Raw genomic sequence first — 55446 nt, 5'->3', positions numbered from 1 at the left:
CGGATCTTCAAGGCGGAAGGGGAAGTCGAATCCCTTCGCAGCTACTTTGAACAGCGGCGCAGCTCGACGGCGAGAGCTGTCGCCGCGCGCAGCGAATCCGATGGCGGTGACGCGAAATCCCTGCGTCCGCCATCCGTGTCGTCACAGGCGAAACTCGAGGCTGCTCTACCCCTCGAGCCCGAAGATATCCGGATTGCCATTCCCCGCCTGGTGCTGCTTCCTCCCAGGAATCAATCCGTTCGGCCGCAAGCCGGTTTTCTGGCAGCGTCTTTGGTGGAGGATATCACGATCGGATTTTGCGTCTTCAACAGCCTGGAGGTCATCGCCCCGTATTCGGCGGTGCAAATCGGCCATCAGGTGGAGACGCAGAAGGCCTTCTTTGAACGGCATCGCGTCAACTATATCCTCGACACCCGGATCAGCAATATGGGCGAGGAAGTGACGCTGTTCGCTCAGCTAATCTTTTTCGATCAGAATCAGATTGTCTGGGCCGAAAGGTTCAGCCTCGATCGGATGGATCTTGCCAGAGACAGGAGAGTGGTTGCCCGCCAGATCGCCCTCTCCGTGTCCAGTGAAATCGAGCGTCATGAGGCATTGCGCGAAGATCTGAACCCGGTCGCCTACCACAGATATCTTGTCGGCAGGCGGCACCTGGCGCGGCTGACGCTTCCGAACCTGCGGCGCGTGCGCAAGGAAATGAAAGCCGCGCTCAGCGTAAGCCCGGATTTCACCCCGGCGCTGAGTTCGATGGCGCGGACCTATTCCAAGGAATGGCTGCTGACGGCGCGGGGGGATATCGATCTTTTACAATTGGCGGAGACCTTCGCAAAACAGGCCACCGGGATGCGTTCGGACTTCGCCGATGGCCATCGCGAGCTCGGTGTCGCCAAACTCTTGCAGGGCGCCTTCGATGAAAGCGCCGAAGCAATGGAAGTGGCGGAAAGCCTTGCGCCGCACTACGCCGACGTGATTGCCGACTACGCTGACACCCTGGTTCATTGTTCGCTCCCCGCCATGGCCTTGCGAAAGATCGAGCGGGCAATCGAGCTGAACCCGCTCGGTCCCGATACCTATTTCTGGACTGCTGCAGGAGCAAACTATGCGCTGGGCGAATTCGAAGCTTCGCTGGACTATATCGGGCAGATGGCCGATCCTAATTTAGCGGATAGGTTGTCCGCTGCAAGTTGGGCCATGTTGGGTCATCAGGACAAGGCGCGGATCTTCGTACGAAGGTTTCGTGAAGGCAATCCGGACTTCGATGTGGACAAATGGTTGTCTGCAGTTCCAAGTAAAGAGCAGTGGCATAAAGATCTTTATCGTGAAGGCCTGAAGAAAGCTGGATTTTAAACATCAATCGTTAGAAAGGGCAAAACATGGCTACAGTTGTTGTTATTAGTGTTGAAGGTCAAGACGGGCTCTGGGTCGCCGATCTGGACGCCGGCACCGTACTGCCGCTCCCGGTCCCCAAGGCGGGCGGCTTGAAAGTGGTAACCGATCTTCGCGCCACCGGCGCGACGGTGACAAAAGGCGTGAATGTGGCTGTCACCGTCAAGTCTGCGGAAGCGGCGTTCTCCGGCCATTATGACGGCTAGACGTGATGATGTTGTCGCGCCGTTGCGTCTTTCAGGCTCGTGACGGAAGCTATAACACTTTGAATTATTTGTGATTTATCTGGATTTCGATCTCGGGAATCTGTGCAGAAGTGCGAGACGGCGAGCGGGAAGTCGACCTGCTCGCCGTCGAGCATAAGCTTGCGCTATATTGATGTAATCATAGTCATTCCCGATGCCGATCAAGTGCAGCGGTCTCAGCAAGCACTATTGGCTCCGGTTATGCGGGTTCGTGTCCTCCTGCCCACACAGCTTCATAATACCGTTTGAATATGCACGTATATCGTGGATATAAGCATGTCATCGCTTGACAATAGCATTTTCGGTGCAAGGATTGCGCCGCGGCGGTTGAGTAAGTGTTGTCTTGTGGGAGTAAGGCGATGGTTTACGATTGGACTGGGGCTAAGGTTCGGCGCATCCGGATCTTCAAGACCAGTGTCGCGCTTGTTCTGGGAACCGCGACGGCTGCGATACCGCTGTTCTTCTGGGCCATGGAGTTTCGCGGTTTCTAACCTGAGATAATCACCGTCTCGCGCCACCTGTTGATCACCCAGCCGGCCAGCAGCCCGAGGGCGGCGCCCATTGCCTTGATGCCGGCATCATGCAAGCGCGGATGGCGCGTCGGCGAGAGGTACTGCAGATATTCGATGGCGACTGAACCAGCGATCAGCAGCACGGCCACCAATTTCCACTGTTTCGGATAGGCGAGCGCAAAGGCGAGGCCGACAAGAATATAAGCGCCCGCGCGGTCGGTATCGACAGTCGTGACGGTCTCCGGCCTCAGCCCGATCGGCGAAACCGTGACGAAGAGAATGAAGGCGAGCAGCAGCCAGGCCACAGGTTTTGCGAATTTGAAGATCATCATCGTTCCATATAATTGGCAGGCCTTTGCATTGACAGTTAAAATCAGTTCATCTGCCGCCGATTTCGCGATTGGCTTAAGAAAGGCTTCCTGACGCTGGACCCGGCATCAGGATGTGAGCGGTTCGGTCAGCGAACCGGAAATGACCGGAGCGGGCTTTCTTTTGCCGGTCGGCCTGTGCCATAGCGGCGGCGGCTAATCTTTAGGAATGGACCACGTTGGTGACAAGACTTGATGTCGAAAACGCCGAAGCGGCAATGCGCAGCCTTTTTCCGGCGACGCCGCTGCAGCTCAATGACCATCTTTCTGCCCGCTACGGTGCCGATATCTGGCTGAAGCGCGAAGATCTGTCGCCGGTGCGTTCCTACAAGATCCGCGGCGCCTTCAATTTCTTCCGCAAGGCGATCGGGCAGGGCGCTTCCGGCAAGACCTTCGTCTGCGCCTCGGCCGGCAATCATGCCCAGGGCTTTGCCTATGTCTGCCGCCATTTCGGCGTGCCGGGCGTCGTCTTCATGCCGGTGACGACACCGCAGCAGAAGATCGACAAGACCCGCATGTTCGGCGCCGAATTCATCACCATCCGGCTGTTCGGCGATTTCTTCGACCAGTGCTATCAGGCCGCACGCGACCATGTCGAAGCGGTCGGTGGCGTCATGGTGCCGCCCTTCGACCATGCCGACATCATCGAAGGGCAGGCGACCGTCGCCGCCGAGATCATGCAGCAGCTGCCTGAGGGAACGGTGCCCGATATGGTCGTCCTGCCGGTCGGCGGCGGCGGCCTTGCCGCCGGCATCACCGGTTATCTCGACGGCACCGTGCCGAAATCGGCCTTTGTCTTCACCGAGCCCGCCGGCGCGCCGAGCCTGAGGCGCAGCATCGAGGCGGGTCAGGTGACGACCCTTGCCAAGGTCGACAACTTCGTCGATGGCGCCGCCGTTGCCCGCATCGGTGACCTGAATTTCGCCGCCCTTCGCGATTTCCCGGCAAGCCAAGTGCAACTGATGCCGGAGAACGCCATCTGCGTCACCATCCAGGAGATGCTGAATGTCGAGGGCGTCGTGCTGGAGCCGGCCGGCGCCCTGTCGCTGACGGCGATCGCCGCGATGGACGCTGAGGCGATCCGCGGCAAGACCATCGTTGCCGTCGTTTCCGGCGGCAATTTCGATTTCGAGCGCTTGCCTGACGTAAAGGAAAGAGCCATGCGTTACGCAGGGCTGAAGAAATACTTCATCCTGCGGCTCGCCCAGCGCCCCGGCGCGCTCAGGGATTTCCTCAATCTGCTCGGGCCCGACGACGATATCGCCCGCTTCGAATATCTGAAGAAATCGGCCCGCAATTTCGGCTCGATCCTGATCGGCATCGAAACCAAGGCGCCGGAGAATTTCGCCCGGCTGATCGGAAATTTCGAAGCCGCCGGCATGGGTTACGAGGATATCACCGAAAACGAGATCCTCGCCAACCTGATCATTTGACTTGGCGAAAACAATGTCATCGTGCTAAAGGCGGATCATGGCTTCGTTCCTTTCAAATCTCTTTTCGATGTTCTCCGGCGGCGGCAAACCGACCTCGGAGGCGGCAGGCCGTTCCGGCGAGCCGCAGCTTTACAACGATTGCACGATCTACGCGGAGCCGCGTAGGGAAGGCAGCCAATATCGCCTAGCCGGCCGCATTGAAAAGAAGGTTGGCGACGAGGTGCTGGTGCGCAATTTCATCCGCGCCGATCTGTTTTCCTCTTCCGATGACGCGCTCGAATGCACGGTGCGCAAGGCGCAGCAGATCATCGACCAGCATGGTTCGTCACTCTTTGGCGACGGCGAGAAGCTTCGCCAGGTCTGACACCGGGATGCGCCGCATCGGCATCTGATACCGGCCGCAATTATTCTTTTTTTTCAATCCTGTGACGCGGCGACGCGGCCGGTGATCGGCATCTCGCTCACGCAATCTTAAAGGATTGCAGTCAAAGCTATGGCCTGCAGCATGTGCAGGGCCGCCCTCGTGTTTGACTTTTTCGGACGATCGACCAAAGGATCCGCCGTCGCGGCCACTGCGCCCGCGTTCGGTCCAGCGCGCCGACCTGAAGCCGGGGTGCGGTGATGGAGACGCTCAACCTCGCTCTCTTTGCCGTCGAAGCCATCGCTTATTTCGCGCTGATGGTGACGCTTCTGCATTTCCGTCATCGGCTTGGTCTCGGGGTTTTCCTGACGGCGCTCGGCGTCATGCATTTCATGGAGACCTATCTGGCGGCGGTCTTCTATATCGCGCTGCCGTTCGGCGACGTGTCGCCGGGCTCATCGGTCTTCTTCTCCGGCAAGCTGATGATGATCCTGATGCTTTACCTGCAGGAGGATGCCGCGACGGTCCGCCAGCCGATCTACGGCTTGTTCCTCGGCAATCTGCTGACCGTCGGCATTGCCTGGGTGCTGCAGCTGCACCTGCCGCTGCAGATGTCGCCCGACCACACGCCCGACGTCGATTTCCTCCAGGAGATGGGCTGGCTGATGGTCTGGGGCACGGCACTGCTCTATGTCGATTCGCTCGGCATCATTCTGCTTTACGAAAAACTCGGGGATTTCTTCCGCCGCCGCGTCGTCCTGCGTTTCCTGATTTCGGGCTTCGTGCTGCTGACCTTCGACCAGATCGGTTTCTTCGCCGCGCTGCATTATTTCCTGGATGTGCCGATCACCGCATTCTGGGCAGGCTGGAAGGCGAAAATGCTTGCCGTCTGCCTCTATGCGGCAATGTTTGCGATCTACGAATATCGTATTCGCCGGGGCGGGGTTGCCGTGTCCGCACGCTCGATCAGCGACGTCTTCGGCGACCTGACCTTCCGCGAGCGCTACAACGATCTTCTGGAGCGCACCGGCCGCGACATGCTCACCGGCGTCTACGATCGCACGCGCATGGAACTGGAAGCACCGCTGATGCTGCGCGAGGCATTGAGGCAGGGGCTGTCCGCCACCATCCTGATTATCGACGCCGATCACTTCAAGGATGTCAATGACGGCTACGGCCATCTCCAGGGCGACGAGGTGCTGAAGGCGATCGCCACCCGGTTAGGCACGACCTTGCGTTCGAGCGACCGCGTCTTCCGCTTCGGCGGCGAGGAATTCGTTGCCGTTTGTCCGGGCACCGACCACGAGGAAGGTTTGCTGCTTGCCGAACGCTTGCGTTGGACGATCGCCACCAGCGTCAAGACGCCGGACGACAGACCGGTCACGGTCAGCATCGGTGTCGCGACCGCCGACGAGGACGGCGTCGATTTCACCGCGGTGCTGGCGGCCGCCGACGGCAGGCTCTATGCGGCCAAGAAGAGCGGCCGCAACTGTGTCGTCGGCCGCTCCGGTGTCGTGAAACTCGGTTGAGCCGATCAGCGCAGCAGGTCGGTTGCCGGTGTTTGCGATGTTGGGGAAGCGCAAACAGCGGATGCAGATGTCATTGATTTTCAATGGCTTATCAGTACCATAAAAACGGCTTGTTAGCATAACGCAAACGTGATCTCCATTGCCGCAGCGGATGAGCTTTCCTGCGAGGGGCGTGGAGACATGAGTGATGCAGTTGCACGGACGAAGGTCGATGGCGGCGAGTTTGCCGTCTTGTGTATCGGAGGATTTCTTCTTTCGATCGCCTATGGCGTGACCTTTCTGATCCCGGTGCTGGTCGGTCAGCGCGGCGGCAACGAGGCGCTCGCCGGCCTGATCATCTCGGCGGCAACCATCAGCACGGTCATTCTGGTGATCCTCTCCGGCCACATCGCCGATGCCATCGGCTCTGCGCGTGCGGTGGCGATTTCCGGGCTGTTTCTGGCGGCATCGGGGCTGGGATTTGCCATGGTGCCCGCAGCCGGGCTCAGCCTGATGACCGTCGGTTTCGTTCTCGGCATCGGCTGGGGTACCTTCTATGCGCTCGGCCCCATCCTGGTCGCCGCGATCACCGAGCCCGAGCACCGGATCCGGTTCTTTGCCCTGCTTTCGGGATCGATGATGTCGGGCATCGGCGCCGGCCCGATAATTGGCCGCATTGTCACCGGCTGGTCCCTGCCGATCGAAACCGCCTTCGCCTTTGCGTTCCTCTCCAGTCTCGCCGGCGGCGCGCTTTATTTCCTGCTCCATGTCAGGCTGACCTCTGCCGGCAAGATCCTGCCGCATGTCAACAAGATCTCCTTTGCCGCAGCGCGTCAGGTGATCGGTTCGCGGGCGATCTATTCCATCGCCATGGTCGGCATCGGCGGCGCGATCTTCGGCGGGCTGTCCAGCTTTCAGACCAGCTATGCCAAGGCGCACGGTTTCGATTATTCGCTGTTCTTCATCGGTTTCATGTCCGCCGCCATCCTCAGCCGGCTGTTCGTGGCGGGCTATGTGGTCAAGAAGGATCCGTTCTATGCGCTTCTGGTGCTGACGAGCCTGACGCTCGCCTCCATCCTGCTGTTCCTGGTGGTGACTTCAAGTCAGTTGGCCTATCTCGGAGCGGCTGCGATGCTGGGGCTGGGCTACGGCCTGACCTATTCCGTCATCAATGGCCTTGCCGCAAATGAGGCGCCCACAGGCCTTATGCCGCAATCGCTTCTCCTGTTCTCGCTGTCCTATTTCATCGGTGTCTTCGGCTTTCCGCTGATCGCCGGCAACCTGATCGTTTCCTCTGGTATCCAGGCCATGCTGCATGTCCTGCTGCTGCTTGCCGTCGCCAATCTGGCAATCGTCCTGTTTCGTGTTGTCCACCGCGTCCGGAACCGCTGAGCGAGGCCGGGCAAGGTCGACTTGCCCAGCCTCGCTGGTTACGCGGCGCGGAAGATCTTGGCGCCGGACGGGGCGCTCGTCATGCCGCCGTCGACGGTGATCTCGATGCCGGTGACATTGGACGAGTCATCCGAGGCCAGATAGAGCGCCGCCTTGGCGATTTCGTCGGCTTCGCTCATGCGACCGAGCGGGCTCATGCCGCCGATGCGGGCTTCGAGCGCCGACATCGCATCTTCCGTCTGGGCCATCGGCGACCAGATCGGCGTCTTCGTGCCGCCGGGTGTCACCTGATTGACGCGGATACCGCGCGGCGCGAGTTCGGAGGCCATATTGCGCGTCATCGCCCGAACCGCAGCCTTGGTCGCCGCATAGGCCGACCAACCGGGAGCGCCGAGCACGGCATGCACCGAACCGTTGAGGATGACCGAAGCGCCGTCAGCCAGATGCGGCAGGGCCGATTGCACCGTGAAGAAGACGGCGGTGAGATTGGTGCTGATAATCTGATTGAACTGCTCCGGCGAGGTGTCACCAAGTGGTGTCGCGCCGCCGATGCCGGCATTGGCGAAGACGATGTCGAACTTGCCGACCTTTGCGGCGGCTTCCGCAAAGGCCTTCTCGGTAGCGGCGGCATCGGTGACATCGACCTTCAGCGCAATAACGCCGGCCCCCAGCGCCTTTTCGGCGGCAGCGAGCGTTTCCGGGTTACGGCCGGTGATCACGACTTTAGCGCCCTCGTCGATAAAGACCTTGGCGGTCGCCAGACCGATGCCGCTGTTGCCGCCGGTGATCAGAGCAACCTTGTTTTGTAGACGCATGATTCATGCTCCTCTTGGAATTGGCAACGATCTGGATTATGATCGTTATCTATAAGGATTATGTTTATAATCCACATAAGTCAAGAGGCACCGATGGGGCGTTCGCAGCTGGAAAAACAGAAGACGCATGAGAAGATCGTGGAGACCGCATCCAGGCGGCTGCGCGAAGCGGGACTCGACGGTATCGGCGTTGCCGACCTGATGAAGGAGGCCGGGCTGACCGTCGGCGGCTTCTACAAGCACTTCGCCTCCCGTGACGATCTGGTCGCCGAGGCGATCCAGTCTGCCTTCGATTCATGGGGACACAAGCTGCAGGCCGAGGGCGTGGACCCAGCGGAGATGACGGCTGCCGATATCGCCGATCGTTATGTCAGCACCTATCACCGCGACAATCCCGGCGAGGGCTGCCCTTTTGCGGCGCTGACCTCCGATATCTCACGCAGCGGCGAGAAGGCGCGAGCGATCGCGACGGACGGACTGAGGCGTAATTTCGCGGGATTGGCGAGCAAAGCCGCAGGAGTGGATGAAGGGGAAAGACGACGCAAGGCGATCATGGCCTTCGCGATGATGGCCGGCGGCGTCGGCCTTGCCAGGATTTCCTCCGATGAGGCGCTGTCCGCCGAAATCCTCGAGACGATCCGGGATTTTGTCGCCGCTATCGACAAATGACAAACGGCCGGCGAAGGGCCGGCCGTTGCATTACACCTAAGCGTTTGACAGCCGATCAGGCGGCCAGCGCGATTTCCTGGACGCGCGACTTGGCGGCGTCGATGGCCTTTTCGGCAGCTTCAGGACCGAAGGCGAGGCCTTCGACGTAAATGGTCTCGATATCGCTGATGCCGAGGAAGCCGAGAACCGACTTCAGATACGGTACGGCATGGTTCAACGGGGCAGCCGGGCCCTGCGAGTAGACGCCGCCCGAGGTGAGCACCACGTAAACCTTCTTGCCGGTGAGCAGGCCGACCGGGCCGCTTTCGGTGTACTTGAACGTCACGCCCGCGCGGGCGACGTTGTCGATCCAGGTCTTCAGCGACGAATAGATATTGAAATTGATGAGGCCGGTGCTGATGACGATCGTATCGGCGGCAAAGAGTTCGTTGACCAGTTCGTCGGAGGTCTTGACGGCGGCGACTTCCTCGGCGGTGCGGGCTTCGGCCGGCTTGCGGATGGCGCCGGTGAAGAGGTCATCGATATGCGGCAGCGGGTTGGCGGCGAGGTCGCGGCGAACGAGGACGCTGCCCGGATTCTGGTTCTTCAGCTTTTCGGCGAGTTCGACGGCGATCGGCGTCGAGAGCGATTCGGCACGCGGGCTGGACGTCAGAAGAAGGATGGACGACATGGTGCATTTCCTTTCGAATTGGATTTTACGGCCCGTTGCTGGGAGGTGAGCCGCAGTCTCGAAATGGAAAATAGGTCTGGCCCGCTATCGAAAAAACGGTGATAATGTCGATCGAAACTATCGATGGAATGGATGGATATGCTTCCGAACCCGACTTTGGACCAATTGCAGGTGTTTCTGACCGTCGCCGAGACCGGCAGCTTTTCGGCCGCGTCGCGGGCGCTGAACCGGGCGCAATCGGTCGTCAGCTATACGATCGCCAATCTGGAAGCGCAGCTTGAAATGCCGCTTTTCGAGCGCTCCGGCGCCCGACAGCCGAAGCTGACGGAGGCGGGCAAGGCGATGCTGGAGGATGCGCGCCGTATCCTCGGCGACCTGCAGGTCATGCGGGCGCGCGTCAAGAGCCTGAAGGAAGGGCTGGAAGCGGAGGTCTCTGTCGCCATCAGCGTCATGGTGCCGTCAAAGGCGGTGGTCGACGTGCTCCACGAATTCCGCGAGATATTCCCGTCCGTTGCGTTGAACCTCAATGTCGGCGAGCTCGGAATGGTCATGGATCTGGTCATGAGCGGCAAGGCGACGATCGGGATCGGCGGCGCCGTGCTGAAGCAGGACGATTCGGTCGTCACCGAGCGGATCGGCCATTCCTTCATGATGCCCGTTGCCGCGCGCAACCACCCGCTAGCCCAAATTGACCGGCCGCTGACGCTCGGCGACGTGCGCGAGGACGTGCAGCTCGTCGTCACCGATGCGTCCGGCCTGACGAAGGGGCGCGATTTCAACGTTCTGTCCTACAAGACATGGCGCGTCAGCGATATCGCGACGAAGCATCAGCTGATCAAGGCCGGCCTCGGTTGGGGCGGCCTTCCGGCGTCGCTCATCCATGACGATCTCTTAAGCGGCGCGCTCGTTCACCTCGATCTGGATGCCTACGAACAGGGGGAGTATCCGATCTATTCGATGCGCCGGCTCGCCAATCCGCCCGGACCTGCCGCCACCTGGATGATCGACGCCTTCCGCACCCGGCTTACCCATTGCCCGAGCCAGGCGGATTTCCACGCCCGGATCGCGGAACTGCGCGAACCCGCAATCCCGCTCGCCGCAGAATAAGGCATGTCGCGCAAAAGTGTGCAGCGGTTTTCCTAGGCAAAGCGCGAAGCGCTTTTGCCGCACCGACATGCGCAAGATAAAAGAGCTAAAGCGCAAACCGCGAATCTGAAAGATCGCGACGCGCTGTAGGGAAGGCGCGGCTGCCGCGCCTTCCCCGATCTGCTCTTAAAGAACCAGCCTGAACTTCGAGAAGCCGTCGGCACCATCGCCGGCATCCTCGATCTTGACGCTCTTGACCGCAGCCAGAAACTGCTTCGCCTTCGGGCCGCTTTCGAATGTGACCGTCGTGCCCGGCAGCGGCTTGAAGGTCCAGTTCGCATCGGCCGAAGGATTGATCGTGCCCTGCTCGTGGACATAGCGGACGATGACGTCGCGATTGGTGTCCGGCGCCTGGAAGATCACCTTGTCGGCTGCGATCTCCGGGAAACTGCCGCCGCCGCCGGCGCGGTAATTGTTGGTGACGACGACGAACTTCTGGGCCGGGTCGATCGGCTTGCCGCCGAAGGCGAGGTTCTGAATGCGGTTGGCATCCGGATTGATCGCTTTGCCTGAGGAATCATATTTCGGCGGCTGCGACAGGTCGATCTGGTAGGTCACGCCGTCGATCACGTCGAAATTATAGGACGGGAAGTCGCTGTTGAGCAGCGCCGCGTCCTTCGCGCCGGCGTCGATGTGATTGAACATGCCGGCCGACATTTCCAGCCAGTTTTTCACCTGGGCGCCAGTGATGGCAACGGCCTGCACCGTATTCGGGTAGAGATAGAGGTCCGCGACGTTCTTAATGGCGATATCGCCGGCCGGGACGTCGGTATAATAGTCGGCGCCGCCACGGCCGCCGGCCTTGAACGGGGCCGCCGCCGAAAGCACCGGCAGATCCTTGAACGCGGTGTCGGCCAGCATCTGCTTGATGTACCAGGTCTGGGCCTGGCTGACGACCTGCACGGAAGGATCGTCGGCGACGAGCGCGAAGTAGGAATAGAGCGGCGCCGAGGTCTTGCCGACGGGGGTGCGGACATAGGCGAGCGTCGCCTCGTGCTCCGACTTGGCGGCTTCGACCACGTCCTTCTTGTCGGCGTAATCGGCAACCACCTTCTTCTTGTCGTCGCGATGGTAGATCGGCCGTGCTTCCGCGGTGAAATCGACGATCTTCCAGCTGTTGCCGTCCTTTTCGAGCAGCAGGTCGATCAGGCCGAGATGCGAACCCCAGAAGCCGGCCATCACGGCGGGCTTGCCATGCAGCGTACCTTTGACCGGATCGGCATTGGCAATGCCGTCCCAGCTCTTCGGGCCGGGGAAGACGAGATGCTGGTGGCCGGTGAAGATCGCGTCGATCCCGTCGACGGCGGCAAGATGCAGCGAGGCGTTTTCCATCTTTTCGGACGGCGCGGCGCCGTCGATGCCGGAATGGGAGAGCGCGATGACGATATCGGCGCCAGCTTCCTTCATCGCCGGAACCCAGGCCTTGGCGGCCTCGACGATATCGCGCGTCTGCGCCTTGCCTTCGAGGTTCTTGATATCCCAGAGCATGATCTGCGGCGGCACGAAGCCGATGAAGCCGATCTTGACCGGGCTCTCCTTGCCGGCGCCGTCCTTGATCTGTTTTTCCACGATGATGTAGGGCTTGAAGAAGAGATCGTCCTGCTTCGGATCCGAAGCGAGCTGGCCCTTGGTCAGGTTGGCGCAGACGAAGGGGAAGTTTGCGCCTGACAGGACCTTGAACATGAAGTCGAGGCCGTAGTTGAACTCGTGATTGCCGAGCGTCCCGACAGTGTAGCCGAGCGTGTTCATCGCCTTGATCACGGGATGGACGTCGCCGTCCTTCATGCCGTGCTGATAGGCCATGTAGTCGCCCATCGGATTGCCCTGCAGCACGTCGCCATTGTCGATCAGCAGCGAGTTGACGGCCTCTGCGCGGATATTGTCGATGATCGTTCCGGTGCGCGACAGTCCCATCGTGTCGTTCGGCTTGTCGGCATAATAGTCATAGGGGAAGACGTTGACGTGAATATCCGTCGTTTCCATCAGCCGGAGATGCGCCTGGTTGGCGCTGGCGCGCGCGCTGAAAGGGTGCAGCAGCACCAGGGCGGAAGTGGCGGCAAGCCCGCCGAGCAGAGAACGGCGGCTCATGACGCCAACGTCGAAAATGGAAGACATCAAAACTCTCCTATAGGGATCATGCATCGTCCGGCCCGTCAGAATTAGGACGATTTGGCGAGGAGTACACATCAAAAATGACAGGACGGCAAAACAATCCGCCGTGGACGCGGCATGGCTGCGAAATGCAATTCATGCTGCAGTCGGGCCGCCGGGGACAGGATCAATTATAGGGTCAGCGCCAGACTGCCGCAGCCGGGGCGAGGTCGATCTGGACGTCAACGTCGGCCGCTGCGACCGGAACGATCTCAGTCGCATCTTCGCCGCGAAGGCGGTCAGCGTGACGGTTTCGGCGTCGACGTTGCCAAATGAGGTGGGCGGTCGCCGCTGGTCGCGGCCCTAAGCTGACGCACCGCCAGCACCGGCCGTATCTCTTTATGAAAAAAGCGAAAATAGGAGGAGACCTGTGCCCGCGCATTCGAATTCACATCGAACTGGATGCCGATGCGGCCGTTGTGCTTCCAGCGGATGATGCCTTCCAGCAGCCCGATATTTTCAGCCTCGATGCGCACCTTGCTGCCGGAAGCGGCATGGAGCGGCGTCTTCGTCTCCAGCGCGGCGCCGGTTGCCGACAGGTTAAGGATGCGGACATCCACCTCGCTATTCAGATATTTGACGCTGCCGAAGACGCGACAGTTTTTCCGGTCGGCCTTGCGGGCTGTAATTTTCAAATTGTGGCTCATATGTTCTCCCTCGAATATAATGGGGAGCATAGCGCACGAAAATTGAAATGGTTTTAGGGGCTTGGCTAAAATTGCAGTGAAATCATCACCTACCCGCGGCCGTCCTGCGGCCCACCACATGTTCGCGCCAAATGGTGAAGATGCCGGCGCAAACGACGATGATCGAGCCGATGATCGTGTTGATACTGAGCGTTTCGTCATAGATCGTCACACCGATGATCGAGGCGTAGACCAGTGACAAATAGGTCAGCGGCTGGACCGCGGCGGCATCGAGGAGATCGTAGGCGCGGATCAGGAAGTAGTGGCTGGAAATGCTGGTCACGCAGACCAGCGCCATCCAGCCCCAGTCTCCCGGCGACATGGAGCTCCAGTAGAAGGGGCCAATGATGCTCATCGTGATGCCGCCGATGACGCCGGTATAGAAGAAGCTGGTCATCGACGAGTCGTCACGGCTGACGAGACGCGTGGCGATGACATAGAAGGCGAAGTTGAAGCAGGAAATAATGGCCAGAAGCAGCTTCACATCGAAAAACTCGCCTTCCGGCTTCAGAATCAGCAGCACTCCGAAAAGCCCGGCGCCAATTGCCATCCATCGTCTCCAGCCGACCCGCTCGCCGAGGATCGGCATCGACAGCAGCGCGATCAGGATCGGCGTCGCGGAAAAGATCGCTTGTGAGCGGGCAAGGCCGATCACGGCAAAACAAGTGATGGCCAAAACCACCTGAACGGCAAGCAGCACGCCGCGCACGACCTGAAGAAGCGGGCGTTTGGTGCGGGCCGTCGTCTTAAGGCCGCCGCGCATCTTCGAAGCGAGGATGATCGTGAACAGCGCGAAGGCCCAGTAGCGGATCATCGTCACGAAGATCGGCGGGTAGGTGGACGCCAGATGTTTCGAGATGGCGTCCTGCAGAGAGAAGATGGTGATCGCCAGCAGAGCGAAAATATAACCGTGGGTCTTCGATGTCATGATAAGCCGTTGAGCGGGAAACACCGAAAGTCTGGGCAGGCTTTCTGCCAATATGCAAGGGCTCAAAGCCCGACATTCGGCTTGTCGATGATCTCTCTGAGGGCAAAGCTCGAATTAATCTTGACGACGTGGGGCAGGGCCGACAGCCAGTCGCGGTGGATGCGTTCATAATCCTCGAGATCGCGGGCGGCGACCCTGAGAATATAATCGTATTCGCCCGACATCAGGTAACAGACGAGCACGTTCGGGCAGAGCTTCACCGCCGCCTCGAATTCCGCCAGCGTCTTGGCGAACTGGCCGGAGAGCGAGATATGCACGATGGCGATCATCTTGTAGTCGAGCGCCTTGTGCGAAAGCCGCGCATGATAGCCGCCGATGACGCCGCTTCTCTCCAGAATGTCGAGCCGGCGCGAACAGGCCGAAGGCGACAGGCCGATCCGCTCGGCAAGGTCGGCATTGGTGATGCGGGCATTGGCCTGCAAAGTCCGGAGAATCGCAAGATCGATGGTATCGAGATCAGCCATTCGAATAACCTTCGAATTGAGAGGCATTGAGCGCAATAATCACCGAAAAATCACCTATTGGCAAATCGTCTTTGCAAGGACATTTCACTGCCTTGATGGTTGGATTCCTCATCCGAAAAATCCGCGGCCGCGGAGATAAAATGAGAGGAACGCCAATGCGTGTCGGTTGCCCGAAGGAAATCAAGAATCATGAATATCGCGTCGGCCTGACGCCAGCTTCGGTGCGCGAATACGTCGCCCATGGCCATGAGGTCTGGGTGGAGACGAAGGCGGGTGCCGGCATCGGCGCCGATGACGCCGCTTATGCCGCGGCTGGCGCGAAAATCGCCGCCTCCGCCAAGGATATCTTTGAAAAATGCGACATGATCGTCAAGGTGAAGGAGCCGCAGCCCTCCGAATGGGCGCAACTGCGCGACGGTCAGCTTCTCTATACCTATCTGCATCTGGCGCCCGATCCGGAACAGACCAAGGGTCTGATCGCCTCCGGCGTCACCGCGATCGCCTATGAGACGGTGACCGACGAGCGCGGCGGCCTGCCGCTGCTGGCGCCGATGTCGGAAGTCGCCGGCCGCCTGTCGATCCAAGCTGGCGCGACGGCGCTGCAGAAGGCTAATGGCGGCCTCGGCGTCCTGCTCGGCGGCGTGCCCGGCGTGCTGCCGGCCAAGGTTGCGGTCATCGGCGGCGGCGTCGTCGGCCTGCATGCCGCTCGGATGGCCGCCGGCCTTGGCGCCGATGTCAGCATTCTCGACCGGTCGCTGCCGCGCCTGCGCCAGCTCGATGATATCTTTGCCGGCCGCATCCACACCCGTTATTCCAGCATCCAGGCGCTGGAGGAGGAGGTCTTCTCGGCCGATCTCATCATCGGCGCCGTGCTGATCCCCGGTGCTGCCGCGCCGAAACTCGTCACCCGCGAAATGCTGTCGGGCATGAAAAAGGGCGCTGTCGTCGTCGACGTCGCCATCGACCAGGGCGGCTGCTTCGAGACCTCGCATGCGACGACCCATTCCGACCCGACCTACGAGGTCGAGGGCGTCGTGCATTATTGCGTCGCCAACATGCCGGGCGCTGTCCCCGTCACCTCGGCGCATGCGCTGAACAATGCGACGCTCGTCCACGGCCTGGCGCTTGCCGATCGCGGCCTGCGCGCCATTGCCGAAGACAAGCACCTGAGGAACGGCCTCAATGTGCATAAGGGCCGCATCACCAACAGGCCGGTGGCCGAGGCGCTCGGCTACGAGGCCTTCGCGCCGGAAAGCGTGCTGAACGTAGCGTAAGCTGCCTGACTCATGGTTAGGCGAGGGTGCCGGTCTCCGCAAGGGCCGGCGCCCTTACCTTGTCGATCCGGCACTGGAAGCAGTTGTTGCGCGCCGAGCGCACATGCACGTAGGCAATCTCAGGCCGCGCCAGCAATGTCTGGGCATAGGCCGGAATATCGGCGATCTCGGTCACCGCGCCGGTGCCGTAGACGATGCGGTCGTTCTCGCCATAGCCGCGGACGATGAAGTCCGGGCTCATCGTCAGCATCGGCGGCTGGACCTCCTCGGCGGCGTAACGCCGGCAGGGCTGCTTGTGCAGGAAAATCGGCCCGGTCTCGGCATAGGGCTGCAGAGCCGGGAAGGGCCGGTAGGCGAAAACCAGAAACTCGTCGCCCTCTTCGATATTCTGCAGGCAATGGCGGCACGGGTTGCCGTCACCGTCCGATATCATCGTCTCGGGAAGATTATCATAGGCGTCGCGACCGCCGTTCCAGAGGGCTCTAGCATCGGCGGTCGGCATGGCGGAAAAACGAATGGCGGTCATGGCAAATCTCCTGTGATCGCCATGAAATTGCGCCCGGACCCTTGCCCAAGCCACCCGTTTCTTGCGCGTTGCCAATTGTCGCCGGCTCATCAACGATTGGTGGAGAATTTCCACCTCTCCTCCCCCATTCCTGTGCTCGGGCTTGACCCGAGGGATGTCACAGGAATCCAGTGCGCCCAAGTCCTTGGGTGCGATAGACTTTTTCGGTTATGGTATTGCTTCATTCTCGGCGCGGACGAGCCGTGGCTGGATTCCTGTGACATCCCTCGGGTCAAGCCCGAGGACAGGAATGAGGGTGGCGGGGGCGTCGGAAAAGCAACCCAAACCCTCAGCCTTTCCGTGCCATCTCCAGCAACTCCTTGTCGCTCAGCGGCCGGACAATGCCGGTGCCTGTGGAAACCGGGGAGAAGCCGTACATCTGGTAGAGCTGCAGTGCGCGGGGGTGATCGAGATTGTTCGTTGTGGTGGTGACCCGCTTCGGATTGAGCGACCAGATGGCGTAGAGCGCCTGCAGCAGGAACCATTTGCCGATGCCGAGGCCGAGCGCATGTTCGATCAGGCCGAAATGGCTGAGCTCGATCGTATCCTCGTCCTCACAGAAATATTCGTAAAAGCCGGCCGGCGCGCCGTTCACATAGAGGACGCTGATATTGTTGCGCTTGTCGTTCAGCGTCTGGGCAAGTTGCTCGTCGCTCATCCGCAGCCGGTCCACCCATTGCCAGCGCGCGCCGACCTGCCGGTAGAGATAGCGGTAGAACGGCAGCGGGATCGCAGGCGCGCGCATGATGGCCGTCTGGATATTGACGGGCACCGGCATGCTTGCCTTCGGCGCCGCCGTCATTTCGAGCCGCGTGATGTGAGCTTTCAAAGAAGCAGGTGTCTTCCCCATGGCGATCAGGCTTTGACCGGTGTTGGCGGGCCGGTGACGATGGGCGTATCGTCACGGCTGCCCCATTCGCTCCACGAGCCGTCGTAAAGCTTGTTGTCGTGATGGCCGAGCGATTCCAGCGCCAGCGTGATGATCGCGGCAGTGATGCCCGAGCCGCAGGAGGTGACGACAGGCTTGGAAAGATCGATGCCGGCATCCTCGATCGTCTGGCGCAGTTCGGGCAGCGATTTGAACCGGCCCTGGTTGGCGAAGGAGCCGGAGGGCAGGCTGCGGGCGCCGGGCATATGGCCGGAGCGCATGCCGGCACGCGGCTCAGGCTCGGTAGCAGCGAAGCGGCCGGCGCTGCGGGCATCGGCGATCTGCATCGCGCCACTCGAGACGATGTCGCGCATGCTGTCGAGCGTCACCACGCGGCTCGCGTCGAAATCGGGCGTGAAGACCGCCGGCGCATGGCTGGGCGTCGCGGTTTCAAGCGGACGGCCTTCGGCCTTCCAGCCGTCGAGACCGCCGTCGAGCACGAAAACATTCTTTGCGCCCATCACCCGGAACAGCCACCAGACGCGAGGCGAGGCGAACAGGCCGATGCCGTCATAGACGACAATTCGATCCTTCTCGCTGATGCCTAGCCGGCCGGCCTCAGTGGCGAAATAATCGCGCGAGGGGATCGTGTGCGGCAGCGACGTCGAGTGGTCGGCGATCTTGTCCTGGTCGAAGCGGATGGCGCCGGGAATATGGCCGGCCGCATATTCGGCATCGGCATCGCGTTTCTGCGCCGGAAGGTAGAAGGAAGCGTCCAGCACGCGCAGATCCGGTTTGCCGAGTTCGGCCTGCAGCCAATCGGCCGACACGACGAAACGGCTCTTGCTCTCACTCATTATGCTCTCCCTTGATGCTCAGGCGTCGTCGCCGGGCGTGCCGAAGCGGATGCGAAAGCGCCGGTTCTCCTTGCCCTTCTTTTCGATTTTGGCGATATGGATCTGGCCGACTTCCTGTGTCTCGGAGACATGTGTGCCGCCGCAGGGCTGGCTGTCAATCAACGAGTTCTCGCCGATGCAGACGAGGCTGACGCGCCCGAGCCCGATCGGCGGGCGGACATTCTTCGATTTGACGATGTCGGGATTGGCGGCAAGTTCTTCGTCGGTGATCCACTGCAGGTAGACCGGATGGTTCTGACCGACCAGTTCCATCAGGCTGGCCGTCACCTCGTCCTTGTCGATCGTCTCGCTCATGTCGAAATCGACGCGGCTTTCCTCCTCGCCGACGGCAGCGCCGGTGATCGGATAGGAGCAGACGACGGATAGCAGATGGCAGGCCGTGTGCATGCGCATCAGCCTGTAGCGGCGCAGCCAGTCGACATGCAGCACCAGCGTCTCGCCGACCACAGGCCGCGGCTCGTTTTCAAGCGGCACGTGGATGACGATATCCTTACTCGGACCGTGTTTCGTCTGGCCAAGTGCGATCTTGCTGCCGTCGGCGCGTTCCAGCTCGCCGGTGTCACCCGGCTGGCCGCCCGACGTCGCATAGAAGCAGGTCTGGTCGAGTTCAATGCCCCCATCCTCGTGCACGGCGGTGACGACCGCCTCGCATGTCGAGAGATAGAAGTCGTCACGATAAAGGGCATTGACGGGCATGGGGTCTCACGCGGGTTCGTAGGGAACGTCTATCTCGGGCGACTTGGCCATCCAGCCCGGAACGGGCAGTCCCTTCGAGGTCAGGAAATCAGGGTTGAAGAGCTTCGACTGATAGCGGTTGCCGTAATCGCAGAGGATCGTCACCACCGTGTGGCCGGGGCCGAGATCCCGGGCGAGTTTGACCGCGCCGGCAATGTTGATCGCCGTCGAGCCGCCAAGGCACAGGCCCTCGTTTTCGACGAGGTCGAAAAGATAGGGAAGCGCTTCGGCATCGGAGACCCGATAGGAAAAATCGGGGGTGAAGCCTTCGAGATTGGCGGTGATGCGGCCCTGGCCGATACCCTCGGTGATCGAGGAACCTTCGGATTTCAGTGTGCCGTTCTGATAGAACTCATAAAGAGCGGCGCCGTCGGGATCGGCGATGCCGATCTTGATATCCGCCTTGAAAGCCTTGAGGCCGGCTGCGACGCCGGCCAGCGTACCGCCGGACCCGACCGAGCAGATGAAGCCGTCGACCTTGCCGTCGGTATCGTTCCAGATTTCCCGAGCGGTCGTTTCCACATGCGCCTGGCGGTTGGCGACATTGTCGAACTGGTTTGCCCAGATCGCCCCGTTCGGCTCGGTCTTCGCCAGTTGCTCGGCGAGCCGCCCGGATACCTTCACGTAGTTGTTCGGGTTCTTGTAGGGAACGGCGGGAACTTCGACGAGCTCGGCGCCGAGCAGTTTCAGCGCATCCTTCTTTTCCTGGCTCTGTGTTTCCGGAATGACAATGACGGTGCGGTAGCCGAGCGCCTTGGCGACCAGCGTCAGCCCGATGCCGGTATTGCCGGCCGTGCCTTCGACAATGACGCCGCCGGGCCGAAGCAGTCCCTTCCGCTCTGCGTCGCGGATGATAAAGAGCGCGGCGCGATCCTTCACCGATTGGCCGGGGTTCAGGAACTCCGCCTTGCCGAGGATGGTGCAGCCGGTTGCCGCCGACGCGCCCTTGAGTTTGATCAGGGGCGTATTGCCGATGGCTTCGAGGACGGAAGGGTGGAAGGTCATGGAATCTGCCTCTATTCGAACTCTTACTTTAGGAACGGTCTTTTCCCTTCACAAGGCTGAGTTGGCAAGAAATGCTATTCCACGCCTCTGTCGGGCACGATAAAATTTGGCCTTCGTCCCCCGAAATGACGCATGGCCCGCAATCTGCCGCGCGCGGGGTGATCCGAAGATTGACTTTCCCCGTACGGATGACGACAAAGCGAAAACGGAGCGCGGCAACTGGGCGTGACCGAAACCGGCATGATTGACGAGCAGATCGACACGATCGATGCATTGATGGCGCATTACGTTGCCGGCTCTTTGCCCGAGCCGGCGCGTGTGCTGGTGCGGTCCCATCTCGAAATGAAGCCGGACAATCGCAGCCTGGTGGACAGCCTCGAATTGCTGGCCGGGGAGGCGTTGGAAAGCGCAGGTGAAACCGCCATTGCCGACCGCGACCGGCAGCTTGCTGCAATCTTCTCCTCTGCCGCTCCGGTCGCAGCGCCGCAGGCGGCCAAACGGCCGGACAACGCGCTGTTTCCACAAGCGCTGCGCGATTTCGTCGGATTCGAGGTCGAGGACGTGCCGTGGCGCATGCGGTTGCCCGGCTTCAAGGAATATTGCCTCGAACTCGACGGCTGCGAGGTCAACCTGATGTGGATTCGTCCGGGCCGCGCTTTGCCGGCGCACACCCACAAAGGCATGGAACTGATCCTCATCCTCGACGGCGCCTTCAACGATGAACGCGGCCGTTTCGGCCCAGGTGATATCTCCATTGCCGACGAGACGGTCGACCATCGGCCGGTCGCCGAAAAGGACAGGCCCTGCATCGCCTTTGCCGTTTCGGACGGGCCGGTCAAGCTCACGGGATCCCTTCGTCAGATCATCGGCGACCTGATCGGCTGAAAGCAGCCACAATGGTGTGATAGAGCCATAAATCCGGGAGGAATAGAAACTTCCGGAGCTGTTTTCGTGTTGGTCAGGCAGAACCGGAGGAACATGTCATGCGTGATTTCACCGCCCGTCCCGAGCATGGACTCGTTTGGATCTCCGGTGCGAGTTCCGGCATCGGCCGCGCGCTTGCGCTGAAGCTCGCCGGCGAAGGATACAAGGTCGCCGTCACCGCCCGAAGCCATGAAAAGCTGGTCGAACTGCAGGCCGAGGCCAGCGGCCTTGCCGGCAGCATCGTCGTTCTCGATGGCGACGTTACCGATGCCGAGGACATGGAGCATATCATGGCCTCCATCGAATACGAACACGGCACACTCGCCATGGCGATCCTCAATGCCGGTGTCTATCTGCCGGTTCATGCCGAGGACCTGAACCGCGCCGATTTCGAAAAGAGCTTCGCCGTCAATCTCTCCGGCGTCGTCAATTGTCTGTTGCCGGCGGTCCGCCATATGAAGGCAAAAGGGCAGGGACAGATCGCCATCGTCTCCTCCGTCACCGGTTATGGCGGCCTGCCGACGGGCGCTGCCTACGGTGCCACCAAGGCGGCGCTGATCAATATGGCCGAAAGCCTGAAATTCGATCTCGACAAGATGGGCATCCGTATCCAGCTCATCTGCCCGGGCTTCGTCGACACACCGGCGACGCGGAAGAACGCCTTTCCCATGCCGTCCCTGGTGTCGACCGACGAAGCCGCCCGGCAGATTGCCGCCGGGCTGAAATCGCAGGCCTTCGAGATTTCCTTCCCCAGGCGCTTCACCATGATGCTGAAGCTTGCGCGCATGCTTCCCTACAGCGCCTACTTCATGCTGGTGAATCGCGTGACCGGCTGGCGTGAGCGGCCGTCATCGGCTGGTCGCCATCCGGTGACACCGCATCCGGCGGAATGATCAGCTGCGCGAGAATACGACCTGGCGCACATCGATATTGCGGGCGCGGAAGCCGGCTTCGCAATAGAACAGATAGAATTCCCAGAGCCGCTTGAAACGCTCGTCGAAGCCCATCGGGCGGATGCGCTCCCAGACCGACCAGAAGCGTTCGCGCCATTCGGCAAGCGTCCGGGCATAGTCGAGCCCGAAGCCGAAGTCCCTGACCAGTGACAGGTCGACCTTGCCGGCAAGTTCCGCCAGATGGTTGCGCGTCGGCAGCATGCCGCCGGGAAAGACATATTTCTGGATGAAGTCGGGGTTGCTGCGATACTGGTCGAAGGCCTCCGGCCGGATCGTGATGATCTGCAAGCCGGCCTTGCCGCCCGGCTTCAGACATTGCCGGAGCTTGGAGAAATAGGACGGCCAGTATTTCTCGCCGACCGCTTCGAACATCTCGATCGAGACGATCCGGTCGTAAAGCCCGGTCTCGTCGCGGTAATCCTGGAAGCGGAATTCGACGCGGTCGCCGAGACCGGCCTTGCGGATGCGCTCCTCGGCAAAGGCCAGCTGCTCGCGGCTGATCGTCAGCCCGGTTACCTTGCAGTTCAGTTCGCCTGCTGCAAATTCGGCAAAACCGCCCCAGCCGCAGCCGATCTCCAGCACGTGATCGCCGGGCCTGATGCCGGTCGCCTCGGCGAGCGCGCGGTATTTGGCATTCTGCGCCGATTGCAGGTCGTTGGCCCCGGTGGAATAGAGTGCCGAGGAATAGGTCATGCTCGGATCGAGCCACTGCCTGTAGAAATCATTGCCGAGATCGTAATGGGCGGAAATGTTGCGCTTCGAGCCCGTCTTGGTATTGGTGTTCATCCAATGGCGGACGCGCTCGAGCAGGCGGCCAATGCCGCCCTTGCCATTGGAATAGCTGTAGACGGCCTCGCCGTTGATGAGGAAAAGTTCGAGGAAGGCGGCGATGTCGGGACTGTCCCAGTCGCCGTCCATATAGGTTTCGGCAACCCCGATCGTGCCGCTCGTCAGGGCCCGATAGGCAAGGTTCCAGTTGTTGAGGCTGAGAGCCGCCTTCGGCCCGGCCTGCTTGCCCTCGATCAGCAGCCTGCGGCCGTCGGGCAGGGTGACGGCCAGCGAACCGTGCTGCATGCGCAGAAGTCCGCGCAGCGCCAGCTTCGCCTTGAAGGGCAGCCCCTTAACCAGACGGGATATATTTTCGGCCGTCAGCGTCACCGCGTCACGGGCCAGCACATTCCAATCCTGCGCCTTGCTCATCTTTCCTCCTCCAGCATTTTCTTGCCGGTTAGGGACGACGATACATCCGTGACGATGCTCGGGCGGCCTCCGGCCATTGTAGGCAAGGCTACTGCATAATTTCCTCAATCGGAATCGAATTAGGAAAAATTATGCAGCAGTTCAAAGCGCTGCAGCGTCTCTGCGCGTCGTGTCAGAACGCGCGGCGCTGCAAAGTCATTCCGCGGCGTCCGCAAGCGGCTGGCGCCGGTGAATGCTGACGGCAGGCGGAGGCGCCGGACGGCTGATATAACGCGCGCCCTTGAGCCACAGTTTCAGAGCTTCCCAATGGATCCCGGCCACGATCTTGAAGGGGAGGAAAGGGATGTCCGCGGTCAGCCGGAGCAGCGCGGCGCTGGTCAACGGCAGCTGCCGACCTGAGAATGTCGCCGCAAGCAGCGGCCCTTCGCCGTCGGTTTCGAGGATGCGCCAGCGGATTTCCGCGCCGGGCGGCAGCATGCGGAAGTGATAGCGCGCCGCTATGCCGATGAAGGGCGAGACGTGGAAGAGCTTGTCGCAGCTCTGACGGAGCCCGCCTTCCGACATATCGCCATCGCCGACAGGACAGACGTAACTATGCCGCTCGCCGAAAGTGTTGCGCACCTCGTAGATCATCGCGACGAGGGCGCCGCCGCCATCATAGGCGTGATAGACAGAGATCGGGTTGAAGACATAGCCGAGAACGCGGGGATAGCAGACGAGCAATATCCTTGCCGCGCGCTCGAGCCCGGCCTCAGCAAGCAGCCGGTCGGCGTAGGCGCGCAGCGGCGTGCTCGCCGTATCGGCATGGTCCTTTTCATGAAACGAGACGAGATTGCGGCCGTTGACGGAAAACAGCGCCGACAACCGATCGGCCGCTTCAAGCCGATCGAGATCGACGAGTAGGGAGAAGACGCGGTAGCGGAAACGATGGCCGAAGGGTTTCAGGCGTTGATGCATGATGTCACCGACATAGAGCGCGGCCGCCGCATCCGGCGCAGCGCCGTTGCCGCTCATGCTGACGCCGCGCTTTTTGCCTCGTCCGCTCATGCCGCTGCATCCGGTTGCGGTTTCAGGCTTCGCGCCGTTCGCCAGGGAATGATGCCCCCCAGCGCCTCGGCTGCCGCCAGGCCGGAAACCAGGCCATCCTCATGAAATCCATATCCCGTCCAGGCGCCGGCGAAATGGCAATGGTTCTCACCCTGGATGGCGGCGAGCGTCCGCTGCGCTGCCATGGCGTCGGCCGAAAATTGTGGATGCTCATAGGTGAATTCCGCAAATACCATGCGGGGATCCGGCTCGCGGTCGGAGTTGAGCGTTACGAATAACGGGAAATTATCGTCGATGCCCTGCAGCCGGTTCATCCAATAGGTGACGGCGACACCCGCCTTGCCATCCTCCCGGCTGGAGCGCAGATAGTTCCACGAGGCCCAGACCTTGCGCCGCTGCGGCATCAGCTTTTGGTCGCAATGCAGGACGACGCGGTTCGGCTGGTAGGGAATGGCGGCGAGCAGCCGCCTTTCCCGGTCGGTGGCATCGATGAGCAGGCGTGCCGTCTGATCGCTATGGCAGGCAAGGATCACCTTGTCGAACGGCCGCTGGCCGCCCGTCTCGTCGATAAGCGTGACGCCGCTCTCCGAACGGATCACCCCGCGTATGCCGCAGGACAGTTTCACCCGTCCGCCGAGCGGCTTCAGCAGCCGGTCTAGATAGGAGCGGCTGCCGCCGGTCACCGTCCGCCATTGGTGCTGGCGGCGATAGATCAGCCGGTGATTGTCGAAGAAATTGACGAAATATTCGGCCGGGAACTGCAGCATGCGGGCCGACGGCGTCGACCAGATCGCCGCCGCCATCGGCACGAGATAATTGTTGGTAAAGCCGGGCGAGAAGCCGCGCCAGTCGAGATAATCGCCGATCGAGCGCGAGGCGAGGTGACCGGCGGCCCGATCTTCGAGGCAGGTGCGGTTGAAGCGGAGGATCTCGCGGATCATCAACAGGAACGACGGCCGCAGCAGGTTGCGCTTTTGGGCGAAGATCGAGGACAGCCCGCCGCCGCTCCATTCCAGCCTGCCGCGGTCGAGCGAGAGCGAAAAACTCATGTCGCTGGCATGGGTGGCGATGCCGAGCTCGGCAAAGAGCGCCGTCAGGTTCGGATAATTCTGTTCGTTATAGACGATGAAGCCGGTATCGACCGCAATCCGAACCCCGTCATAATCGACGTCGACCGTCGCCGTATGGCCGCCCGCCCGCGCCTGGCTTTCGTAGAGCGTCACGTCGTGCACGGGGTCGAGCGCCCAGGCCGCCGAGGCGCCAGAGATGCCGGAGCCGATGACGGCGATCTTCAGCCGGCGCGAGGCGGGGCGGAAATGCGCGTTCATGCGGCGTCCTTCGTGGCTTTGTAGGCCGCGAGCGCTCGGTCGCGGGCGCTGGCATGGTCGACGATCGGTTTCGGATAGGTCTGCCCGAGGATGATGCCGGCCTCGTCGAGCGCGTTCTTCGGCGCCTCGAACGGTCGGTGGATGTATTTTGCCCCGAGCCGTTGCAGCTCCGGCACATGAGCTCTGACATAGTCGCCGTCGGGATCGAAAGTCTCGCCCTGCAGCATCGGATTGAAGATGCGGAAGAAGGGTGACGCGTCGGCTCCCGAGCCCGCCACCCACTGCCAGCTTGCCGCATTGTTGGCGGGATCGGCATCGACCAGCGTGTTGCGGAACCAGGCCTCGCCGCGGCGCCAGTCGATCATCAGATCCTTGATGAGGAAGGAGGCGACGATCATGCGCACGCGATTGTGCATCCAGCCGTGACGCCAGAGCTGGCGCATGCCGGCATCGACGATCGGGTAGCCGGTCATGCCGCGCCGCCACGCCTCGAAATCCCCGTCGTCGTTGCGCCATTTAAAGCCGTCGAAACGATCGTTCCAGTTCTCCGAGGCAAGACGCGGAAAATGGAAAAGCAGGTGGTAGGAGAATTCGCGCCAGGCGATCTCCTTGCGGAAATGCACGATGTCGGCCGCCGGCATCCGGTTCGACAGTCCGCGCGTCGCATCCCAGATGCGGGCAGGGGAGATCTCGCCAAGCGCCAGATGCGGCGACAGCATCGAGGTCGCCAGTTTCGCCGGATAGTCGCGGTTTTCCTTGTAGCCCTTGAGTTCGTCCTCGACGAAGACGCTGAGCCTCTCTCTTGCGCCTTGCTCGCCCGGCGTCCAGAGATCGGTAAAGTCCTTCGCCCAGTCCGGCTTCGTCGGCAACAGTTTCCAGCTCTTCAATGTTTCCGATGCCGGACGCTGCGCTGCCAGCCGCAGCTTCGCCGGCGCCTCCAACGGCGGCTCGGCTTCGCCCGCACCCTCCAGCGCGCGCCAGAATGGCGTATAGACCCGATAGGGCGTGCCGCTGCCGGTCATCAGCCTGGACGGTTCGTGCAGCAGCTGGCCGCCGAAACTTCTCGCCTCGATCTGCTGTTTTTCCAATTCTTGCTTGATGTGCTTGTCGACCGAGATGCCCGACGGATCGTATCGCCGGTTCCAGAAAACGGCTTCGGCACCGCTCTTTTTGATGACGGCGCGGAGCACATCGAGCGCATCGCCGCTGGCAAACACCAGCCCGCCCTGCCGCTCGTGCAATGATCTATCAAGCGCTTCCAACGAATGATGCAGCCACCAGGCCTGCGCAGCGCCGAGCGGACCCGTGCCGGCTGCCGTAGGCTCGTTGATATAAAGGGGGATGATCGGTCGCCCGGAGAGATGGGCGGCATGGAGGGCCCGATTGTCGTCAAGGCGCAAATCCCTGCGAAACCATAAGATGACAGGTTTTAGCGTGTCCTTTGCCAATGAAGCCGTTCCCTGCTCTGTTTTTTCACCCTGCTACGGATGTACGGAACGCCCGGATCAAAAGTTTCATCCGGAGGGAAAGCTTTTTCATCATGGTGGCGACGACCTGAAAAAGGCCGGCGTGAACCGGCCTTTTCCAAACGTGGCGCGCGTTCGCGCGACATGTTTAGGGAGCGAAGGTGCCTGTCAATTGTCGTATTCGCGGCAGGCTTCGCTGATCGATGCGCCGCTCTGACCGCCGCGTGTGTCGACGCCGGACATCTGCTGCGGCATGCCGGGGCATTCCATCGTTTGCGGCTGGCCGATGCTCTGCGTGGTGGTCGGATCGACCGGCGCGACCTGCACCGGATACATGCCGTTGTCACTGTTGGTGTAATCCGACAAATAGCTACCCGAACTCGGATCGGTCGAGCCGCCATTCGTCGGCCCGATCGGGTCGGGGTTCGACTGGGCAAAGGCCGACGATGCCATACCGATCGCGAGCAGCGAAGCGGCAATAAGGGACTTGGTCATGAGGATATCCTCCTTTGATTTTCATCTTGGGTGGCCCTCGGCTAACTGCCCGACGGATTCATTGTTCCAAAATTTTGCGAAAAACTGCACGCGCGCCTTGCATGGTTACGCGTAAACCTTAACCGCCGAAGCCGCTGGATCGTCGCTGTTGCCTGCCTTAGGGACATGGTGAAACGCTAGAAATCAGCAGCATGAGGCCGCTATGTTCGTTTCCCCGCGCGAGGCCGCAGATCTCGGTCTCCAGATTGCCCTTGCACTCGCCCTGACGGCAAGCGGCATGGCAATCGCATCCTCTGCCATGGGCGGCGAGAAGGCCGGTATCTCAGCGATCGACATCAGCCGCCCCTCGCTATGGACCGCCATTCCCAAGCGCATCGATCCAACAACACAGGCCTATCTGCGCGCCGACACTCCGGCCACATTGGAACTCGCCGAAGGCGCCGATGCCCTCTGCCACGACCCGATCGGCCTTCGCCTCTCCTGCGATCTGATTGCCTCCTCCGGCAAGGCGGCTTTTTAGGGAAGGGAGTTTTGCAGCCGCTGCCTCTTGCTGTCGACGCTTGCAAAAGGCGGTGATTTGCCGTTTCATCGCGCGATACGACAACCATCTGATGCTTTCCTTAAAGGATCCGCTTTTGTCCGTGCCGACGCCCCGTGGCTTCGAGAAGCCTTATGCCGCCTTCCTGTTCGATATGGACGGCACCATCCTCAATTCGATCAAAGCGGCCGAGCGTGCATGGAGCGACTGGGCAAGGCGTCACGGGCTCGATGTCGCCGGCTTTTTGCCGAAAATGCACGGATCGCGCGGCATTGACACGATCACCCGGCTGAACCTGCCAGGCGTCGATCCAGAAGATGAGGCGAGGCTGGTGACCGAGGCCGAGATCGCCGATGTCAGCGATGTCGTTCCCATTTCAGGTGCCGCGGCATTCCTGAGTTCGCTGCCGCCGGATCGCTGGGCGATCGTCACCTCCTCGCCGTTGCGTCTTGCCCGCCGGCGGCTGGAGGCGGCCGGCCTGTCGCTGCCGAAATTCATGGTGACGGCGGAGGACGTCAAGGTCGGAAAACCCGACCCGCAATGTTATATTCTCGGCGCCGAACGCCTTGGTGTCAGCACGCGGGACTGCCTGGTGTTCGAGGATGTCGCCGCCGGCATTACTGCCGGCGAGGCGGCGGGCGCCGATGTCATGGTCGTCACGGCAACCCATCATGACAAGATGGAAACGCCGCATCCGACCTTCGCATCCTATGACGAGATCTCGGTCCGCATCTCAGCCGACCATAAGATGTTCATCGTGCCGAACGCGGCCTGATATCAGCCGCGTCCTTTCATTCCGCGGCCGCGGCAAGACAGCGATCGATAATCCTGCCGATTTCGCCGCGGCAGGAGCCGCAATTGGTCCCGGCGCTCGTTTCCTTGCCGACCGCCTCGACGCTGTGGCATCCGCCGCGCACGGCGGCGGCGATCTGATTGACCCCGACGCTGAAGCAGGAGCAGACGGTGGCGCCCGGATCCGGCCTGCCGGCGCCGGGACGGCCTGCGACGAGCGCAAAGCGTTTCCTCAAATCACCATGCGCGACGGAGAGCTGCGAAATTGCCCAATTGCGTGCGACGGCGACCGGCTCGCGGGCGAGGAACAGCGCGGCGAGCAGCGTCTCCCCGTCGAAGAAGGCGAGCCTGAGGTCGCCGGATTGCCGGTCGGCGTAACCCAGTGGCTCGATTTCATCAGGAATGGCGAAAACCGACCGGCACCAGGCCGTCCAGTCTTCGACGCTCCGGTCGAAGGCAAGCTCCAGCCGCCAGCCGCCCTCGGCTTTCGCCAGCGCCCAATAGGCCGCGTCGGGTGCTACGGGTTTTGCCGATGAGACGGCGAAACCGTAGTGGGTGGCGGGGAAGGGCCGGACGGCGACGGCAACGTTCTTCGACGCCGGCTGGCCGGAAAAGGGATCGGTGATCGGCGCGACCACGGCGTCGATCCGCGCTTTTGCCGCGAACTGGTCGTTCCAGTGCATCGGCGCGAAGATACCGCCGCGCGCCTGGCGATCGGTCACCAGCGCCCGGACGATCGCCTTGCCGTGCGGGCTGTCGATCTCGACGAGGCCGGCGCTCGATATGCCGTTCTCGATCGCGTCGCGCGGATGGATCTCCGCAAAGGGCTCGGCGATATGGGCTGACAGCCGCGCGCTCTTCCCGGTTCGCGTCATCGTGTGCCACTGGTCGCGAATGCGTCCGGTATTCAGCGTGAAGGGGAAGTCGGCATTGGTGCGATCGGTTGTCGGCGGTTCCACCGCGACGAAGCGCGCCTTGCCGTCGGCATGGTAGAAACCGCCATCGGCGAAGAAGCGGGTGACACCGGGTTCTGTCCCTGCCGTCTGCGGCCATTGGAAGGGCGACAGCTGCTCATAAGCGGCGCCTGAGATATCGGCGCGGGCGCCGATGTCGAAATCGCGGCTGCCGTTGTTTTCGAAGGCGGACAGGGCGGCGTGTTCGGCGAAGATCTCGGCCGGCCTATCGAAATCGAAGGCGGCGGTAAATCCCATGCGGCGTCCGACCTCCGCAAGCTGCCACCAGTCGGCTTTCCCGTCGCCGGGAATGCCGAGAAACGGCCGCTGCCTGGAAATGCGCCGCTCGGAATTGGTGACGGTGCCGTCCTTCTCGCCCCAGCCGAGCGAGGGCAGAAGCACATTTGCATGCCGGGCCGTATCGGTCTCCTTCAGGATGTCGGAGACGACGACGAAGGGACAGGCGGCGATCGCGCTTTCGACGCTGTTTGCATCCGGCATCGAGACGACGGGATTGGTGGCCATGATCCAGAGCGCCTTGATGCGCCCGTCGGCGACGGCGCGGAACATGTCGACCGCTTTCAAACCTGGATTTGCTGCAATGACCGGCGATTTCCAGAAACGCTGCACCCGGTCGCGGTCATCCGCATTCTCGATCGCCATATGGGCGGCCAGCATATTGGCAAGACCGCCGACCTCGCGCCCGCCCATGGCGTTCGGCTGGCCGGTGAGCGAGAAGGGTCCCATACCAGGACGGCCGATGCGGCCGGTCGCCAGATGGCAGTTGAGGATGGCATTGACCTTGTCGGTGCCGGAGGAGGATTGATTGACGCCCTGGCTGTAGCAGGTCACGACTTTTTGCGTCGTTTCGAACAGGCGGAAGAATTCCCGGATCTGCATGGCCGGCAGGCCGGTCCGTTCCAGGAGATCGTTGATATCGAGCGCTGCGGCTGAAGCAAAGGCGCCGGCAAAACCTTCCGTATGGGAGGCGATATAATTCTGGTCGATCGCAGGACTTGTCGCGAGATGGGCGAGCAGCCCCATGAACAGCGCGACATCGCCGTCCGGGCGGATGGCCAGATGCAGATCGGCTATATCGCATGTCATCGTCCGGCGCGGATCGATGACGACGATCCGCATGTTCGGCCGCGCCGCTTTTGCGGCGGCCAGCCGCTGGTAGATGACGGGATGACACCAGGCGAGGTTGGAGCCGGTGAGCACCACCAAATCCGCAAGCTCGATATCCTCATAGGTCCCTGGCACGGTATCGGCGCCGAAGGCGCGGCGATGGCCGGCCACGGACGAGGACATGCAGAGCCTGGAATTGGTGTCGATATTGGCCGAACCGATGAAGCCCTTCATCAGCTTGTTGGCGAGGTAGTAATCTTCGGTCAGCAACTGGCCGGAGACGTAGAAGGCAACGGAATCAGGTCCGTGTTCGGCGATCGTTTCGGAGAAACGCCGGGCGACCAGATCGAGCGCCTCGTCCCAGCCGCTGCGTGCGCCTGCGATCTCGGGATGGAGAAGCCGGCCGTCGAGATCGATGGTTTCGGCAAGCGCCGAGCCCTTCGAGCAGAGCCGGCCGAAATTCGACGGATGCTCGGGATCGCCTTTGACGCTAACGGCGCCCGCCTCGTCGACCGTGGCGATGACGCCGCAGCCGACGCCGCAATAGGGGCAGGTGGTCTTGACTTCAGCCGCCATTATTCAGCCGCCATCAACAGGCTTTCCAGCGCGATGAAGAGGGCACCGTCCTCGTTGCGGACCGGTATCGTCCGCACCTCGCCCTGGTCGGCGCCGAGCGCCTTGCCGGTTTCCAGCGAGATCACCCAATTGTGCAGCGGGCAGGTGACGGCCTTGGCATGCACGATGCCCTGGGAGAGAGGGCCGCCCTTGTGCGGGCAGTGATCCTCGATGGCAAACACCTCGTTTTCGGCCGTACGGAAGACGGCGACCTTGCCCTGCGGCGTCTTCACGCAGCGCGCGCCGCGCAAGGGAATATCGGAGATGTCACCGATTGCGATCCAATTCATGTCCATCTCCTTATTCGGCAGCCTGCGGATAGCCGATCGTCGCCATCGGCTTGAACTCGTGCTTGTCCTTGCCGGAAACACGCTCCGACCAGGGATCGACCTGGGCAAATTTCTGGCTGAAGACGAAGCGCTCGTAATAGGCTTTGCGCTTTTCGGCATCGCCCATGATCTGGCGGCGGATTTCCTCCAGGCCGACGCGCTTGGCCCATTTGTAGATGCGCTCGAGATAGCGGGCCTGTTCCCGATACATCTGCGTCAGCGCCACGATATGCTCCAGCGCCTCGTCCTCGGTCTTCACGAGGCCGAGCACCTCAGTGCCCTTGATGTCGAGACCGGCGGCACCGGCGAAATGGATTTCGAAACCGGAATCCACGCAGATCACGCCGATATCCTTGCAGGTTGCTTCGGCGCAGTTGCGCGGGCAGCCGGACACGGCCAGTTTCAGCTTGGCCGGGGTCCATGAGCCCCACATGAATTTCTCGATGCGGATGCCTAGACCGGTGGAGTCCTGGGTGCCGAAGCGGCACCAGTCCGAGCCGACGCAGGTCTTCACGGTGCGCAGGCCTTTGGCATAGGCCTGGCCGGAGACGAAGCCGGCCTTGCCGAGATCGGCCCAGACGGCGGGCAGATCTTCCTTCTCGATGCCGAGCAGGTCGATACGCTGGCCGCCCGTCACCTTGACCATCGGGATTTCGAATTTGTCGACGACATCGGCGATGGCGCGCAGCTCGTTCGAATTGGTGACGCCGCCCCACATGCGGGGAACGACGGAGTAGGTACCGTCCTTCTGGATGTTGGCGTGGACGCGCTCATTGATGAAACGCGACTGGTAGTCGTCGGCATATTCGTCCGGCCAGTCGCAGACCAGGTAATAGTTGAGCGCTGGCCGACACTTGGCGCAGCCGCAGGAAGTCTTCCATTCCAGTTCCTGCATGACGGCAGGGATGCTCTTCAGCCCCTTCGCCTTGATCAGGCGGCGAACATCGTCATGGCCAAGCTCGGTGCAGGTGCACATCGGCTGCACGGCAGCCGGATTGTAGCCGTCGCCGAGCGTCAGCGCCATGAGTTGCTCGACAAGGCCGGTGCAGGAGCCGCACGAGGCGGACGCCTTGGTATGGGCGCGCACGTCGTCGAGCGACGTCAGTCCCTTGGCCGTGATCGTCGAGGTGATTTTGCCCTTGCATACGCCGTTGCAGCCACAGATTTCCGCGTCATCCGGCAAGACTGCAACGGCCGCCATAGGGTCCAGCGGCGACCCTCCCTGATAGGCCTGTCCGAAGATCAGCGTCTCGCGCATCTCCGAAATATCGGTCGCCTTCTTCTTCAGGTCGTTGAACCAGGCGCCGTCGGCGGTCTCGCCGTACAGCACGGTGCCGATGATCTTGTTGTCCTTTAGCACTAGGCGCTTGTAGACGCCGGCTGAAGCATCGCGCAGCACGATCTCCTCGCGGTCGTCGCCGTCGGCGAAATCGCCGAGCGAATAGAGTTCAATGCCGGTGACCTTGAGCTTGGTCGGCGTGTCCGCATGCACGAAAGCCGGCGAACGGTCGTCCGAGAGATGCGCTGCGGCAATGCGGGCCATCTCGTAGAGCGGCGCGACGAGGCCGTAGACCATGCCGCCCACCTCAGCGCATTCGCCGAGCGCAAAGATATCGCCATCCGAGGTCTGCATGCCGGCATCGACGACGATGCCGCGATTGACCGCAAGGCCGGCGTCTTTCGCCAGGCCGACACTCGGACGAATGCCGACGGCCATGACGACGAGCGTCGCCGGGATGATGCGGCCATCGTCGAGTTCGATGCCCTCGACCTTGCCGTTGCCGACGATCGCCTTGGTATTGGCCTTGCAGATGACCTTGATGCCGCGTTCCTCGACCGCCTTCTGCAGCAGGTAGCCGGCGGCGGGATCGAGCTGGCGCTCCATCAGCGTCGGCATGACGTGCAGCACGGTGACGTCCATGCCGCGCTGGGCAAGGCCGGCCGCCGCTTCGAGCCCAAGCAGACCGCCACCGATGACGACGGCCTTTTCGCGCGACTGAGCGGCAAGCAGCATCGCCTGCACGTCGTCGAGATCGCGATAGGTGATGACGCCGGGCAGATCCTTGCCGGGAACCGGGATGATGAAGGGCACGGAGCCGGTGGCGATCACCAGCTTGTCGTAGCTTTCGGTGACGCCGTGGTCGGAAGTGACGGTCTTGGCGACACGATCGATGTTGACGATCTTGTGGCCCTTGTAGAGCATGATGCCGTGCTTGATGTACCAGCCGTCACCGTGAATGATGATCTGCTCGTAGTCCTTTTCTCCGGAGAGAACCGGCGACAGCATGATGCGGTCGTAGTTGACGCGCGGCTCGGCATTGAAGATCGTAACTTCATAGCGTCCGGGCGCGCGTTCGAGGAGGTGCTCCAGCATGCGCCCGGGCGCCATGCCATTGCCGATGATGACGAGTTTTTCTGTCATATTTCCAAGTCCTTAGATCAGGTTGCAGCCACGGGCGCCGAGTGCCCTTGGCGCGACAATTGCTTGACAGACAGGTGCATCCAGACGAGCGAGATGGCGACGACCGCGAAGAGCAGCAGGAAGCAGCTGGACCAAAGGCCGGTCATGTCCTTGAGGAAACCGAAGGCGATCGGCAGGATGAAGCCGCCGAGTCCGCCCATCATCCCGACGATACCGCCGACGGCGCCGACGCTTTCGGGATAGTAGGCCGGAATGTGCTTGAAGACGGCGGCCTTGCCGAGGCTCATGAAGAAGCCGAGCACGAAGATGACGACGATGAAGATGACAGGCGTGATGGTCGTAGCCGGCAGCGACAGAATGAGCGTGGCCACGGCGGATACGGCCAGCATCGCATACATCACGCTGCGCGCACCCTTCTTGTCCGACAGCACGCCGCCGAAAGCGCGGAAGATGCTGCCCGGGATGGAGTAGGCGGCCGCGATCATGCCGGCGGTTTCGAGGTTGAAGCCGTAGACGCCGACCAGGTAACGCGGCAGCCACAGGGACAGAGCGACGAAGCCTCCGAAGGCGAAGAAATAGTAGAGCGAGAAACGCCAGACCTGAACGTTCTGCAGCGGCGCGAATTCCTCGGCGAAACTCTTGGAGGCGACGCTGCGTTCGCGGCGAAGACGGAAGGCCGGGTCATCGGTTGTGGTGAACCAGAAGATGATCGCCATCAGCGCCAGACAGACGGCCCAGATTTCCGCAACCGCCTGCCAGCCCCAGGCGAGCAGAACGAAGGGAGCGGCGAATTTGGTCACGGCCGCGCCGACATTGCCGGCGCCGAAGATGCCGAGCGCGGTTCCCTGCTTTTCCGCCGGGAAGAAGGGCGAAACGTAGGCGACACCGACGGCGAAGGAGCCGCCGGCAAGCCCGACGCCGAGGCCGGCGATCAGCATTTGGGTATAAGTCTGGGCATAGGAGAGCAGAAAGGTCGCCAATGCGGCAGCAAGCATGGTGAGCGTGTAGACGAGACGGCCGCCGTAACGCCCTGTCCAGATGCCGAGGACGATGCGTACGAGCGAGCCGGTGAGAACCGGGGTGCCGACCAGCAATCCGAATTCCGCCTCGTTCAGGCCGAGGTCCTGCTTGATGCGGATGCCGATGATCGCAAAGATCGTCCAGACCGCGAAACAGAGGGTGAAAGCGACCGTGGAGATCCACAATGCTTTGGCGGGGTCGCCGTCGGACATGGGCTGCACTTTCTCGATGACAGACATGGCTTCTCCGTGACCCGACAAAGGTCGGGCCGATTCATCGCTGAGGGTTAAAAACAAAAAGCCGCTGGTCAGGCTGCGCATGCACGAGGCGCGCGAAATATCCTGATCAGCGGCTTTGCTGGTAGCGCCCGCCGTTGGGCGCCGAATTTATGGTCTTCTGCGAGCGCCTATCGGGCCCTCATGCTGCGCTGATCGCCATTGATCTGTGCTGTAATAGTCTTGCAAACTGCGTGCCAGTTTGGTGTTTTTGCTTCAATGTGCTGAATATAAACGGTTTTTTCAAAATCTGACCATTTGCTCGTTTTTGCGGCTGCCAAAAAACGTGCAAATCTTTTGTGCGTTGCGGTGATGGCGGGCGTCGAATTTTGCTGGCGTTTTGTGCAGGCCGGCAGGGATCAAGTGTCATCGCTATGGGAAGCGAAGGGCAGGGCGCTTTTGACGGTAAAGCTCGCGACATAGTCCGGCAATTGCCCCGGATCGAAGACGTGGCCGTCCATGAAACGGTCGCCCTCATCATTGCCTTCGATGCGGATATCAGCGTCATCGGGCGCGTTTTCGTCGCCGAGGGCCGTGCGGTAGAGATCCGGGCGGTAGGCGGACGCGGCGGCGCGCGCCTTGTTGAGACTGGCATCGGCCTGTCCCCAGCGGATCATCTGGCTGTAGATCCAAAGTGCATGGCTTGGCCGGGGATAGTTGGCGAAGCCGGAATGGAACTGGAAATAATCCGCGATGATCCGGCGGTTGCCCCTGGCGTCGAGGCTAAATTCGCCGGCGAGAACGCGGCGAATGATCTCGACGGGCGCCGCGATATAGCGGGGATCGGCAAGAACTCCTGCCAGCGCGTCGTGATTGTTCGGCCGGTCGCACCAGCGGGCTGCCGCATCGAGCGCCACGATCAGCCGGGAAACAGTCTCCGGATGGCTTTCGGCCCAATCCGGCCGCATGCCGATCACCTTTTCCGGCGCCGACGGCCAGATGTCCTGTTTGGTGGCGACGATGCGGCCAAGACCACGCTCAGAGGCGACCATGTTCCAAGGCGCGCCGACGCAGAAACCGTCGATTGCGCCAGCCGCCAATGCGTCCGAGGTCAGCTGCGGCGGCACGACGACGAGCTTGACGTCCTTGTCGGGATCGATGCCGCCAGCCGCCAGCCAGTAGCGGAATTCGTAATTGTGCGAGGAGAAGGGATAGGTGACCCCGAAGGTCGGCAGCGGCTCGCCGCGCGCCTTCATCGCCGCGATCGTTTTTGCGAGCGCGTGGGCGTTATCAAGCGCGCTTGCCGTTTCCGGCAATCCGGCATCATCCCGCATCCTGTCGAAGAGCCGTGTCGACAGCGTGATCGCATTGCCGCCGCGCCCCAGCGAAAACGGCGTGATCGTCGGAGAGGGATTGGAGCCGAGGCCGAGCATGGAGGCGATGGGCATCGGCGACAGCATATGGGCGATATCGAACTGGCGGAATGCCAGGCGGTCGCGCACATTCGCCCAGGAGACGTCCTTGACGAGATCGAGCGTCAGGCCTTCCTTCTGCGCGAAGCCGAATTCGGCCGCTGCGATCAGCACCGATGCATCGACGAGCGGAATGAAGCCGGCCCGCAGCACTTTCGGCCCTTCATTGTTGATATGTGCGGGCGAGGCCAGCTCGCCGCCTGATTTGGCGGTCTTGATCATCATATTCACTCCGGTTTCCTCCGGAAATGCAGGAGGCCCGCCATCACATCAAAAGTCCCGCGGCGGTGACAACGCTCTGGGCGATTTCCGACATCTTCTTCTTTTCGTTCATCGCCGTCTGGCGCAGCAGCGCGAAAGCCTCTTCCTCCGAGAGGCCGCGCATCTTCATCAAGATGCCCTTGGCGCGCTCGATGAGCTTACGTTCTTCCAGCGCCGAACGGGCATCGGCAAGTTCTCGCCGCAGCCGGTTGAAGGCATTGAAGCGGCTGACGGCCATGTCGAGGATCGGTTTGACGCGTTCCTTCTTCAGTCCGTCGACGATATAGGCCGAGACACCGGCATCGACGGCAGCCTCGATCGAGGCCGTGTCGGAGCGGTCGACGAACATGGCGATCGGCCGGCTGACCGTGCGCGTCAGCTGGAACAGATGCTCCATCATATCGCGGTTGGGGTTTTCGATATCGATGATGATCACGTCGGGCATCAGCGTTTCGATGGTGCGCGCGATGCCGTTGACCTCATGCACCACGGTGACACGCGCATGCCCTGCCTCGCGCAGTCCCTCTTCGATGATGGAGGCGCGTATGGCATTTTCGTCGATCACCAGAATTGTCAGATCGAGATGCGTCATGGCTATATTTATGACGCGCTGCAGCAATTCTGGCAAGGTGCACGCCTCAAAAATGTGCATGAATTCTTGTGCCTAAAAAATGATCATTATGCCGAACTTTCGGGCTGCGGGCGGTCGGAAGCCGAGTGCCGATAACGCATTTTCCGGTCTGTCACCGCTTGAGCAAGCGCTCCGTTTCGGCGAAAAGGCGTTACGCTCTTCGACCTCGATCCTTTGAGGGAGAGAAGCGCCTAATGTTGAGGGCAAAGGCAAATTTATTGGCCGCCAATGAAATTCATCCGATCGACCGGACCGCTCTGGACAACGGGGTGGTAGCCCGCCTGCTGCGGGCAATCGAGGCGGTTCTCGGCATTGCCGCAGCACTCATTCTCGCCGTGCTGCTCTTCATGGTGCTCGTCACCGTCTTCCTACGTTATTTCTTCGGCACCGGCTTCATCGGCGCTGAGGATCTCGGCGTATGGCTGCATGTGGGTCTGATCGCGCTCGGCGCGCCGCTCAGCCTCAACAGTGCGCTTGCCATGCGCCTCGACGTTTTCGTCAGGATGTTGCCGGAAGGCCTGCAGAAGGCGACGCGGATCGGCGCCGATGTCTTCACCGTGCTTTCGGCGCTGATCCTTGCCTTCGGCGCCCGCGAGATTATGACGATGCTCGGCGGCGTCTCGCCGACGCTCGGCCTGCCGGAATGGATCCGCTTCGGTTTCCTCGGCGCTGGCGGCGCGCTGATCCTCATTGTGCTGCTTCTGCAGCGCGTCGCCGAAGGCCGGGTCCTGCCGGTTGCTCTTTCGCTGGCCCTCGGCATCGCGCTCTATGCCGGCATCCCGCATATCTCGCTCGATCTCGATTGGCCGCCGAGCATCTTCCTCGGGTTGATCGCGGCGATCGGTCTGGTGCTTGCCGCGCCGCTGCCGCACGCCTTTCTCGCCGCAGCCTATGCCGCCATCGCTTTCGGCAGCAGCCTGCCGGAGCCGGCGATCGTTTCTTCGACCGTTACCGGCATATCGAAATTCCTGCTGCTGGCCATTCCCTTCTTCCTGCTCGCCGGCGGACTGCTGACGGCGTCGGGCGTCGCCAATCAGCTCGTGCGCTTCGCCGCCGCCATGGTCGGCCATCGCCGGGCCGGGCTGGCGCAGACGACGCTTCTGACCAGCGTTCTCTTTTCCGGCGCTTCCGGCTCCTCGGTCGCCAATGCCGCTTTCGGTGCATCGACCTTCCAGCCCGAGCTGGTCAAACACGGATATCCTCAGGCGCAGGCGGCGGCGATCATCGCCTCGACTTCGGTTCTCGACAACATCATCCCGCCGTCGATCGCCTTTCTCATCCTTGCCTCGGCGACCAATCTTTCCGTCGGCGCACTGCTGGTCGGCGGCTTTTTCGCCGGCGGGCTGATGGCCATATGCCTGGCGGTTGCTATCCATCTGACCGTGCGTGAGCAGGCGCCGTTGCCGCGAGCCAGCGCGAGACAGCGCTGGCAATCGGCGGTCCAGGCGATCCCCGCCTTCGGGCTCGGCGTCATCGTCGTCGTCGGCATCCGCATCGGCATCGTCACGACGACAGAGGCGGCCGCACTCGCGGCTTTCTACACGCTGCTGCTCGGCATCGGCGCGCGGCTCGGCATCCTCTCGCTCTATGCCGCCTTCCGCCAGGCGGCGGTCGAAGCGGCGGCGATCGGTCTGCTGATCGGCACTGCGGGCCCTTTCGCCTTCCTGCTGGCGGTCGACGACGTGTCTTCGCTGATCTCGCATCTGACGACGGCGCTCGGCGGCAGCGCGCTGGCCGTCATCCTTTTGTCGAACGTCATTCTGCTCGCCGTCGGTGTCGTTCTCGACATCGGCGCCGCGATCCTGCTCTTTGGCCCGATCCTGCTGCCGGCCGCGATCGCCGCCGGCATCGATCCCATCCAGTTCGGCGTCATCATCGTCGTCAACCTGATGATCCACGGACTGACGCCGCCGCTCGGCATGCTGATCTTCGTCGTCAGCGGTGTCACCCGCATTCCCGCCTCGGAACTCTTCCGGGCGGTGGTTCCCTATCTGCTCGCCCTTCTGGTCTCGCTCGCAATCCTCTGCGCCTGGGCCATCACTTTCTAATCAACAGGATAATCCCATGGATAATCTCAACCGCCGCAATTTCCTGAAAACCGCAGCACTCGCCGGAACGGCGCTCGCAGCACCTGCCTTCGTCCGCACGGCCGCCGCCCGCACGACGACGATCACGATCGCCTCGCTGCTCGGCGACGACAAGCCGGAAACCAAGATCTGGCTGAAGATCGGCGAGCTGGTCGAAGCCAAGCTTCCCGGCCAGTTCAAGTTCAATATCGTCAGGAACGGTGCGCTCGGCGGCGAGAAGGAGGTGGCCGAGGGCGTGCGTCTCGGTTCGATCCAGGCGAGCCTCTCGACGGTCTCGTCGCTTTCCGGCTGGGCGCCGGAACTGCAGATCCTCGATCTGCCCTTCCTCTTCCGCGATGCCGACCATGTCCGCAGGACCGTCGGCGGCGATGTCGGCGCCGATCTCAAGCAGAAGCTGCAGGCGCAGAATTTCGTCGTCGGCGATTTCATCAATTACGGCGCCCGTCATCTCCTGACCAAGGAACCGGTGACACGGCCCGAGCAGCTCAAGGGCAAGCGTATTCGTGTCATCCAGAGCCCGCTGCACACCAAGCTCTGGAGCGCATTCGGCACCACGCCGATCGGCATTCCGATCACCGAGACTTACAATGCCCTGGCAACCGGCGTCGCCGACGCGATGGACCTGACCAAATCGGCCTACGCAGGCTTCAAGCTCTATGAGGTCGTGCCCGATATGACCGAGACCGGCCATATCTGGGCATCAGGCGTCGTCTATTTTTCCTCGACCTTCTGGGCCGGCCTGAACGACGAACAGAAGGCGGTGTTCCAGCAGGCCTCCAGCGAGGGTGCGGCCTATTTCAATCAACTGATCGTCGACGACGAGGCGAAGTCCGTCGAGACGGCGCTTGGTCATGGCGGAAAGCTGTTGAAGCCGGAAGCCTTCGAGGAATGGCAGAAGGGCGCCCAGGGTGTCTGGGCCGATTTCGCGCCTGTTGTCGGCGGCATCGACAGGATCAAGGCCGTTCAGGCGGCCTGAAGTGGGAGCAGGGTGGACCCCTTATGTTTCTGACAGGGTCGATTGAAAAATCGGCCCTGTCATCGTTCGGGTGCATCGGAAAAATAATGCCGCCGCAGGCCTGAAATCGAAAGAGCATGCCTTCGGCGATCGTGGTATATGACTTACTTAAAATCATGGAATGGGAAGTTTTTACCTTCGGCCGGTGCGATCCTATTGACCGCAATCTCGCGACCGCTTCCGGCGGACGGATCCCATGGCCTCGATTTGAAACAAACAACATTGAACACAAGGCTTTGGAGGGCCGACCATGAGCTTACGTATCAACGATATTGCCCCCGATTTTACCGCCGACACCACCCAGGGACCGATCAGCTTCCATGAGTGGATCGGCAATGGCTGGGCCGTCCTGTTCTCGCATCCGAAGAATTTCACGCCTGTCTGCACGACCGAGCTCGGCGCGATGGCCGGCCTGGCGGGAGACTTTTCCAAGCGTGGCGCCAAGATCATCGGCATCTCGGTCGATCCCGTGGAAAGCCATGCCAAGTGGAAGAACGACATCAAGACCGCCACCGGCTTCGACGTCGAATATCCGCTGATCGGCGACAAGGACCTCAAGGTCGCCAAGCTCTACGACATGCTGCCGGCCGGCGCCGGCGAGAGCTCGGAAGGCCGCACGCCCGCCGATAACGCCACCGTACGTTCGGTTTTCATCATCGGCCCGGACAAGAAGATCAAGTTGATCCTCACCTATCCGATGACGACGGGCCGGAATTTCAACGAGATCCTGCGCGCCATTGATTCCATCCAGCTGACGGCCAAGCACCAGGTGGCCACACCGGCGAACTGGAACCAGGGCGAGGACGTCATCATCACCGCCGCGGTCTCCAACGAGGACGCCATCACGCGTTTCGGCTCCTTCGATACGGTTCTGCCCTATCTCCGCAAGACCAAGCAGCCGACGGCCTGATTGCTGTTTTCAAAGCTTTCCTGAAGCCGCCGCGGCCACTTGGCCCGGCGGCTTTTTCGTGCGGGCATTGCGGAAATGGGAAGCTTCGCGCCTTGATCGGTGGTATCTAATGCATGTCGCCCGGAAGTGTGCATGCGGTTCCGGGATAACGGCATGCATCAAAACAATGAGCTAAAGCGCGTTGCATGAATCCAATTTGATGCGACGCGCTTTAGCATCAGCGTTGCGATGGAAGTCGAACCTGCTGAGATCCGATGATAGGGCGAAGGCGTCAGTCCGGCATGGGGAAGAGATCGGCGAAGGCCATGCTTTCGCTCTGCTTTCTATTTTCCGCCGTAGCCACCGGAAAGGCCCAGCCGGAAGTAAGCGCTGCCGAGCCGGCCTGCCTCTATTCCGGGCCTTCGGCGTCGGGTTCGGGTGAGACGCTCTGCATCCGCAAGGATAGTTTCAATCGCGACCTTTGCGCCGCGATCGAGCATTTCGCCGGCGCCAATCAATTGCCGCCGGACTATTTCGCCCGTCTCATCTGGCGCGAAAGCACCTTTCGCCCCGATGCCGTCAGCTTCAAAGGCGCGCAGGGGATTGCGCAGTTCATGCCGGGAACGGCGAAACTGCGTGGCCTCGAAGACAGCTACCAGGTGCTGGAGGCGCTGCGGAAATCGGCGCAGTATCTCGATGAATTGCGCAACCGTTTCGGCAATCTCGGCCTTGCCGCCGCCGCCTATAATGCCGGCGAAAACGGCCTTGCCTCTTACCTTACGTCAGGGAGATTGCCTCACGAGACGCGCAGCTACGTCATGGTGATCACCGCCCATACGGTGGAGGAGTGGAAGGACAATCCGCCGGAAGATGCGGCAGCCCCGCTCGACAAGGACAAGCCCTTTGTCGATGGCTGCGTGGCGCTTGCCGAACGCCGGATATTGAAGGACACGCCCTGGCGTCAGGAGGGCGATTGGGCACCCTGGGGTGTTCAGCTTGCCGCGAACGCGGATGTCGCGGTGGCCCGGCGCCTGTTTCTCGATGCCGTGCGGGATCTGCCTTCACCCCTGGATGCGGAGCAGCCGCTGATCCTGCGCCAGCGCGATCGCAGCTTCGGCTTTCGCCCGCGTTATACCGCCCGCATCGGCCGGCAGACGCGCCTGGAAGCCAATGATGTCTGCAACCAGATCCGCAGGCACGGCGGCACCTGCCTGGTTTTCAAGAATCGATAGCGGAGTAGCTTTCCCATCCTCGGCGAAAACTCCGCTTGCAGGATCGCGACACGGCGCAGCATAGTCGGCGCGGACTATGCCAAAGGGAGGAACGACAATGCGGGTTTTGGTCATCGGAGCGACGGGCCATGTCGGAACCTATCTGGTTCCCCGCTTGGTGGAGGCGGGGCACGACGTCGTCACCATCAGCCGCGGCGCGGCAAAACCCTATACGGAAAACCGCGCCTGGGCCTCCGTCGACCAGCGCCAGATGGATCGGGCAGCGATGGAGCGGAAGGGTGAATTCGGCCCGGCGGTGCGGGAGTTGAAAGCCGACATCGTCATCGACATGATCTGCTTCACGCTGGAGAGTGCCGAGCAGCTGGTGACGGCACTATCCGGGCATGTCGGTCATTTCCTGCATACCGGCACGATCTGGACACATGGCCACGCCAGCGCCGTGCCGACACTTGAAGAGGCGCCGAAGTCTCCTTTCGGTGACTACGGCATCCAGAAGGCGGCGGTCGAAACCTATCTGCAGCAGCAGGCACGGCTTCGCGGCTTTCCGGCGACCATCATCCATCCCGGCCACATTGTCGGTCCCGGATGGGCACCGCTCAATCCGGCCGGAAATTTCAACCTGCAGGTCTTTTCCACCCTTGCTCGCGGCGAGGCCCTGGCGCTGCCCAATTTTGGCCTGGAGACCGTTCATCACGTCCATGCCGATGACGTGGCAGCGATGTTCATGGATGCGATCGCCAACTGGAATGCGTCGACCGGCGAAAGTTTCCACGCGGTTTCGGCGCAGGCGCTGACGCTTCGCGGATATGCCGAAGCCATGTCGCGCTGGTTCGGGCGAGAGCCGAAACTCAGCTTCGCCCCATTCGACGCCTGGGCCGAGAGCCAGGCGGCCGAAGACGCCGAGGCGACATGGGAGCATATCGCCCGCAGCCCGAATTGCTCGATCGCCAAAGCCCGGCGCCTGCTCGATTACTCCCCGAGATATACATCCCTGCAGGCGGTGCAGGAGGCTGTGGGCTGGCTGGTCGGGCAGGGGCGGATCGAGACTTGATCCGCCTGGCTGCTAACGGATCAGGATAGCCCTGAAATCATTGACGTTGGTGCCGGTCGGGCCGGTTTCGAAGAGGTCGCCGACGGCGGCAAAGCCCGAATAGCTGTCATTACAGTCGAGCAGCCGACGCGGATCGAGCCCGGCGGCGCGCAGGCGCTTGACTGTGCCGCCATCGGCAAAGGCGCCGGCATTGTCTTCGGAGCCGTCAATCCCGTCCGTGTCGGCGGCCAGGAGATGAATGCCCTCTGCCCCGTCGACCGCAAGCGCCATGGCGAGCGCGAATTCGCCGTTGCGCCCGCCCTTGCCGCCCTTGGCTCGGAGCGTCACCGTCGTCTCGCCGCCGGAAAGGATGACGACCGGTTTCGAAAACGGCCTGTTCCGGCCGAGCACCTCGCGGGCGATTGCCGCATGCACCTGCGCTACGTCGCGCGATTCTCCCTCGATCGCATCCGAAAGGATGGCGGGCTCGATCCCCTGCGACTTCGCCAGGGTGGCCGCTGCCTCCAGCGATACGCCGGCAGAGGCGATGATGTGATGTTCGTGGCGTAAGAAGGCCGGATCGTCCGGCCGCGGCGCATCGGCCTTCGGCGAATTTAGATGGTCAAAGGCTGCCTGCGGCAGCTGCAATCCATATTGCTTGACGATGTCAAGCGCATCGTGTCGCGTCGAACCATCAGGCACCGTCGGCCCGGAGGCGACATGGGCCGGGTTGTCGCCGGGAATGTCGGAAACGATCAGGCTCACGACCCTTGCTCTGGTGGCCGCCGCAAGTCTCCCGCCTTTGATGGTCGAGAGATGCTTGCGCACGACGTTCATCGCCGAGATCGGTGCGCCCGAGGCAAGCAGCATTTCATTGAGTGCAATCTCGTCTTCGAGGGTCAGCCCCTCCGGCGGAGCAGGCAGCAACGCTGAGCCGCCGCCGCAGATCAGCGCGATCACCAGATCGTCTTCCGTCAGTCCCTTCACCGTCTCCATCAGCCGTCTTGCCGCGGCAAGTCCTGCCGCATCGGGAACGGGATGAGCAGCCTCGATGATCTCGATGTCGCGTGTCTCGCAGCCATAGCCGTAGCGTGTGACCACCAGACCCGTAAGCGGTCCGTCCCAGATGCTTTCGAGTGCCCGCGCCATCTGCGCAGCCCCCTTGCCGGCACCGATCACCACGGTCTTTCCCTTCGGCCTGTCGGGCAGGTTCGCCTTGATGCCGGTCAGCGGATCGGCGGCGCGTACCGCCGCGTCGAACAGGCCTTTCAGGAAATCGCGGGGAGCGCTTATCGTCATCGGTGGTCTCTGCTGCCTGGAGTGTCGATCATGATGCGGACTGTCTGCGCATGGGCGTGCCGGCGTCAAGGTCGAAGACGAGGCAATTTGGCGGCCTTGGACTGCAAATTCTGAATCCTCGAAAGGAACGGATAGAACGATAGAAAGCATTAACCATAGTCCCGTAGACAACGAACAGGATCAAAGGAACCTGTGTTCGATGGCTACTGAAATGACCTGCCGCCCCGCCGCCCCGAGTGAAGGCGTGGTGATTGCTTTTCCCTCCGGAACCGGAACTGCCAATATCGAGCGCTGCGCCCGTGAACTCGGCCGGCGACACGGCGCGGATGCGATCGCATTCTGGAGGGCCGAATGCCGCAGGCTTGCCGATCAGCTTCTGGCAGCGGGGATGCCGGAGAGTGACGTCGGCGAGCGCGTGCTGCAGTTTCAGCAGGATGTCCAGATCGAACTCGTCCTCAGCCATCAAAACGGGCCAGTGCCCAAGTCCCAAAACCGATAGCGTATTTCCCTGGATGCGGACGGTCCCCGGCATAATGGCATAGCAGCCAGGCTGCTCCCGTTCTATCGCTTTACCGCAGCAGCCCGGCAGACCGAAGGGCGTCTTCAATGACCTTCTGAATGCCGCCGCGGTCGCGGCCCGTTGCAAATGAACCTGCGACGTTTTCCGGTTGCGTAGCGGAGGGTTCTGCATTGCGCCGCTTTTCGAACGAGGGAACCAGACCCCAGGATCTGGCAATTTCGACGGTCGAGGAAATTCCGACGTCAAGCATGAAGGGGCCGCTTGCCCCGTAGCCGGAGATGACATCGAGCGGCGTGCCGTGATCCATCCCGGCAATCGTATGGAGTTCGATCACCTCGACCCCATGAGCATCGGTCCAGACCCTTCGCTGATGTCGTCCGATATTTTCCACGCGCGCTGGCGAGGTGTCGACGCCGTGGACATTTTTCCATTGCTCCACGATTGCATTCGCATTGGATGGTGCGACGGTTCTGTCGGCGCTTCCCTGCCAGAGCGACACTGTCGGCCACGGGCCTTTGTGGCCTGAAGCTTTTCTCAACCGCTGTTCCAGTTCTTTGGCGCTTGGCCCGCCGTGACCGCGCATCCGGTCGAACGCCTCGGGAACGGTCGCGGCACTGGCATAGGGCAGGCCGGCAATGATCGCGCCGCCGGCAAACACCTCCGGATAGGTGGCGAGCATGGCCGCAGTCATGGCGCCGCCGGCCGAAAGCCCGGTGACGAACACGCGCCTGCTGTCGATACCGTATTCCGCAATGACCTTTGCGATCATCTGGCGAATGGAAAAGACCTCGCCGTGATCCCGTCTTATGTCCTCCGGGTTAAACCAGTTGAAGCAAAGGTTGGGATTGTTTGACCTTCGTTGCTCGGGAAACAGCAGCGCGAAACCATAATCCTCTGCCAATCGCGACCACCCCGACCCGATATCATAGCCTGATGCAGTCTGGGTGCAGCCGTGCAGGACGACGACCAGGGCCATGTTTTTTGAGCATTTCGACGGCAGGTATGTGTAGCCTCCCAAAGCACCCGGGTTTGCGCCAAATGCGCCCAAGGCGACCAGATCGGGATTTTCCTGCGCGGGGCGGGGGCGAATCGTTCCTCGCAGCGCAGCAAGGCGTGCGATAGTGTCTGACATAGATCTCATGAAAGTCTCCACCATCAGCTGCCGGGATGGCGGTGATGCCTGACTAAACGCGTCAGTCGGCGGAAAGTTGCTGCGCTGCACCATATTTTCTGAGTGGCCGGGTTTGCCGGCGCGCGGGCAACTCGCCGGTGCGAGGAACTTCGGCCCGGAAATGGCGTTGATGTTGTCGATTGTCAGCATGGATGCTGCGATCCAGCGAGGCTTTTTTGATGTCGAACAAACCCAACTTCTTCTCTTCCTTCGCAACCGTCGTCGCCGATTTGTCGGGAAAGCCGTTCACCTTTGTCGCGGCTTTGACGCTCGTGCTTGCCTGGGCGATATCCGGCCCCTTTTTCGGCTATTCTGAAACCTGGCAGCTTGTGATCAATACGACCACGACCATCATCACCTTCCTGATGGTGTTTGTGCTCCAGAACAGCCAGAACCGCGACGGCAAGGCGGTGCAGGCCAAGCTCGACGAGCTCATCCTGACCAGCCAGGCTGCCAACAAGTTCGTCGGTATCGAAAAGCTGGAGGAGGGTGAACTCAGGGAAATGAGCAAGACGCTTGCCGCGCAGGCAGAATGCGTCGAGGAAAAAGCGGATGAGAAATCTGCCGCAGAGGCAGCGTCCACCTGATGCGCGCTTCAGTTCATCGTTTCTGAGATCTGGTCGTGGTGTTGCCGACGCATTTCCTCGATGGCATCGGCATCTTTCTTTTCAGCAGCAATCCAGTGGTTTCTTGCCTTGCTCGATCGGATTAGTTCGTCGAGCTTGGTTTGCAGCGCCCTCATGTCCCGATTTTGGGAGTGCTGCACCAGCAGCAAAATGAAAAATATGATGAGCGTACCGACCATGTTGGTTAGCAGAAACCATTGCCGTGGGAAGGAAAAGTGCAGACCGGCTGCCGCCCACAGGACTGCGAATATGATCAGCGTCACAAGGACCGCGCGATGTCCTGCCCACAAGACGGCAAAGTCGGAGATCTGTCGAAAACGCCAGCGCATACGGCTCTCCACAGCGCACAACATGGAAGATGGAGCAGCTCGAAGCCGTTTCCATCACCCCGGCTCAATAAATGCGCGCTGCGAACAGCATAAAACCCGCGTTTCCGCGGGTTTTAGATGACGACAAGGCGGTCAATTCAGTTTGACCGACGGCTCCCGCCCCCAGATACGCAGTTGACCGAGCGCCTTGATAAAGGCCGCGACATCACCGGCCGCTCCGAGCGCAATCACACCCTCATCCAGTGAATCGGCAATGCCGGCCTTCTGCATCAGCGGCAGCGCTGTTTCCACATAGCCGATGAACTTGCAGTGCACGAAGGCATCCGACACGAAATCATGCGCCGTTGCCTCCTTCAGCAGATCGCTGCTTCCCGCCGACGAGGGCAGCAGCGCGACGGCGTCGTAGAGCACCGAAGGTCCGCCGTCGATCATCTGGTGCGCCTCAATCCAATTGCCGTCCGAGAGCGTGACGCCGCCAATCTTTGGCGCGATCACTTCGAATGTTGCCTTCTGCTCGGTGATTTCGGCAAGCAGCGCCCTGAAGATGGCGGCATCGGTGCCATCGGTAACAAGAATACCGAGCTTGCGTCCCTCGAACCGCTTGGGGCCGCGCTCGATGATGCTGAGCGCCGGCGACGGCTCGAGATCCTGGCGTGTCGGCATGGCGGCATCGGCGGGCTTCGGCATCGATTTGAAGCCGAGTGCGTGGCCGACCTTGCTGGCCAGCGTCTCATCGATATTCATGAGATGGGAGACCATGCGCTCGCGAATGACCGGCGTTTCGACCTTGCTCAACTCGAAGATCAGCGCTGCCGCGATATGACGTTGCTCCGGCGGGGTCTGGCTGATGAAGAACTGCCTGACCTGGCTGTAATGATCGGCAAAGCTTTCCGGCCGCAATCGGACCTCGGCACCCTGCTCCTCGGCCGGGAAGTGGCGATAGCCCTGAACCGGCGATTCCCGCGGTCCCTGATTCCAGGAGTTCGGCTGGTAGTTGACCCGACCGACAGGATTGCGCATCGCCATGTGGCCATCCTGCTGGAAATTGTGGAAGGGACATTTCGGAGCGTTGATCGGCAGATGGGTGAAATTCGGGCCGCCCAGACGTTTCAGCTGGGTGTCGAGATAGGAGAAGTTCCGTCCCTGCAGGAGCGGGTCGTTGCTGAAGTCGATGCCGGGCGGAACGTTCTGCGTCATGAAGGCGACCTGCTCGGTCTCGGCGAAAAAGTTTTCGGGCATTCGGTCGAGCACGAGCCGGCCGACCGGTTTGACCGGCAGGATCTCCTCGGGAATGATTTTTGTCGGATCGAGGATGTCGAAATCGAAGCTATCGGCGAAGTCCTGATCGAAAAGCTGGACACAGAGTTCCCATTCCGGGAAGTTTCCTGACTGGATCGACTGCCAGAGGTCACGGCGGTGGAAATCCGGATCCGCACCGTTGATCTTGAATGCCTCGTTCCAGGCGACGGATTGCAGGCCGAGTTTCGGTTTCCAGTGGAATTTGACGAAGGTCGATTCATCGGCGGCGTTGACGAAGCGGAAGGTGTGAACGCCAAACCCCTCCATGAAACGGAAGGAGCGCGGGATGGCGCGATCCGACATGACCCACATGATCATGTGCATGCTTTCCGGGGTGAGGGAGATGAAGTCCCAGAAATTGTCATGCGCCGACTGCGCCTGCGGAAATTGCCTGTCGGGTTCCGGCTTGACGGCATGGATGATGTCGGGAAATTTGATCGCGTCCTGAATGAAGAAGACCGGGATGTTATTGCCGACCAGATCCCAATTACCCTGCTGCGTGTAGAGCTTGACCGCGAAACCGCGCACGTCGCGCGCCAGATCGAAGGAACCCTTGCTGCCGGCGACTGTCGAAAACCGGACGAAGGCCGGCGTCTTTTCGCCGGGCCGCTGGAAAACATCGGCCCGGGTATAGGCGGCCAGCGATTCATATGTTTCGAAATAGCCATGGGCGCCGTAACCGCGGGCATGCACGACCCGCTCGGGGATGCGCTCGTGGTCGAAATGAAAGATCTTCTCGCGAAAATGGAAATCCTCGATGAGGGCGGGACCGCGGGCGCCGAGACGAAGCGTATTCTGGTCGTCGGAAACGGGGCCGCCTTGCGCCGTGGTCAACACCGGCATGCCGTCTTCGGCAAACTGATGAAGCTCACCGCCTGCACCCCGGTGCAGTTTCTGATCATGAATCGTCGCATTGTCCGAGGGCGAGGTCTTCGTCTTCTTGGCCATCTATTTTCTCCGGAAAGGGTGTGACCTAGCCGAAGCTCAAAAATGGCCACATGTTCCGTTTGATGAGAAATAAACCGCCACTGAGGAAAGGGGCCGCCTGACGGCAGCAGATGATCCAACGACACCAAAGCCGGACTGCAGACAAAAATAGGGTGCGGGGCCTTTCAACCCCGCACCCCGGTTTCAATCAATCTTAGACACGAGGCCTGACGAGGAGATCTTCCTCTTCGTCGCGTTGCGATCCGCCGAACGCTGCGGCGGCCGAGGCGATGAAAGCCCCGACCAGAAGCGACAGCGAGCCGAGCAGGGCCGTGGTGGAAGCCGTCTTGCGTGCCTCATCGGCGGCCTTCTGGGCAGCGACCTTGGCATCGTCGATCCGCTTCAGCACCGTATCGACGCGGGTGTGTGCGTCGGCTTCGGAAAGGCCGGTCCGCGAAGAGACGATGGTAGCGAGATAAGCCTTGTCGTCATCGGGAATCTGCCCCACGGCGGCGCCGTTGAGGAGGATGCGCGATACTTCGGATGTTGCCGCGGCATCATTCGATGTCGCTGCGGCGCGAGCCTGATCGGGGCGCAGCAACGCATCGGTGAAATAGGACGTGGAAAGATCCACCGGCGAGGTTGCCGACGATGCTGCTGCCGTACCGGCGGCAGTGGCGGTCGCTCCCACGGCCTGTGCGGCCGATCCCACTGCTTGTGCACCCGTGCCGGCCAGCGAAGTCAGCGACGATGCTAGAAACCCGGCGACGAAGACCGTCGCCAGAGCCCAGCTCAAGAAGCCATGCGCGGTGTCACGGAAGAAAACTTCATCCGTGTGGACGGCAGCCCATTTCGTCCGCAGCCGGCCGGTAATATAGCCGCCGAGCGCCGAAGAGAGCCACTGCACGAGAACAAGCCAGATCGCCGCCGTCACGCCGAGTGTCCCGAGCGAACTGCTTTGCCCCGACCAGGGCGACACCATCGTCAGCCCGAGCCCGGATCCGAGAAGCAGAAGGATGAGGGTGACACCTATCGCCGCGGCGGCGCCCCCGAAGATAGGCCCCCATGTCATAGCCGATTTGGAGGATTCGACCGGAGTGGCAACCTCTCCGGAACCTGTCATTGAAACCGACATGATCTGTTCCTATCGCATAAACAGAGCCAGAAGAATGATGATAGGCAGTGGAACACCGAGCAGCCAAAGTAGAATACCGCGACCCATGAGAGACCTCCTGTCAAAGCCGACGTTACGTGGTTGGTGCCACTCAACTTTTAACCACGGCGTTTGTTCCCGGCCGGCGTGATCGTCGACGATCTTCAGACGCGGATGATGAAGATCGACGAAATCTGGGCGCTCGCGCTAACGCCAGCCGAGGCGCGCGCCTATATCTTTAAACTCAAGGTGGTCTGAGAGTGCGTTCTGGGGAAATACTCGCGTGGATCCCAAGGGGAGGCACTCATGGCTGCATCACGGCGTAGACGGGAGAAGCATCGATGAACAGATTTCGGGCATTTGCAGCAGCCGGCGCCATCAGCCTTGCCGCCATGATTTCCGCTTGCGCGACGCCACCAAATTCATATGGCAACGCATCGGGATATCAGCCGGGAGATTCCATGAACCCGGCCTGCGCCGACGGCTTCCGACCCGGCGACGGTCGTTCGTGCAGCTATTAGGGTGGTTGGCTCTGCCTGCCGGAGGCATCAGGTCGGCTTTTGGCGAACGCGCAATGTCTGGCCGGCAGGATCGATCGGCTTCAGGCGTCATTTCCGTTTGATGGTAGCCCCGACAAGAGCACCGCGCGCAATGCTCATCGCGCCGTCGTCAATGATCGAGAGAGAACGGCCACGTGATCTCGTGGCAGCGACGTGACGTCAATCTGCCGCCCGACCCCATTCTTAAGTTAATGGCAGTCGCGTCCTGCCGCAGTCTCTATACCATCGAATCGGCAACGCAAAGATGGCCGGTTCGTCGCTTGTTGCTTTTCGTTGAAGACCACTGCCAGGACGACCAGCCCCGGAGCAATCACCGTCGATAAAGACCGACGCCCCCGAAGGCGCACACCACCGCGGTGACACTGTTCTTTGCGAGCTAGATCTTTGGGTCTAATCCAACAATGTCACTTGCCCCGAGGACGCAAGGCATCGATCAACTGGTGCACTTTGTCGGTTGCGTAGACGATATCCTCTCGGGGCAAATGCACGGTGATTTCGATCTCCTGCCATCGGCCGCCATTATTTCTAGCGTAACTCACGGCGGCCTGTAGAGATTTGAATTCAACTGCGGGCGCGCCGGCGATCCAGAACTGCACGGTGCAATCGGCTTCGCAATAGTCGGAGAGTGCTTTGAGCGGGTCTAGGGCCATGCCGATGGGCTCTACACCTTTGGTGGTTCTTTGGCTACCGCAGGTGACGCGCCGCCGCTGTTTTCGAGTCGCGCAATCCGCGCCACATTGACGTGACCTCCGCTCCTCCAACACCGATGGCCGGCGCGATCACCATCCCTTCCGACACTGGGGCGCGGCGGCTGGTGTCTTTCTGGAAATTTCCACAGAGGAGAGCCGTTCATGACAGGTTAATGCGTATTAACCCAGACTCGGGGCCTGAAAGGATGCGCCGATGAAAAAGCTTTTTCCCGCAGTCGCAGCCACAGTCCTGGCTGCATGTTTCGCCCTGCCGCTAAACGCCACGCCGATCACCGTGCCGAAACCGGTAGCAATGCACACCGCCGACGTCGAGCAGGTCAAACACCGTCGCCACGGTAATGGACATGCGTATGGCCACTGGAAGAAAAGCCGGTACGCTTACCGCGACTGCCGGTACTACGGCTCGTGCTACCGTCCTCGGCACTACGGCTATCGTGATTATTACGGCTATCGCGACGATTACCCCTATCGTCGTCGATCAGGTGTGACCGTGTATTTCGATTTTTAGTCGGCAGTGCTCCGGCCCCTTGAAGCCGCCAACCTGACCTCACACCACCACAGCAGCCAGTCGAGCTACCAACTCGCCGGGCGTTTTGTTTCCGGCGTCTGAACAAAGAAAAAGGCCGGGGCGAATGCTCGCCCCGACCTCTTTGATTGCATCAGCACGGTGCCAGTACATCCGTGGTCACCAGCAAAAGCTGTTCGATCGATTGAATTTATGCGTCTTGTGAATTTTCGCAAGGATTAGGGGGATGCTGATTTAGGGCTAAAAGTGAGAAGGAAACGCCTGTTTTCGGATTCATCAACGAAACAGGCAATTTCTTGAAAATGGCTCCCCGGGCCGGATTCGAACCGGCGACCTGTCGATTAACAGTCGAATGCTCTACCGCTGAGCTACCAGGGATCACTGCTTGGCGCGGTGTGAGTGGGCTAATACAAATGCTTGCCCGATTTGCCAAGCGGTTTTTTCAAAAAAATGAAATGAACTTGTATTTGGGTCGTCTGTGCCCATCTCTGGGGAATGACGAACCGGAATGAGCGCGAAGAGACGAGGGGCGGCGAAAAGCCCGGGAAGCGGGCAAGGCGCTTCGGCATCGATCATGCAAGCGGCAGGCTTATGCTCGGCTCCTTCAGCATCGGCATGCCGCGCTCCCGCATCGCCCGGATGGCGATCGGCGTCGCCCTCATTCTTTGCGGGTTCCTGGGCTTCCTGCCGATCCTCGGCTTCTGGATGCTGCCGCTGGGCTTCCTTGTGCTCTCGCACGATCTGCCTGTCGCGCGCCGGCTTCGCCGACGGCTGGCGGTCTGGTGGCACAGGCGGGGCAAACCGGCTGGCTGAGAGCATCCGGGGAGCGGTCGCGGAACAGCGAATAGATTTTCGCCTCCGTGGCCTATGGATGGTAAAATACGAAAACGCGTCAAAATGGTCAGGTGAGGACATGAAGGCATTTTTTGTTGTCGCCCTGTCGGCGGCGGCGATTCTCTCAAGCGTTCCCGCCCAGGCGCAGGCCGTCGACAGCCGGGGTTTTGACGCCCGCGGCATCTGCCGCCGTCCCGAAGGCTGCATGGTCGATCACGGCCAGGGCGGCAGTTATAACGGGCCGCGCAACTACCGCGATTTCAACGGCCGGAACGAGCGTGACGGCAATAACGACCGCGGCCGAAACGATCGCCGCTATCGCAATCAGAACAGAAGCGACACTTTCGACGGCCCGACTAACCGTCTGGCAGCAGGCCCTATCGCCGTTGAGCCGGGGGCATCGCGCACGCGAATCTAGTTGGACCTGAGTTCGCTTTCTTCGAAACCGCCGTTGGGGGCCTGATCGAGACTGGTCACCATCAGCAGGCTGCTGACGGCAAGGAGCAGGGCGAGCTTCAGCGCGTAGGAAAGGGAGAGCTGATGTCGGCTGGCCGGTGAGACGCGGGAAGGTGCAACATAATAGTTGTAGTAGAAGTGCGGATCACTGGTTTCCAGCAGGTTCTGGTAGACGTGCGGCGGAATGTCCGCATGTTTCACCGGTGGAGAACCCGGGAATTTTACATGAAGATCACGGCTTTCGGCATCATATGCCGCATGCGCGTGCTTCGATTTGAGGGCAGCCCAATCCATTGCAGCTCCTATCACCCTCCCGGTGGCAATATGAGGCCCGCAGAACGATCGTCAAGCTGACGATTTGTTTCAAAGGCAAACATTGGCAGGAAATAGGCAGCGTCAGAGGCAGGGAAATTCCAGCTGCACTCGTGCCGTTTCGGGATAGGAAATAGCCTTTCGGGCAACCGGCGAATGGCGTTTTTCCGAAATGCCCTCTTGCGATTTCCTTGCGATCATTCTAAACGCTCGCCACGGCTCAGATAACGAGCTTGTGAGGCCTCGTGGCGGAGTGGTGACGCAGAGGACTGCAAATCCTTGTACCCCGGTTCAATTCCGGGCGAGGCCTCCAAATCTTCCCACATGACACAATTCGCTGAAATGTACCAAGCGACGACGCCTGAGGCGTAGCCTGACGCTCGCTGGCATGAGATTGCCGCCATGCGGGGAACTATCTTTGAGCGCGCTTGGGCGCCTCGATCACTTCAAGGTCGTTTCACCGTCCAGCAGCCCGCAGCAGAATATGCCGATGAGCGCTGCGATGATGAAAAAATCGAACAGCG

55 protein-coding genes and 2 tRNA genes (1 of these 57 only partly in view) are annotated in these 55446 nt (G+C 61.2%); 26 read left to right on the top strand and 31 right to left on the bottom strand.

Annotated features, from left to right (window positions below):
- The 3 genes from BBJ66_RS08190 to BBJ66_RS35605 form a co-directional block, all read left to right on the top strand.
- Positions 1-1347: the 3' portion of a hypothetical protein gene (locus tag BBJ66_RS08190; RefSeq protein WP_071086170.1), read on the top strand. 585 nt of this gene lie to the left of the window's left edge; 1347 of the gene's 1932 nt are visible here — the last part of the coding sequence; its start codon lies beyond the left edge, outside the window; its stop codon occupies positions 1345-1347.
- A gap of 26 nt (positions 1348-1373) precedes the next feature.
- Positions 1374-1592: a hypothetical protein gene (locus BBJ66_RS08185; protein WP_049734210.1), complete on the top strand. Its 219-nt coding sequence runs from the start codon at positions 1374-1376 to the stop codon at positions 1590-1592.
- 398 nt (positions 1593-1990) lie between these two features.
- Positions 1991-2122 (top strand): hypothetical protein, encoded by a 132-nt coding sequence (locus tag BBJ66_RS35605; RefSeq protein WP_257784959.1) that lies wholly within the window; start codon positions 1991-1993, stop codon positions 2120-2122.
- On the opposite strand, the gene BBJ66_RS08180 is transcribed toward BBJ66_RS35605, so the two are convergent.
- Entirely contained in the window at positions 2119-2475 is a 357-nt protein-coding gene (locus BBJ66_RS08180) for a VanZ family protein (RefSeq protein ID WP_071086168.1), read from the bottom strand. The genes BBJ66_RS35605 and BBJ66_RS08180 overlap by 4 nt on opposite strands.
- 218 nt (positions 2476-2693) lie before the next feature.
- Here BBJ66_RS08180 and ilvA point away from each other — a divergent pair, with 218 nt between their 5' ends.
- The 4 genes from ilvA to BBJ66_RS08160 all read left to right on the top strand — a co-directional run bounded on the left by ilvA (position 2694) and on the right by BBJ66_RS08160 (position 7205).
- Positions 2694-3944, top strand: a complete 1251-nt coding sequence (ilvA, locus tag BBJ66_RS08175; protein WP_071086239.1) for a threonine ammonia-lyase — start codon at positions 2694-2696, stop codon at positions 3942-3944.
- A 37-nt stretch (positions 3945-3981) separates the two neighbouring features.
- Complete coding sequence (locus tag BBJ66_RS08170; RefSeq protein ID WP_071086166.1) at positions 3982-4308, top strand: HlyU family transcriptional regulator; 327 nt, start codon at positions 3982-3984, stop codon at positions 4306-4308.
- A 254-nt stretch (positions 4309-4562) separates the two neighbouring features.
- Positions 4563-5834 (top strand): GGDEF domain-containing protein, encoded by a 1272-nt coding sequence (locus tag BBJ66_RS08165; protein WP_083335532.1) that lies wholly within the window; start codon positions 4563-4565, stop codon positions 5832-5834.
- Positions 5835-6014: 180 nt separating this feature from the next.
- Entirely contained in the window at positions 6015-7205 is a 1191-nt protein-coding gene (locus BBJ66_RS08160; RefSeq protein ID WP_049734214.1) for an MFS transporter, read from the top strand.
- Positions 7206-7243: 38 nt separating this feature from the next.
- On the opposite strand, the gene BBJ66_RS08155 is transcribed toward BBJ66_RS08160, so the two are convergent.
- Positions 7244-8020 carry an SDR family oxidoreductase gene (locus BBJ66_RS08155; RefSeq protein ID WP_071086162.1) on the bottom strand — a complete coding sequence of 259 codons (777 nt, stop codon included), beginning with the start codon at positions 8018-8020 and terminating at the stop codon, positions 7244-7246.
- Positions 8021-8113: 93 nt separating this feature from the next.
- Between BBJ66_RS08155 and BBJ66_RS08150 the strand changes: the two genes are divergently transcribed.
- Positions 8114-8689, top strand: coding sequence for a TetR/AcrR family transcriptional regulator (locus tag BBJ66_RS08150; RefSeq protein ID WP_071086160.1), 576 nt, complete (start codon positions 8114-8116; stop codon positions 8687-8689).
- Positions 8690-8744: 55 nt separating this feature from the next.
- Here the strand turns inward: BBJ66_RS08150 and BBJ66_RS08145 are convergent, their stop codons facing one another.
- Entirely contained in the window at positions 8745-9359 is a 615-nt protein-coding gene (locus tag BBJ66_RS08145) for an FMN-dependent NADH-azoreductase (RefSeq protein WP_049734217.1), read from the bottom strand.
- Positions 9360-9497: 138 nt separating this feature from the next.
- Here BBJ66_RS08145 and BBJ66_RS08140 point away from each other — a divergent pair, with 138 nt between their 5' ends.
- Positions 9498-10466 (top strand): LysR family transcriptional regulator, encoded by a 969-nt coding sequence (locus tag BBJ66_RS08140; protein ID WP_049734309.1) that lies wholly within the window; start codon positions 9498-9500, stop codon positions 10464-10466.
- 165 nt (positions 10467-10631) lie between these two features.
- Here the strand turns inward: BBJ66_RS08140 and BBJ66_RS08135 are convergent, their stop codons facing one another.
- The 4 genes from BBJ66_RS08135 to BBJ66_RS08120 form a co-directional block, all read right to left on the bottom strand.
- A complete protein-coding gene (locus tag BBJ66_RS08135; RefSeq protein ID WP_071086158.1) occupies positions 10632-12620 on the bottom strand; it encodes a bifunctional 2',3'-cyclic-nucleotide 2'-phosphodiesterase/3'-nucleotidase in 1989 nt (662 codons plus the stop codon).
- Positions 12621-12895: 275 nt separating this feature from the next.
- Positions 12896-13303, bottom strand: a complete 408-nt coding sequence (locus BBJ66_RS08130) for a PilZ domain-containing protein (protein WP_049734219.1) — start codon at positions 13301-13303, stop codon at positions 12896-12898.
- Between the two features lie 85 nt (positions 13304-13388).
- A complete protein-coding gene (locus tag BBJ66_RS08125; RefSeq protein ID WP_049734220.1) occupies positions 13389-14270 on the bottom strand; it encodes a DMT family transporter in 882 nt (293 codons plus the stop codon).
- A gap of 62 nt (positions 14271-14332) precedes the next feature.
- A complete protein-coding gene (locus tag BBJ66_RS08120) occupies positions 14333-14794 on the bottom strand; it encodes an Lrp/AsnC family transcriptional regulator (protein ID WP_071086156.1) in 462 nt (153 codons plus the stop codon).
- 155 nt (positions 14795-14949) lie between these two features.
- Here BBJ66_RS08120 and ald point away from each other — a divergent pair, with 155 nt between their 5' ends.
- Positions 14950-16068 (top strand): alanine dehydrogenase, encoded by a 1119-nt coding sequence (ald, locus tag BBJ66_RS08115; protein ID WP_049734222.1) that lies wholly within the window; start codon positions 14950-14952, stop codon positions 16066-16068.
- Positions 16069-16084: 16 nt separating this feature from the next.
- Here the strand turns inward: ald and BBJ66_RS08110 are convergent, their stop codons facing one another.
- The 5 genes from BBJ66_RS08110 to BBJ66_RS08090 form a co-directional block, all read right to left on the bottom strand.
- Positions 16085-16594 (bottom strand): DUF1203 domain-containing protein, encoded by a 510-nt coding sequence (locus tag BBJ66_RS08110; protein ID WP_071086154.1) that lies wholly within the window; start codon positions 16592-16594, stop codon positions 16085-16087.
- 328 nt (positions 16595-16922) lie between these two features.
- Complete coding sequence (locus BBJ66_RS08105; protein ID WP_049734224.1) at positions 16923-17483, bottom strand: GNAT family N-acetyltransferase; 561 nt, start codon at positions 17481-17483, stop codon at positions 16923-16925.
- Positions 17484-17488: 5 nt separating this feature from the next.
- Complete coding sequence (sseA, locus tag BBJ66_RS08100; RefSeq protein ID WP_071086152.1) at positions 17489-18358, bottom strand: 3-mercaptopyruvate sulfurtransferase; 870 nt, start codon at positions 18356-18358, stop codon at positions 17489-17491.
- A gap of 18 nt (positions 18359-18376) precedes the next feature.
- The gene (locus BBJ66_RS08095) at positions 18377-19114 is read right to left on the bottom strand and encodes an alanyl-tRNA editing protein (RefSeq protein ID WP_049734226.1); all 738 of its coding nucleotides are present in this window, start codon (positions 19112-19114) and stop codon (positions 18377-18379) included.
- 6 nt (positions 19115-19120) lie between these two features.
- Positions 19121-20158, bottom strand: a complete 1038-nt coding sequence (locus BBJ66_RS08090; RefSeq protein WP_049734227.1) for a cysteine synthase A — start codon at positions 20156-20158, stop codon at positions 19121-19123.
- Positions 20159-20383: 225 nt separating this feature from the next.
- On the opposite strand from BBJ66_RS08090, the gene BBJ66_RS08085 reads away from it, so the two are divergent.
- Positions 20384-21043, top strand: coding sequence for a ChrR family anti-sigma-E factor (locus tag BBJ66_RS08085; RefSeq protein ID WP_184344233.1), 660 nt, complete (start codon positions 20384-20386; stop codon positions 21041-21043).
- 98 nt (positions 21044-21141) lie between these two features.
- Complete coding sequence (locus BBJ66_RS08080) at positions 21142-21975, top strand: SDR family NAD(P)-dependent oxidoreductase (RefSeq protein WP_049734228.1); 834 nt, start codon at positions 21142-21144, stop codon at positions 21973-21975.
- Here the strand turns inward: BBJ66_RS08080 and BBJ66_RS08075 are convergent, their stop codons facing one another.
- The 5 genes from BBJ66_RS08075 to BBJ66_RS08055 form a co-directional block, all read right to left on the bottom strand.
- Positions 21976-23235 carry an SAM-dependent methyltransferase gene (locus BBJ66_RS08075; RefSeq protein WP_049734229.1) on the bottom strand — a complete coding sequence of 420 codons (1260 nt, stop codon included), beginning with the start codon at positions 23233-23235 and terminating at the stop codon, positions 21976-21978. It abuts the gene before it with no gap.
- Between the two features lie 195 nt (positions 23236-23430).
- Positions 23431-24282: a DUF1365 domain-containing protein gene (locus BBJ66_RS08070; protein ID WP_071086149.1), complete on the bottom strand. Its 852-nt coding sequence runs from the start codon at positions 24280-24282 to the stop codon at positions 23431-23433.
- Positions 24279-25610, bottom strand: a complete 1332-nt coding sequence (locus BBJ66_RS08065; protein WP_071086147.1) for an NAD(P)/FAD-dependent oxidoreductase — start codon at positions 25608-25610, stop codon at positions 24279-24281. Before BBJ66_RS08065 ends, BBJ66_RS08070 begins: the two co-directional genes overlap by 4 nt.
- On the bottom strand, positions 25607-27058 hold the full coding sequence (locus BBJ66_RS08060; RefSeq protein ID WP_071086145.1) for a cryptochrome/photolyase family protein: 1452 nt from the start codon (positions 27056-27058) through the stop codon (positions 25607-25609). Before BBJ66_RS08060 ends, BBJ66_RS08065 begins: the two co-directional genes overlap by 4 nt.
- Positions 27059-27244: 186 nt before the next feature.
- The gene (locus tag BBJ66_RS08055) at positions 27245-27571 is read right to left on the bottom strand and encodes a hypothetical protein (RefSeq protein ID WP_071086143.1); all 327 of its coding nucleotides are present in this window, start codon (positions 27569-27571) and stop codon (positions 27245-27247) included.
- 202 nt (positions 27572-27773) lie between these two features.
- On the opposite strand from BBJ66_RS08055, the gene BBJ66_RS08050 reads away from it, so the two are divergent.
- Positions 27774-28091: a hypothetical protein gene (locus tag BBJ66_RS08050; RefSeq protein ID WP_071086142.1), complete on the top strand. Its 318-nt coding sequence runs from the start codon at positions 27774-27776 to the stop codon at positions 28089-28091.
- 115 nt (positions 28092-28206) lie between these two features.
- Positions 28207-28884 (top strand): HAD family hydrolase, encoded by a 678-nt coding sequence (locus BBJ66_RS08045; protein WP_071086237.1) that lies wholly within the window; start codon positions 28207-28209, stop codon positions 28882-28884.
- Between the two features lie 16 nt (positions 28885-28900).
- Here BBJ66_RS08045 and BBJ66_RS08040 read toward each other — a convergent pair whose 3' ends face one another.
- The 6 genes from BBJ66_RS08040 to BBJ66_RS08015 form a co-directional block, all read right to left on the bottom strand.
- On the bottom strand, positions 28901-31558 hold the full coding sequence (locus BBJ66_RS08040; protein ID WP_071086138.1) for a nitrate reductase: 2658 nt from the start codon (positions 31556-31558) through the stop codon (positions 28901-28903).
- Positions 31558-31893 carry a nitrite reductase small subunit NirD gene (gene nirD, locus BBJ66_RS08035; protein WP_116429614.1) on the bottom strand — a complete coding sequence of 112 codons (336 nt, stop codon included), beginning with the start codon at positions 31891-31893 and terminating at the stop codon, positions 31558-31560. Before nirD ends, BBJ66_RS08040 begins: the two co-directional genes overlap by 1 nt.
- Positions 31894-31897: 4 nt before the next feature.
- Complete coding sequence (gene nirB / locus BBJ66_RS08030) at positions 31898-34348, bottom strand: nitrite reductase large subunit NirB (RefSeq protein WP_071086135.1); 2451 nt, start codon at positions 34346-34348, stop codon at positions 31898-31900.
- 17 nt (positions 34349-34365) lie between these two features.
- Positions 34366-35607: an MFS transporter gene (locus BBJ66_RS08025; RefSeq protein ID WP_071086133.1), complete on the bottom strand. Its 1242-nt coding sequence runs from the start codon at positions 35605-35607 to the stop codon at positions 34366-34368.
- Positions 35608-36002: 395 nt separating this feature from the next.
- A complete protein-coding gene (locus BBJ66_RS08020) occupies positions 36003-37286 on the bottom strand; it encodes a CmpA/NrtA family ABC transporter substrate-binding protein (protein WP_116429613.1) in 1284 nt (427 codons plus the stop codon).
- A gap of 34 nt (positions 37287-37320) precedes the next feature.
- Positions 37321-37908: an ANTAR domain-containing response regulator gene (locus BBJ66_RS08015; protein WP_037092785.1), complete on the bottom strand. Its 588-nt coding sequence runs from the start codon at positions 37906-37908 to the stop codon at positions 37321-37323.
- Positions 37909-38165: 257 nt separating this feature from the next.
- On the opposite strand from BBJ66_RS08015, the gene BBJ66_RS08010 reads away from it, so the two are divergent.
- The 5 genes from BBJ66_RS08010 (at position 38166) to BBJ66_RS07990 (ending at position 44221) form a co-directional block, all read left to right on the top strand.
- Positions 38166-39995 carry a TRAP transporter large permease gene (locus BBJ66_RS08010; RefSeq protein ID WP_071086131.1) on the top strand — a complete coding sequence of 610 codons (1830 nt, stop codon included), beginning with the start codon at positions 38166-38168 and terminating at the stop codon, positions 39993-39995.
- A 16-nt stretch (positions 39996-40011) separates the two neighbouring features.
- Positions 40012-41010 carry a TRAP transporter substrate-binding protein gene (locus BBJ66_RS08005; RefSeq protein ID WP_071086128.1) on the top strand — a complete coding sequence of 333 codons (999 nt, stop codon included), beginning with the start codon at positions 40012-40014 and terminating at the stop codon, positions 41008-41010.
- Between the two features lie 289 nt (positions 41011-41299).
- Positions 41300-41959 (top strand): peroxiredoxin, encoded by a 660-nt coding sequence (locus BBJ66_RS08000; protein ID WP_049734242.1) that lies wholly within the window; start codon positions 41300-41302, stop codon positions 41957-41959.
- Positions 41960-42213: 254 nt separating this feature from the next.
- Positions 42214-43170 (top strand): lytic transglycosylase domain-containing protein, encoded by a 957-nt coding sequence (locus BBJ66_RS07995; protein ID WP_071086127.1) that lies wholly within the window; start codon positions 42214-42216, stop codon positions 43168-43170.
- A gap of 97 nt (positions 43171-43267) precedes the next feature.
- The gene (locus tag BBJ66_RS07990) at positions 43268-44221 is read left to right on the top strand and encodes an NAD-dependent epimerase/dehydratase family protein (RefSeq protein WP_071086125.1); all 954 of its coding nucleotides are present in this window, start codon (positions 43268-43270) and stop codon (positions 44219-44221) included.
- 12 nt (positions 44222-44233) lie between these two features.
- Here BBJ66_RS07990 and BBJ66_RS07985 read toward each other — a convergent pair whose 3' ends face one another.
- The gene (locus BBJ66_RS07985; protein ID WP_071086122.1) at positions 44234-45499 is read right to left on the bottom strand and encodes a glycerate kinase type-2 family protein; all 1266 of its coding nucleotides are present in this window, start codon (positions 45497-45499) and stop codon (positions 44234-44236) included.
- Positions 45500-45698: 199 nt separating this feature from the next.
- Between BBJ66_RS07985 and BBJ66_RS07980 the strand changes: the two genes are divergently transcribed.
- Positions 45699-45998, top strand: a complete 300-nt coding sequence (locus tag BBJ66_RS07980) for a DUF6074 family protein (protein ID WP_049734246.1) — start codon at positions 45699-45701, stop codon at positions 45996-45998.
- 70 nt (positions 45999-46068) lie between these two features.
- On the opposite strand, the gene BBJ66_RS07975 is transcribed toward BBJ66_RS07980, so the two are convergent.
- Positions 46069-47160 (bottom strand): extracellular catalytic domain type 1 short-chain-length polyhydroxyalkanoate depolymerase, encoded by a 1092-nt coding sequence (locus tag BBJ66_RS07975; RefSeq protein ID WP_071086233.1) that lies wholly within the window; start codon positions 47158-47160, stop codon positions 46069-46071.
- Between the two features lie 209 nt (positions 47161-47369).
- Here BBJ66_RS07975 and BBJ66_RS07970 point away from each other — a divergent pair, with 209 nt between their 5' ends.
- Positions 47370-47777: a low affinity iron permease family protein gene (locus tag BBJ66_RS07970; protein ID WP_049734313.1), complete on the top strand. Its 408-nt coding sequence runs from the start codon at positions 47370-47372 to the stop codon at positions 47775-47777.
- An 8-nt stretch (positions 47778-47785) separates the two neighbouring features.
- Here the strand turns inward: BBJ66_RS07970 and BBJ66_RS07965 are convergent, their stop codons facing one another.
- The 3 genes from BBJ66_RS07965 to BBJ66_RS07955 form a co-directional block, all read right to left on the bottom strand.
- Complete coding sequence (locus BBJ66_RS07965) at positions 47786-48145, bottom strand: low affinity iron permease family protein (protein WP_071086119.1); 360 nt, start codon at positions 48143-48145, stop codon at positions 47786-47788.
- A 132-nt stretch (positions 48146-48277) separates the two neighbouring features.
- Positions 48278-50392, bottom strand: coding sequence for a catalase (locus BBJ66_RS07960; RefSeq protein WP_071086117.1), 2115 nt, complete (start codon positions 50390-50392; stop codon positions 48278-48280).
- Between the two features lie 193 nt (positions 50393-50585).
- Positions 50586-51506: a hypothetical protein gene (locus tag BBJ66_RS07955; protein ID WP_049734249.1), complete on the bottom strand. Its 921-nt coding sequence runs from the start codon at positions 51504-51506 to the stop codon at positions 50586-50588.
- 359 nt (positions 51507-51865) lie between these two features.
- Here BBJ66_RS07955 and BBJ66_RS35220 point away from each other — a divergent pair, with 359 nt between their 5' ends.
- A complete protein-coding gene (locus BBJ66_RS35220) occupies positions 51866-52045 on the top strand; it encodes a hypothetical protein (protein ID WP_082336857.1) in 180 nt (59 codons plus the stop codon).
- Positions 52046-52488: 443 nt separating this feature from the next.
- On the opposite strand, the gene BBJ66_RS07950 is transcribed toward BBJ66_RS35220, so the two are convergent.
- Positions 52489-52734 (bottom strand): hypothetical protein, encoded by a 246-nt coding sequence (locus BBJ66_RS07950; protein WP_071086115.1) that lies wholly within the window; start codon positions 52732-52734, stop codon positions 52489-52491.
- A gap of 253 nt (positions 52735-52987) precedes the next feature.
- Between BBJ66_RS07950 and BBJ66_RS32920 the strand changes: the two genes are divergently transcribed.
- A complete protein-coding gene (locus BBJ66_RS32920) occupies positions 52988-53302 on the top strand; it encodes a hypothetical protein (RefSeq protein ID WP_083335531.1) in 315 nt (104 codons plus the stop codon).
- Positions 53303-53623: 321 nt separating this feature from the next.
- Here the strand turns inward: BBJ66_RS32920 and BBJ66_RS07945 are convergent.
- A tRNA-Asn gene (locus tag BBJ66_RS07945) sits at positions 53624-53698 on the bottom strand.
- 117 nt (positions 53699-53815) lie between these two features.
- Here BBJ66_RS07945 and BBJ66_RS07940 point away from each other — a divergent pair.
- A complete protein-coding gene (locus BBJ66_RS07940) occupies positions 53816-54133 on the top strand; it encodes a hypothetical protein (RefSeq protein WP_049734251.1) in 318 nt (105 codons plus the stop codon).
- Between the two features lie 100 nt (positions 54134-54233).
- Complete coding sequence (locus tag BBJ66_RS07935) at positions 54234-54572, top strand: hypothetical protein (RefSeq protein ID WP_071086113.1); 339 nt, start codon at positions 54234-54236, stop codon at positions 54570-54572.
- Here BBJ66_RS07935 and BBJ66_RS07930 read toward each other — a convergent pair.
- Positions 54569-54904 carry a KTSC domain-containing protein gene (locus tag BBJ66_RS07930; protein WP_071086111.1) on the bottom strand — a complete coding sequence of 112 codons (336 nt, stop codon included), beginning with the start codon at positions 54902-54904 and terminating at the stop codon, positions 54569-54571. The genes BBJ66_RS07935 and BBJ66_RS07930 overlap by 4 nt on opposite strands.
- A gap of 257 nt (positions 54905-55161) precedes the next feature.
- Between BBJ66_RS07930 and BBJ66_RS07925 the strand changes: the two genes are divergently transcribed.
- Positions 55162-55235: transfer RNA gene (locus tag BBJ66_RS07925), tRNA-Cys, on the top strand.
- Positions 55236-55446: the final 211 nt, after the last annotated feature.

The organism is Rhizobium sp. RSm-3, from assembly GCF_001854685.1.
Classification (GTDB): domain Bacteria; phylum Pseudomonadota; class Alphaproteobacteria; order Rhizobiales; family Rhizobiaceae; genus Rhizobium; species Rhizobium ecuadorense.
Note: the sequence above shows the minus strand (reverse complement) of the source record. Positions and strands in the feature narration are given on the sequence as shown.

What these genes read in the sequence shown, in the direction of transcription:
- BBJ66_RS08000 (WP_049734242.1), top strand. Translation starts at nt 41,300, where the DNA reads ATGAGCTTACGTATCAACGATATTGCCCCCGATTTTACCGCCGACACC.
- BBJ66_RS08080 (WP_049734228.1), top strand. Translation starts at nt 21,142, where the DNA reads ATGCGTGATTTCACCGCCCGTCCCGAGCATGGACTCGTTTGGATCTCC.
- BBJ66_RS07960 (WP_071086117.1), bottom strand. Translation starts at nt 50,392, where the DNA reads ATGGCCAAGAAGACGAAGACCTCGCCCTCGGACAATGCGACGATTCAT.
- BBJ66_RS08090 (WP_049734227.1), bottom strand. Translation starts at nt 20,158, where the DNA reads ATGACCTTCCACCCTTCCGTCCTCGAAGCCATCGGCAATACGCCCCTG.
- BBJ66_RS07930 (WP_071086111.1), bottom strand. Translation starts at nt 54,904, where the DNA reads ATGGATTGGGCTGCCCTCAAATCGAAGCACGCGCATGCGGCATATGAT.
- BBJ66_RS07965 (WP_071086119.1), bottom strand. Translation starts at nt 48,145, where the DNA reads ATGCGCTGGCGTTTTCGACAGATCTCCGACTTTGCCGTCTTGTGGGCA.
- ald (WP_049734222.1), top strand. Translation starts at nt 14,950, where the DNA reads ATGCGTGTCGGTTGCCCGAAGGAAATCAAGAATCATGAATATCGCGTC.
- nirD (WP_116429614.1), bottom strand. Translation starts at nt 31,893, where the DNA reads ATGGACATGAATTGGATCGCAATCGGTGACATCTCCGATATTCCCTTG.
- BBJ66_RS08025 (WP_071086133.1), bottom strand. Translation starts at nt 35,607, where the DNA reads ATGTCTGTCATCGAGAAAGTGCAGCCCATGTCCGACGGCGACCCCGCC.
- BBJ66_RS08145 (WP_049734217.1), bottom strand. Translation starts at nt 9,359, where the DNA reads ATGTCGTCCATCCTTCTTCTGACGTCCAGCCCGCGTGCCGAATCGCTC.
- BBJ66_RS08070 (WP_071086149.1), bottom strand. Translation starts at nt 24,282, where the DNA reads ATGAGCGGACGAGGCAAAAAGCGCGGCGTCAGCATGAGCGGCAACGGC.
- BBJ66_RS08005 (WP_071086128.1), top strand. Translation starts at nt 40,012, where the DNA reads ATGGATAATCTCAACCGCCGCAATTTCCTGAAAACCGCAGCACTCGCC.
- BBJ66_RS08105 (WP_049734224.1), bottom strand. Translation starts at nt 17,483, where the DNA reads ATGGGGAAGACACCTGCTTCTTTGAAAGCTCACATCACGCGGCTCGAA.
- BBJ66_RS35605 (WP_257784959.1), top strand. Translation starts at nt 1,991, where the DNA reads ATGGTTTACGATTGGACTGGGGCTAAGGTTCGGCGCATCCGGATCTTC.
- BBJ66_RS08130 (WP_049734219.1), bottom strand. Translation starts at nt 13,303, where the DNA reads ATGAGCCACAATTTGAAAATTACAGCCCGCAAGGCCGACCGGAAAAAC.
- BBJ66_RS08155 (WP_071086162.1), bottom strand. Translation starts at nt 8,020, where the DNA reads ATGCGTCTACAAAACAAGGTTGCTCTGATCACCGGCGGCAACAGCGGC.
- BBJ66_RS08185 (WP_049734210.1), top strand. Translation starts at nt 1,374, where the DNA reads ATGGCTACAGTTGTTGTTATTAGTGTTGAAGGTCAAGACGGGCTCTGG.
- BBJ66_RS07935 (WP_071086113.1), top strand. Translation starts at nt 54,234, where the DNA reads ATGAAGGCATTTTTTGTTGTCGCCCTGTCGGCGGCGGCGATTCTCTCA.
- BBJ66_RS07990 (WP_071086125.1), top strand. Translation starts at nt 43,268, where the DNA reads ATGCGGGTTTTGGTCATCGGAGCGACGGGCCATGTCGGAACCTATCTG.
- BBJ66_RS08125 (WP_049734220.1), bottom strand. Translation starts at nt 14,270, where the DNA reads ATGACATCGAAGACCCACGGTTATATTTTCGCTCTGCTGGCGATCACC.
- BBJ66_RS07950 (WP_071086115.1), bottom strand. Translation starts at nt 52,734, where the DNA reads ATGGCCCTAGACCCGCTCAAAGCACTCTCCGACTATTGCGAAGCCGAT.
- BBJ66_RS08065 (WP_071086147.1), bottom strand. Translation starts at nt 25,610, where the DNA reads ATGAACGCGCATTTCCGCCCCGCCTCGCGCCGGCTGAAGATCGCCGTC.
- sseA (WP_071086152.1), bottom strand. Translation starts at nt 18,358, where the DNA reads ATGAGTGAGAGCAAGAGCCGTTTCGTCGTGTCGGCCGATTGGCTGCAG.
- BBJ66_RS08075 (WP_049734229.1), bottom strand. Translation starts at nt 23,235, where the DNA reads ATGAGCAAGGCGCAGGATTGGAATGTGCTGGCCCGTGACGCGGTGACG.
- nirB (WP_071086135.1), bottom strand. Translation starts at nt 34,348, where the DNA reads ATGACAGAAAAACTCGTCATCATCGGCAATGGCATGGCGCCCGGGCGC.
- BBJ66_RS08055 (WP_071086143.1), bottom strand. Translation starts at nt 27,571, where the DNA reads ATGACCAAGTCCCTTATTGCCGCTTCGCTGCTCGCGATCGGTATGGCA.
- BBJ66_RS07940 (WP_049734251.1), top strand. Translation starts at nt 53,816, where the DNA reads ATGACGAACCGGAATGAGCGCGAAGAGACGAGGGGCGGCGAAAAGCCC.
- BBJ66_RS08120 (WP_071086156.1), bottom strand. Translation starts at nt 14,794, where the DNA reads ATGGCTGATCTCGATACCATCGATCTTGCGATTCTCCGGACTTTGCAG.
- BBJ66_RS08050 (WP_071086142.1), top strand. Translation starts at nt 27,774, where the DNA reads ATGTTCGTTTCCCCGCGCGAGGCCGCAGATCTCGGTCTCCAGATTGCC.
- BBJ66_RS08110 (WP_071086154.1), bottom strand. Translation starts at nt 16,594, where the DNA reads ATGACCGCCATTCGTTTTTCCGCCATGCCGACCGCCGATGCTAGAGCC.
- BBJ66_RS08180 (WP_071086168.1), bottom strand. Translation starts at nt 2,475, where the DNA reads ATGATGATCTTCAAATTCGCAAAACCTGTGGCCTGGCTGCTGCTCGCC.
- BBJ66_RS07970 (WP_049734313.1), top strand. Translation starts at nt 47,370, where the DNA reads ATGTCGAACAAACCCAACTTCTTCTCTTCCTTCGCAACCGTCGTCGCC.
- BBJ66_RS07980 (WP_049734246.1), top strand. Translation starts at nt 45,699, where the DNA reads ATGGCTACTGAAATGACCTGCCGCCCCGCCGCCCCGAGTGAAGGCGTG.
- BBJ66_RS07975 (WP_071086233.1), bottom strand. Translation starts at nt 47,160, where the DNA reads ATGAGATCTATGTCAGACACTATCGCACGCCTTGCTGCGCTGCGAGGA.
- BBJ66_RS08095 (WP_049734226.1), bottom strand. Translation starts at nt 19,114, where the DNA reads ATGCCCGTCAATGCCCTTTATCGTGACGACTTCTATCTCTCGACATGC.
- BBJ66_RS08170 (WP_071086166.1), top strand. Translation starts at nt 3,982, where the DNA reads ATGGCTTCGTTCCTTTCAAATCTCTTTTCGATGTTCTCCGGCGGCGGC.
- BBJ66_RS08160 (WP_049734214.1), top strand. Translation starts at nt 6,015, where the DNA reads ATGAGTGATGCAGTTGCACGGACGAAGGTCGATGGCGGCGAGTTTGCC.
- BBJ66_RS08140 (WP_049734309.1), top strand. Translation starts at nt 9,498, where the DNA reads ATGCTTCCGAACCCGACTTTGGACCAATTGCAGGTGTTTCTGACCGTC.
- BBJ66_RS08015 (WP_037092785.1), bottom strand. Translation starts at nt 37,908, where the DNA reads ATGACGCATCTCGATCTGACAATTCTGGTGATCGACGAAAATGCCATA.
- BBJ66_RS07995 (WP_071086127.1), top strand. Translation starts at nt 42,214, where the DNA reads ATGATAGGGCGAAGGCGTCAGTCCGGCATGGGGAAGAGATCGGCGAAG.
- BBJ66_RS08135 (WP_071086158.1), bottom strand. Translation starts at nt 12,620, where the DNA reads ATGTCTTCCATTTTCGACGTTGGCGTCATGAGCCGCCGTTCTCTGCTC.
- BBJ66_RS07955 (WP_049734249.1), bottom strand. Translation starts at nt 51,506, where the DNA reads ATGTCGGTTTCAATGACAGGTTCCGGAGAGGTTGCCACTCCGGTCGAA.
- BBJ66_RS08040 (WP_071086138.1), bottom strand. Translation starts at nt 31,558, where the DNA reads ATGGCGGCTGAAGTCAAGACCACCTGCCCCTATTGCGGCGTCGGCTGC.
- BBJ66_RS07985 (WP_071086122.1), bottom strand. Translation starts at nt 45,499, where the DNA reads ATGACGATAAGCGCTCCCCGCGATTTCCTGAAAGGCCTGTTCGACGCG.
- BBJ66_RS35220 (WP_082336857.1), top strand. Translation starts at nt 51,866, where the DNA reads ATGAACAGATTTCGGGCATTTGCAGCAGCCGGCGCCATCAGCCTTGCC.
- BBJ66_RS32920 (WP_083335531.1), top strand. Translation starts at nt 52,988, where the DNA reads ATGAAAAAGCTTTTTCCCGCAGTCGCAGCCACAGTCCTGGCTGCATGT.
- BBJ66_RS08150 (WP_071086160.1), top strand. Translation starts at nt 8,114, where the DNA reads ATGGGGCGTTCGCAGCTGGAAAAACAGAAGACGCATGAGAAGATCGTG.